At 74.9% G+C, this 56995-nt stretch carries 51 protein-coding genes (2 of these 51 cut by a window edge); 29 read left to right on the forward strand and 22 right to left on the reverse strand.

All coding sequences use genetic code 11. From position 1 onward, the window contains the following. Together ctaD and ABD990_RS09500 are read right to left on the reverse strand one after the other, a co-directional pair. Positions 1-476, reverse strand: partial view of an aa3-type cytochrome oxidase subunit I gene (gene ctaD, locus ABD990_RS09495; protein WP_345379832.1) — the 5' portion only. It extends 1279 nt beyond the left edge of the window; only the first 476 of its 1755 coding nucleotides appear in the window; the start codon lies at positions 474-476; its stop codon lies off the left edge, out of view. 208 nt (positions 477-684) lie between these two features. Continuing rightward, positions 685-996 carry a DUF1905 domain-containing protein gene (locus ABD990_RS09500; RefSeq protein ID WP_425569565.1) on the reverse strand — a complete coding sequence of 104 codons (312 nt, stop codon included), beginning with the start codon at positions 994-996 and terminating at the stop codon, positions 685-687. A gap of 37 nt (positions 997-1033) precedes the next feature. Here ABD990_RS09500 and ABD990_RS09505 point away from each other — a divergent pair, with 37 nt between their 5' ends. Beyond that, a complete protein-coding gene (locus ABD990_RS09505; protein WP_425569566.1) occupies positions 1034-1765 on the forward strand; it encodes an ABC transporter permease in 732 nt (243 codons plus the stop codon). A 302-nt stretch (positions 1766-2067) separates the two neighbouring features. Here ABD990_RS09505 and ABD990_RS09510 read toward each other — a convergent pair whose 3' ends face one another. Continuing rightward, positions 2068-2886, reverse strand: coding sequence for a PIG-L family deacetylase (locus ABD990_RS09510; protein WP_345379833.1), 819 nt, complete (start codon positions 2884-2886; stop codon positions 2068-2070). 77 nt (positions 2887-2963) lie between these two features. After that, on the reverse strand, positions 2964-4805 hold the full coding sequence (locus ABD990_RS09515) for an AAA family ATPase (RefSeq protein ID WP_345379835.1): 1842 nt from the start codon (positions 4803-4805) through the stop codon (positions 2964-2966). Positions 4806-4961: 156 nt separating this feature from the next. Here ABD990_RS09515 and ABD990_RS09520 point away from each other — a divergent pair, with 156 nt between their 5' ends. From ABD990_RS09520 to ABD990_RS09535, 4 genes are all read left to right on the forward strand, one after another. After that, positions 4962-6533: a benzoate-CoA ligase family protein gene (locus ABD990_RS09520; RefSeq protein WP_345379837.1), complete on the forward strand. Its 1572-nt coding sequence runs from the start codon at positions 4962-4964 to the stop codon at positions 6531-6533. Between the two features lie 675 nt (positions 6534-7208). Beyond that, positions 7209-8258 carry an alpha/beta fold hydrolase gene (locus ABD990_RS09525; RefSeq protein WP_345379838.1) on the forward strand — a complete coding sequence of 350 codons (1050 nt, stop codon included), beginning with the start codon at positions 7209-7211 and terminating at the stop codon, positions 8256-8258. A 57-nt stretch (positions 8259-8315) separates the two neighbouring features. Further along, positions 8316-8858, forward strand: coding sequence for an RNA polymerase sigma factor (locus ABD990_RS09530; protein ID WP_345379840.1), 543 nt, complete (start codon positions 8316-8318; stop codon positions 8856-8858). Next, entirely contained in the window at positions 8855-9415 is a 561-nt protein-coding gene (locus ABD990_RS09535; RefSeq protein WP_345379841.1) for a VOC family protein, read from the forward strand. Before ABD990_RS09530 ends, ABD990_RS09535 begins: the two co-directional genes overlap by 4 nt. A gap of 1 nt (position 9416) precedes the next feature. Here ABD990_RS09535 and ABD990_RS09540 read toward each other — a convergent pair whose 3' ends face one another. Both ABD990_RS09540 and ABD990_RS09545 read right to left on the reverse strand, forming a co-directional pair. Then, positions 9417-10565 carry a macrolide family glycosyltransferase gene (locus tag ABD990_RS09540; RefSeq protein ID WP_425569570.1) on the reverse strand — a complete coding sequence of 383 codons (1149 nt, stop codon included), beginning with the start codon at positions 10563-10565 and terminating at the stop codon, positions 9417-9419. Positions 10566-10712: 147 nt separating this feature from the next. After that, a complete protein-coding gene (locus ABD990_RS09545; RefSeq protein WP_345379844.1) occupies positions 10713-11423 on the reverse strand; it encodes an SDR family oxidoreductase in 711 nt (236 codons plus the stop codon). Positions 11424-11524: 101 nt separating this feature from the next. On the opposite strand from ABD990_RS09545, the gene ABD990_RS09550 reads away from it, so the two are divergent. Together ABD990_RS09550 and ABD990_RS09555 are read left to right on the forward strand one after the other, a co-directional pair. Next, positions 11525-12454 carry a helix-turn-helix transcriptional regulator gene (locus tag ABD990_RS09550; protein ID WP_345379845.1) on the forward strand — a complete coding sequence of 310 codons (930 nt, stop codon included), beginning with the start codon at positions 11525-11527 and terminating at the stop codon, positions 12452-12454. A 22-nt stretch (positions 12455-12476) separates the two neighbouring features. Next, positions 12477-12875, forward strand: a complete 399-nt coding sequence (locus ABD990_RS09555; protein WP_345379846.1) for a DUF6401 family natural product biosynthesis protein — start codon at positions 12477-12479, stop codon at positions 12873-12875. Here the strand turns inward: ABD990_RS09555 and eutC are convergent. The 6 genes from eutC to ABD990_RS09585 all read right to left on the reverse strand — a co-directional run bounded on the left by eutC (position 12872) and on the right by ABD990_RS09585 (position 18524). Further along, positions 12872-13606 carry an ethanolamine ammonia-lyase subunit EutC gene (eutC, locus tag ABD990_RS09560; RefSeq protein ID WP_345379847.1) on the reverse strand — a complete coding sequence of 245 codons (735 nt, stop codon included), beginning with the start codon at positions 13604-13606 and terminating at the stop codon, positions 12872-12874. The two genes, ABD990_RS09555 and eutC, sit on opposite strands and share 4 nt — an antisense overlap. Further along, the gene (locus ABD990_RS09565; protein ID WP_345379848.1) at positions 13603-13800 is read right to left on the reverse strand and encodes a hypothetical protein; all 198 of its coding nucleotides are present in this window, start codon (positions 13798-13800) and stop codon (positions 13603-13605) included. The genes eutC and ABD990_RS09565 overlap by 4 nt, the downstream gene beginning before the upstream one ends. Continuing rightward, positions 13797-15176, reverse strand: coding sequence for an ethanolamine ammonia-lyase subunit EutB (locus ABD990_RS09570; RefSeq protein ID WP_345379849.1), 1380 nt, complete (start codon positions 15174-15176; stop codon positions 13797-13799). Before ABD990_RS09570 ends, ABD990_RS09565 begins: the two co-directional genes overlap by 4 nt. 10 nt (positions 15177-15186) lie before the next feature. Next, positions 15187-16620 (reverse strand): ethanolamine permease, encoded by a 1434-nt coding sequence (eat, locus tag ABD990_RS09575; protein ID WP_345379851.1) that lies wholly within the window; start codon positions 16618-16620, stop codon positions 15187-15189. A gap of 573 nt (positions 16621-17193) precedes the next feature. Then, positions 17194-17463 carry a hypothetical protein gene (locus tag ABD990_RS09580; protein WP_345379852.1) on the reverse strand — a complete coding sequence of 90 codons (270 nt, stop codon included), beginning with the start codon at positions 17461-17463 and terminating at the stop codon, positions 17194-17196. A 53-nt stretch (positions 17464-17516) separates the two neighbouring features. Continuing rightward, positions 17517-18524 (reverse strand): LacI family DNA-binding transcriptional regulator, encoded by a 1008-nt coding sequence (locus ABD990_RS09585; RefSeq protein ID WP_345379853.1) that lies wholly within the window; start codon positions 18522-18524, stop codon positions 17517-17519. Positions 18525-18589: 65 nt separating this feature from the next. On the opposite strand from ABD990_RS09585, the gene ABD990_RS09590 reads away from it, so the two are divergent. The 4 genes from ABD990_RS09590 (at position 18590) to ABD990_RS09605 (ending at position 22941) form a co-directional block, all read left to right on the forward strand. Next, a complete protein-coding gene (locus ABD990_RS09590) occupies positions 18590-20227 on the forward strand; it encodes a glycoside hydrolase family 13 protein (protein ID WP_345379855.1) in 1638 nt (545 codons plus the stop codon). Positions 20228-20283: 56 nt separating this feature from the next. Beyond that, a complete protein-coding gene (locus ABD990_RS09595; protein ID WP_345379856.1) occupies positions 20284-21036 on the forward strand; it encodes a methyltransferase domain-containing protein in 753 nt (250 codons plus the stop codon). A gap of 211 nt (positions 21037-21247) precedes the next feature. Continuing rightward, the gene (locus ABD990_RS09600; RefSeq protein ID WP_345379857.1) at positions 21248-22654 is read left to right on the forward strand and encodes a hypothetical protein; all 1407 of its coding nucleotides are present in this window, start codon (positions 21248-21250) and stop codon (positions 22652-22654) included. Further along, positions 22654-22941, forward strand: coding sequence for a hypothetical protein (locus tag ABD990_RS09605; RefSeq protein WP_345379859.1), 288 nt, complete (start codon positions 22654-22656; stop codon positions 22939-22941). The genes ABD990_RS09600 and ABD990_RS09605 overlap by 1 nt, the downstream gene beginning before the upstream one ends. A gap of 49 nt (positions 22942-22990) precedes the next feature. On the opposite strand, the gene ABD990_RS09610 is transcribed toward ABD990_RS09605, so the two are convergent. The 3 genes from ABD990_RS09610 to ABD990_RS09620 form a co-directional block, all read right to left on the reverse strand. Then, positions 22991-23377, reverse strand: a complete 387-nt coding sequence (locus ABD990_RS09610) for a DUF5313 family protein (RefSeq protein WP_345379860.1) — start codon at positions 23375-23377, stop codon at positions 22991-22993. A 249-nt stretch (positions 23378-23626) separates the two neighbouring features. Continuing rightward, entirely contained in the window at positions 23627-24805 is a 1179-nt protein-coding gene (locus ABD990_RS09615; protein ID WP_345379861.1) for an LLM class flavin-dependent oxidoreductase, read from the reverse strand. Between the two features lie 154 nt (positions 24806-24959). Then, a complete protein-coding gene (locus ABD990_RS09620) occupies positions 24960-26438 on the reverse strand; it encodes an aldehyde dehydrogenase (protein WP_345379863.1) in 1479 nt (492 codons plus the stop codon). Between the two features lie 324 nt (positions 26439-26762). Here ABD990_RS09620 and ABD990_RS09625 point away from each other — a divergent pair, with 324 nt between their 5' ends. From ABD990_RS09625 to ABD990_RS09635, 3 genes are all read left to right on the forward strand, one after another. Continuing rightward, positions 26763-27773 (forward strand): AraC-like ligand-binding domain-containing protein, encoded by a 1011-nt coding sequence (locus ABD990_RS09625; protein ID WP_345379864.1) that lies wholly within the window; start codon positions 26763-26765, stop codon positions 27771-27773. A gap of 79 nt (positions 27774-27852) precedes the next feature. Beyond that, positions 27853-29091, forward strand: coding sequence for a CaiB/BaiF CoA transferase family protein (locus tag ABD990_RS09630; RefSeq protein ID WP_345379866.1), 1239 nt, complete (start codon positions 27853-27855; stop codon positions 29089-29091). Between the two features lie 13 nt (positions 29092-29104). After that, positions 29105-30034 (forward strand): hydroxymethylglutaryl-CoA lyase, encoded by a 930-nt coding sequence (locus ABD990_RS09635; RefSeq protein WP_345379868.1) that lies wholly within the window; start codon positions 29105-29107, stop codon positions 30032-30034. Here ABD990_RS09635 and ABD990_RS09640 read toward each other — a convergent pair. Continuing rightward, positions 30024-30527 carry a flavin reductase family protein gene (locus tag ABD990_RS09640; RefSeq protein WP_345379869.1) on the reverse strand — a complete coding sequence of 168 codons (504 nt, stop codon included), beginning with the start codon at positions 30525-30527 and terminating at the stop codon, positions 30024-30026. The two genes, ABD990_RS09635 and ABD990_RS09640, sit on opposite strands and share 11 nt — an antisense overlap. Before the next feature lie 219 nt (positions 30528-30746). Between ABD990_RS09640 and ABD990_RS09645 the strand changes: the two genes are divergently transcribed. The 7 genes from ABD990_RS09645 to ABD990_RS09675 all read left to right on the forward strand — a co-directional run bounded on the left by ABD990_RS09645 (position 30747) and on the right by ABD990_RS09675 (position 38073). Next, on the forward strand, positions 30747-31997 hold the full coding sequence (locus ABD990_RS09645) for a bifunctional 3,4-dihydroxy-2-butanone-4-phosphate synthase/GTP cyclohydrolase II (RefSeq protein ID WP_345379870.1): 1251 nt from the start codon (positions 30747-30749) through the stop codon (positions 31995-31997). Positions 31998-32829: 832 nt separating this feature from the next. Beyond that, complete coding sequence (locus ABD990_RS09650) at positions 32830-33264, forward strand: ArsR/SmtB family transcription factor (RefSeq protein ID WP_345379872.1); 435 nt, start codon at positions 32830-32832, stop codon at positions 33262-33264. Between the two features lie 28 nt (positions 33265-33292). Next, positions 33293-34726: a substrate-binding protein gene (locus tag ABD990_RS09655; RefSeq protein WP_345379873.1), complete on the forward strand. Its 1434-nt coding sequence runs from the start codon at positions 33293-33295 to the stop codon at positions 34724-34726. 90 nt (positions 34727-34816) lie between these two features. After that, the gene (locus ABD990_RS09660; protein WP_345379874.1) at positions 34817-36361 is read left to right on the forward strand and encodes an amidase; all 1545 of its coding nucleotides are present in this window, start codon (positions 34817-34819) and stop codon (positions 36359-36361) included. Beyond that, positions 36358-37053, forward strand: coding sequence for a nitrile hydratase subunit beta (gene nthB / locus ABD990_RS09665; protein ID WP_345379875.1), 696 nt, complete (start codon positions 36358-36360; stop codon positions 37051-37053). The genes ABD990_RS09660 and nthB overlap by 4 nt, the downstream gene beginning before the upstream one ends. 1 nt (position 37054) lies before the next feature. Next, entirely contained in the window at positions 37055-37669 is a 615-nt protein-coding gene (gene nthA / locus ABD990_RS09670) for a nitrile hydratase subunit alpha (protein ID WP_345379876.1), read from the forward strand. Continuing rightward, positions 37666-38073: a nitrile hydratase accessory protein gene (locus tag ABD990_RS09675; protein WP_345379878.1), complete on the forward strand. Its 408-nt coding sequence runs from the start codon at positions 37666-37668 to the stop codon at positions 38071-38073. The genes nthA and ABD990_RS09675 overlap by 4 nt, the downstream gene beginning before the upstream one ends. A 58-nt stretch (positions 38074-38131) precedes the next feature. Here the strand turns inward: ABD990_RS09675 and ABD990_RS09680 are convergent, their stop codons facing one another. Then, positions 38132-39715, reverse strand: coding sequence for a phospholipase D family protein (locus ABD990_RS09680; RefSeq protein WP_345379879.1), 1584 nt, complete (start codon positions 39713-39715; stop codon positions 38132-38134). Between the two features lie 105 nt (positions 39716-39820). Here ABD990_RS09680 and ABD990_RS09685 point away from each other — a divergent pair, with 105 nt between their 5' ends. From ABD990_RS09685 to ABD990_RS09705, 5 genes are all read left to right on the forward strand, one after another. Next, positions 39821-40414 (forward strand): PadR family transcriptional regulator, encoded by a 594-nt coding sequence (locus ABD990_RS09685; protein ID WP_345379881.1) that lies wholly within the window; start codon positions 39821-39823, stop codon positions 40412-40414. 35 nt (positions 40415-40449) lie between these two features. Beyond that, on the forward strand, positions 40450-41802 hold the full coding sequence (locus ABD990_RS09690) for an FAD-dependent oxidoreductase (RefSeq protein WP_345379882.1): 1353 nt from the start codon (positions 40450-40452) through the stop codon (positions 41800-41802). 74 nt (positions 41803-41876) lie between these two features. Continuing rightward, positions 41877-43661 carry an aminodeoxychorismate synthase component I gene (gene pabB / locus ABD990_RS09695; protein WP_345379883.1) on the forward strand — a complete coding sequence of 595 codons (1785 nt, stop codon included), beginning with the start codon at positions 41877-41879 and terminating at the stop codon, positions 43659-43661. A gap of 215 nt (positions 43662-43876) precedes the next feature. Beyond that, positions 43877-45052 carry an MFS transporter gene (locus ABD990_RS09700; protein WP_345379884.1) on the forward strand — a complete coding sequence of 392 codons (1176 nt, stop codon included), beginning with the start codon at positions 43877-43879 and terminating at the stop codon, positions 45050-45052. Further along, on the forward strand, positions 45049-45792 hold the full coding sequence (locus ABD990_RS09705; protein ID WP_345379885.1) for a PIG-L deacetylase family protein: 744 nt from the start codon (positions 45049-45051) through the stop codon (positions 45790-45792). The genes ABD990_RS09700 and ABD990_RS09705 overlap by 4 nt, the downstream gene beginning before the upstream one ends. Here the strand turns inward: ABD990_RS09705 and ABD990_RS09710 are convergent. After that, a complete protein-coding gene (locus tag ABD990_RS09710) occupies positions 45753-48611 on the reverse strand; it encodes an AfsR/SARP family transcriptional regulator (RefSeq protein ID WP_345379887.1) in 2859 nt (952 codons plus the stop codon). The two genes, ABD990_RS09705 and ABD990_RS09710, sit on opposite strands and share 40 nt — an antisense overlap. Positions 48612-48761: 150 nt before the next feature. Between ABD990_RS09710 and ABD990_RS09715 the strand changes: the two genes are divergently transcribed. From ABD990_RS09715 to ABD990_RS09725, 3 genes are all read left to right on the forward strand, one after another. Beyond that, positions 48762-49808 (forward strand): class I SAM-dependent methyltransferase, encoded by a 1047-nt coding sequence (locus ABD990_RS09715; protein ID WP_345379889.1) that lies wholly within the window; start codon positions 48762-48764, stop codon positions 49806-49808. Positions 49809-50012: 204 nt separating this feature from the next. After that, positions 50013-51329 carry a type I glutamate--ammonia ligase gene (locus ABD990_RS09720; protein WP_425569571.1) on the forward strand — a complete coding sequence of 439 codons (1317 nt, stop codon included), beginning with the start codon at positions 50013-50015 and terminating at the stop codon, positions 51327-51329. Further along, positions 51326-52420 (forward strand): amidohydrolase family protein, encoded by a 1095-nt coding sequence (locus ABD990_RS09725; RefSeq protein WP_345379891.1) that lies wholly within the window; start codon positions 51326-51328, stop codon positions 52418-52420. The genes ABD990_RS09720 and ABD990_RS09725 overlap by 4 nt, the downstream gene beginning before the upstream one ends. Positions 52421-52448: 28 nt before the next feature. Here the strand turns inward: ABD990_RS09725 and couO are convergent, their stop codons facing one another. The 4 genes from couO to sbnA all read right to left on the reverse strand — a co-directional run. Continuing rightward, a complete protein-coding gene (couO, locus tag ABD990_RS09730; RefSeq protein WP_345379893.1) occupies positions 52449-53312 on the reverse strand; it encodes a 4-hydroxyphenyl-beta-ketoacyl-CoA hydrolase in 864 nt (287 codons plus the stop codon). A gap of 556 nt (positions 53313-53868) precedes the next feature. Beyond that, the gene (locus ABD990_RS09735; protein ID WP_345379895.1) at positions 53869-54195 is read right to left on the reverse strand and encodes a hypothetical protein; all 327 of its coding nucleotides are present in this window, start codon (positions 54193-54195) and stop codon (positions 53869-53871) included. Positions 54196-54586: 391 nt separating this feature from the next. Next, the gene (locus ABD990_RS09740; RefSeq protein ID WP_345379897.1) at positions 54587-56578 is read right to left on the reverse strand and encodes a SpoIIE family protein phosphatase; all 1992 of its coding nucleotides are present in this window, start codon (positions 56576-56578) and stop codon (positions 54587-54589) included. A 113-nt stretch (positions 56579-56691) separates the two neighbouring features. Beyond that, positions 56692-56995, reverse strand: partial view of a 2,3-diaminopropionate biosynthesis protein SbnA gene (gene sbnA / locus ABD990_RS09745; RefSeq protein ID WP_345379899.1) — the 3' portion only. It continues 680 nt past the right edge of the window; 304 of the gene's 984 nt are visible here — the last part of the coding sequence; its start codon lies off the right edge, out of view; the stop codon is at positions 56692-56694.

Below are 56995 nucleotides of genomic sequence, written 5' to 3' on the forward strand. Positions count from 1 at the left end.
CGGATCGCGTCGGACAGGGGGGTGTAGGCGAACCAGCCGAAGTCCGCCGCGCCGCCCGGGGTGAGGAACCCGGACAGCACCATGAGGCCACCGAAGAGGAACAGCCAGTAGGAGAAGGCGTTCAGCCGCGGGAAGGCGACGTCCGGCGCGCCGATCTGCAGCGGCACGATGTAGTTCGCGAACGCGAAGAGGATCGGCGTGGCGTAGAGCAGCAGCATGATCGTGCCGTGCATGGTGAACAGCTGGTTGTACTGCTCGCTCGACAGGAACTGCTGCCCGGGACGCGCGAGCTCGCCGCGGATCAGCAGCGCCATCGCCCCGCCGGCCATGAAGAAGCCGAACGAGGTGACCATGTACAGGATCGAGATGTCCTTGGGGTCCGTCGTCCGGAGCATCTTCAGGAACGTGGAACCCTTACCCGTCCGACGCGCCGGGTACGGGCGCGTCGTGATCGGCTTGGGCGCGACGGCTGTCACTGTGCCTCCTGCACTGGACCTCGCTGAACCTCGCTGGCTCAAGGTGGTGGGCCAGGTCCGGACTCTATCTCCCGCCAACCGGACCGCACGCCCTCGGGCTGCGCCGAGGGGAGCGGGCACGGTTCGCACGGGCATTGTGCTCTACGGAGGGTAGAACGCCCAACCGCGGGGGGCCAGGCGGGAGCCCCGGGCCGCCCGGTCGACGAGGTCACACGTCGCCGACCTCCAGCTGCACCGGCGCGACGTCGCCCTCGGCGAGCCCCTCGGCCCGGCGCACCGCCTTCTTCACCGGGAGCACGAAGGTGTCGCGCGCGGCGTCGGGGAAGATCGACGTCCGCCAGGTGGTCGCCCCGATCCGCGCGACGACGCGTACCGAGCCGAACCCGGCCGCGGGCGGCGCCTGCTCGCGGATCTCCTCCGCGACCTCCGGCGGCAGGCTGACGAAGATCCAGCTGTCCTGCCGGCGGGCGTCCCACAGCCACAGCTCGGCACGGAACGAGTGGATCACCGGCGCGGTCATGGCGGCAGTGTGCCCGCGCCCACCGACAATCCTCGTCGTGACGTTGAACGCCGGGCCCGGTCTCGCCGTGGCCGCCGCCCTCGCGGTGCTGGTCGCCGCCGCGATCGCCCTGCTCGCCCGCCTGGGGACGGCCCGGGCCGCCGTGCTGGCGTCGGCGCGCGCGGTGGTGCAGCTCGGCGCGGTGTCGCTGCTGATCGGGGTCGTGGTGCGGTCGCTGGGCACGAGCGCGCTGTTCGTGCTGCTCATGATCGCCGTGGCGGCCTTCACCTCCGCGCGCCGGCTGACCCGGCACCCGAGCGGCTGGTGGGTGGCGCTGCCGATCGCGGCCGGGCCGCTGCCCGTCGTCGCGCTGCTGGTGGCGGGCGGTGTGGTGCCGCCCACCGGGATCGCCGTGATCCCGACGGCCGGGATCCTCGTCGGCGGCGCGATGACGGCGACCTCCCTGGCGGGCAGGCGGATGCGGGACGAGCTGACCGCACGCCGGGGCGAGGTGGAGGCGGCCCTGTCCCTGGGCCTGCTCCCCCGGGACGCCCACGTCGAGATCGCCCGGCCGAGCGCGGCGCAGGCGCTCGTCCCCGCGCTCGACCAGACCCGGACCGTCGGGCTCGTCACGCTGCCGGGCGCCTACGTCGGCATGCTGCTCGGCGGCGCCTCCCCGGTCGAGGCCGGCGCGGTGCAGCTCCTCGTGCTCGTGATGCTGCTGGCGGTGGAGACGGTGGCGGTGGCCCTGACCGTCGAGCTGGTGTGCCGGGGCCTCGTGCGGGCGTAGGCCCCCGACGGCCGCGCCACACCCCACGGGACGCGCCACACCAGCCGGAGCGCCGTCCCACACCCCGGAAGTCGGTCCCACACCCCGTCGACGGCCTGTCTCGCGCCCCAGCGGGTGTGGGAGCTCCGACCGGACCCCGCTCCGACCGCCGTGGGCCGGCCGCACCGGCGTGGCCCGTGGCACCGGGCCAGGTCCGGCGGCACACCCGGAGAGGCGTCCCACCCGCCGTCGACGGGATGTGCGACGGACCTCGATGGTGGGTGACGCGATCCCGACGGGTGTGGGAGGACCGCCCGGTGTGGTCAGGGGTGCATGGGCAGGAACAGGTCGGTGAAGATCTCCGGCGCCGCGGCGGGGCTGGGCGGGTCGGTGACGATGTAGAACTCCGTGCCGAAGCCCATGGCGAAGATCGGGTCCGGCACCGCGAGCATGAAGTGGTCGGGGCCCATCTGGCTGGCGTGCACCCGCATCGAGGCCCGCTTCTGCTCGGCGAAGTCCACCGCCTCGACCCGGTGCGTGATCTCCGCCTCGGGCTTGCCGAAGGTCGGCGGCGGGATCGTGTCGTCCGGGGCGTCCCAGCTCTCGGGGATCTCGCCGGCGGCCTTCAGCCCGCGCATGCCGCGCAGCATCCAGTCCCGGTTGATCGTGTTCTGCGCGACGACGGGGACCCCCGCCAGCTCGGCCGCGCGCTTCCCCACCCGGTGGACCTGGATGTGGTCGGGGTGGCCGTAGCTGCCGTTGTCGTCGTAGGTGGTGAGGACGTCCGGCTCCTCCTCGTCGAGGATCACCGCCAGCCGTCGCGCGGCGTGCTCGACACCCGTCTGCCAGAAGCAGTACGGCGCGTCGTTGGTCGCCTCACCCATCATCCCGGAGTCGACGAAGCCGAGGAACTCCACCCGCGCGGCGCCGAGGACCTTGGCCGACTCGAAGCACTCCGCCGAGCGGCGCACCGACAGCTGCTCGCCGTCGGCGAGCACGCCGGGCACGGGTTCGCCCAGCTCGCCGCGGGTCGCGAAGACCAGCACCACGCGGTGTCCGGCCTTGGCGGCCTTGGCGAGCGTCCCGGCGGTGGTGATCGACTCGTCGTCGGGATGGGCGTGAAAACTGACGATGGTCCCCACGACGGGCGACCCTACCCGCGCAGGTCACCGAGGGTCGTGAGGCCTACCGCCCTGCCAGGGGCAGTAGGCACCCACGGTCAGCAGAGGACGGCGGTCAGGGCCGGGGCGATGTCCGCCAGCCGCCGGACCGCCTGGTAGCTGCCGCCGCCCTTCGCGGCGAGGGCGCGGGCGGCCTTCTCGGCGTCGTCGTCCGGCAGCGGGCAGAGCACGTGCAGCCGGTCGATGCCGCCGAGGGCGGTGAGCGGGTCGTCGCCCGCGGTGTGCAGGCAGTCCGACAGCAGCACGACCATCCGCTCGTCGGCCACCGCACCCGCCAGCTGCACGGACGCCTCGCGCAGCGCGGCCGCCACGTCCGTGGTGCCGTGCCCGCGCAGCGCGACCAGCTCGCCGATCAGCTCGTCCGGCGGCCGGCGCACGCCCTGCCGCTGCAGGGTGCGCACCTGCGAGCCGAAGGCCAGCACGCCCGGCTCGAGCTTCCCCGAGCCGGACTCCGACGCCAGCACGACGCCGGCCGCGGACACCGCCGCCAGCGCCACCGCCAGCCCCTGCATCGACCCCGAGATGTCGACGACCAGCGACACGGCCCGGCGGTGCGCCGTCCAGCCACGGGTGACGATCTCGTCCGGCCGCGGCCGCCGGGTCGCCGTCGGCTGCCAGTTGTCGAGCGTGCGGTCCAGGTCGAGGTCGCCCTCGCCACCCTTGGCCGGGGCGATCTTCCGGGTGCCGCGCGCCTTGGCCGGCCCGACCTTGCCGAGCTGGATGAACACGCGCCCGGCGAGCTTGCGCGCCTGGGCCCGCAGCGTCGCGTCCGTGGCCACCGCGAGGTCGGCGAGCAGCGCCGCCGCCTGCTCGGGGTTCTCGGCGAGGGCGGCGTCGAACGCCTGCTCGTCGAGCTGCCCGACCTCAGGGGAGATCTCCTCGAACTGCTCGTGTCGCGAGCCCAGCTCGCCGCGGCCCATGGTCCGCTGCCCGCGGCTGGGCGACGGCTTGTCCCGCCCGGACTGGCCCCCCGATCCCGGAGGAGGGGGGCCGTCAGCTTTTCCCGGGTCGGACTCCTCCCGGTCGGTCGGCTCCGGCGCGTCCTCCGGCCAGAGCCGCTCCAGCAGCTCGTCGATCACGGACTCCGGGGTCCGGTCCAGCCCGTCGACGACCTTGATGCGGCCGGACAGGGCGGCGTGCGCCGCGTCCCGCGCGGTCTCGCGGGCGGGCTTGTCCTCGCCGCGCAGCTGCGACAGGCCGGTGAGCACGTGCGCGAGGTCGATCGCGCCGCGCACGGAGGATCCCATGCGCAGGTCCCGGTGGTCCCGGGTGGCGCGGGTGAGCCCGACGGAGAGCTCGTTGACCCAGCCCTCCACGCCGCTGACCGAGCTCGTGATCGCCCGCTCGGCCTCCTCGGACTGGTAGCCGAGCACCACCCGGCACATGCGGTCGGCGATGGCCTGGCTGACCCGGGCCGTGCCGATGGCGTCGAACGGGTTCATCGCCGCGATCAGCCGGAAGCCCGGCCCGGCGGTCACCGTGCCGAGCCGCGGCACCGCGATCTCGCCCTCGGTGAGGACGGTGATCAGGACGTTCAGCGTCTCCTCGGGGACCCGGTTGAGCTCCTCGAGGTAGAGCAGCCCGCCCTCGCGCATCGCGGTGAGCAGCGGGCCGTCGACGAAGCTCGCAGGCAGGTAGCCCTCGTTGAGCACCTGGGCCGGGTCGAACGCGCCGATGAGGCGGGCCGGCGTGAGCTCGGCGTTGCCCTCCACGAACACCACGTGCTGCCCGGCCTCGCGCGCGATCGACCGCAACAGGGTGGACTTGCCCGTGCCGGGCGGCCCTTCGAGCACGACGTGCCGGCCGGTCGCCAGGGCGACGGTCAGCACCTCCCGCTCACGACGGAGTCCGACGACGGGCGTCGGCGGGGCGGTCGTCACGAATACCTCCTACGAAGGGGCGGCACCGGCGCCTACCCCGATTCATTGGTAGCAAATCACCGCGGCGCACGGGAGAGGTGATCTTCTACGCGTCGTTGACGGCGTGTGATCTCGCTGTAGAGTTCGACCACCCGAACAGGCACAGGAGCCCGGTTCATGAGCGAACTCTTCAACGCTGCGGAGTACCTGACCGAAAGCCGGGTGTCGGCGGGCGACGGCGCCCGCACCGCGGTCCACCACCCGCGCGGCACCCTCACCTACGCGGAACTGGCCGCCGAGGTCCGCCGGGTCGCGGGCGGGCTGGCCGGGATCGGCGTGCGGCCCGAGGAGCGGGTCGTGCTCTGCATGGCGGACGACGTCGAGTTGTTCACCGGCATCCTCGCCACGATGTACCTGGGCGCGGTCGCCGTGCCGTGCTCGACGATGCTCACCGGGGCCGAGCTGGGCACCCTCGTCGTCGACTCCCGGGCCCGGGTCCTGATCGGCAGCCACCAGTTCACCGAGGCCGTGCACAGCGCCGCGGCGAGCGCACCCGACCTGCGCCACCTCGTGCTCGCCGGCGCCGACCCCGTCGCGCCCGCGCCCGGCGTCACCGCCCTGACCTGGGGGCAGATGCTCGCGGCCGGTGCGCCGCTCGAGTCCGTCGCCGCAACCTGGGACGAGTCGCCGGCGCTGTGGCTCTACACCTCCGGCACCACCGGCAAGCCCAAGGGCGCCATGCACCGGCACGCCGACATCCGGTACGTCGCCGAGACCTACGGGCACCAGGTCCTCGGCATCCGGCCGGACGACGTCTGCCTGTCCGTCGCCAAGCTCTTCTTCGCCTACGGCATCGGGAACTCGATGTTCTTCCCGCTGTCCGTCGGTGCCTCCGCCGTCCTCGAGCCCGCACGACCGACGCCCGGCCTCATCGCGGAGGACGTGCAGAAGTACGGCGCCACACTGCTGTTCGGGGTGCCCAGCTTCTGGGGCCCGCTGCTCGCGAGCGAGGACGTGGCCGACGACGCCCTCGCCGGCGTCCGGCAGGGCGTGTCGGCCGGCGAGACGCTCCCCGCCCGCATGTTCACCGGCGTCCGGGACCGCTTCGGCGTGGAGATCCTCGACGGCATCGGCTCCACCGAGGCGCTGCACATCTTCATCTCCAACCGGCCCGGCGCCGTCGTCCCGGGCAGCTCGGGCTTCCCGGTGCCCGGCTACGAGATCGAGCTGCGCCGCACGGACGGCTCGGTGATCAGCGGGACCGGCGAGTCCGGGATGCTGTGGATCTCCGGGGACTCCATCTGCACCGGGTACTGGTGCCGCACCGCGGTGAACCGGCAGGTCTTCCGGGGCGAGTGGATGCGGACCGGGGACCAGTACGTGCGCAACGACGACGGCAGCCTCACCTGCCTCGGCCGCACGGACGACGTGCTCAAGGTCGGCGGCATCTGGGTCGCGCCGGCCGAGGTGGAGTCCCGGCTGCTGGAGCACCCGGCGCTGGCCGAGGCCGTCGTCGTGGGGATCCCGGACGCCGACGGCCTGGACAAGCCCGTGGCCTACGTCGTCCCGCGGCCGGGCGCGACGGTCGACCCGGACGAGGTGGTGGCCTTCTGCAAGGCCGGCCTGGCCTCGTTCAAGCGGCCGCGCGCGGTGATCGTGGTCGAGGAGCTGCCGAAGACCGCGACCGGGAAGGTGCAGCGGTACCGGCTGCGGCAGCGGCACACCGCCGGCCACCCCGTCACCGCGTAGCGGGGTCGGCGCGGTCGGTAGAACTCGACGGTGTCGACGACGTTGCGCAGCGGCCGGCCGTCGAGCAGGCGGGAGGCGTTGTCCGCGAACAGCGCCGCGATCCGGCGGTCCGGTCGGCGAGGTGCCCCATGAACCACCGCGGCCCCCACTCGTGCGCGCGCTGCCGGGCCTGCAGCAGCGGCAGCGTCTTCGCCCCGGCGAGCACCGAACACCGCGAACTCGGCGAGCGGACCGCCGTGGACCCCCGCCGTCGTCGTGAAGACGACCCGATCCAGCTGCGCCGCGGTGAGGCCGGCCGCGCGGACCGTCGCTCCTCCCCCGGCCGCCATGGTCTGCACCCAGCGCAGCCGCGGGTTGGCGGCGACGGTCCGGGCCAGCGCGGCGGCGTCGTGCTCGCCGGGGATGCCGTAGAGCGCCTCGTCGGAGTCGAGCAGCTCCTCGAACCGCCGCTGCTGACCAGGGGTGCGACGCCACGCGGGATCGCCGGTGTGGTCCGAGGGCCAGCGCATCGGCGGCAGCAGCCCGTGGTCGCGGACCAGGGTCAGGCGGGGTTCCCGCTCCTCGACGAGCCGGCAGAGCTCCTCGTCGAGCGGGGTGGCCAGGACGACGCGCACGACCCCGCACCCTGCCGGACGGCGGATTGACCGCGCGCCGCGGCCCCGTGACGATCACGCCATGACGCTGCTGCCCGGAGTGCGGTCCGCCACCGTCGACACCGACCGCCTCCGCATGCACCTGCTGGCGGCGGGCCCCGAGGACGGCGAGCCGCTGGTCCTGCTGCACGGCAACCTCTCCACCGGCCGCTTCTACGAGCACCTGATGCCCACGCTGGGCGAGCGGTACCGGGTGCTCGCGCCGGACATGCGCGGCTTCGGCGACACCGAGCCGAAGGCCCTCGACGCCACCCGCGGCCTCGGCGACTGGGCGGACGACACCGCCGCCCTGCTGCACGCGCTCGGGATCGAGCGGGCGCCGCACCTCGTCGGTTGGTCCACGGGGGGTGCCGCCGTCGCCGCCTACGCGAAGGACCACCCCGTCGCCTCGCTGACCTTCCTGGACCCGGTGTCCCCGTACGGCTACGGCGGTGTCCGCGCCGACGGCACGCCGGTCACCCCGGACGTCGCCGGCTCCGGCGGCGGCTCGGCGAACCCCGAGGTCGTCGCCCGGCTCGCGGCGAAGGACGCCTCGGACGAGAGCCCCTTCTCCATCCGCAACGTCATGCGGGCGCTGTACTGGTCGCCGACCTACCGGCTGCCCCCGGAGCGCGAGGACGTGCTGGTCGCGGAGGTGCTCAAGACCCTCGTCGGCGACGACGGCTACCCCGGCGACCACGCGCCCTCCCCGCACTGGCCGGGGGTCGCCCCGGGCACGCGCGGCATCCTGAACGCGCTCTCGCCGAAGTACTGCCGCTGGGCGGACGTCGTGGACCTCGACCCCAAGCCGCCGGTGCTGTGGACGCACGGGAGCGCGGACCTCGTCGTCGCCGACGCGTCGCCGCTGGACTTCGGCGTGCTCGGCGCGAGCGGTGCGGTGCCGGGCTGGCCCGGCGAGGAGGCCTTCCCGGCACAGCCGATGGTCGCCCAGATCCGCGAGGTGCTCGACGCGTACGCCGCCGCGGGCGGCCGGGTGACAGTGGAGATGTTCGAGGGCAGCGGGCACGGCCCGCACGTCGACGCCGCGCACCGCTGGACCGAGGTGCTGCTGGCCTTCCTCGTGAGCGCGTGAGTACGACGATCGGGTGAACGACCGTCGGAGTCGCGCCGCCCCGCCCGATGGAGGGACGTGAGCGGACCGCAGGGACCCACGAGCGGGGTCGAGCCCGATCCGGGGCTCGACCTGCTGGCCCTGTACGACTCCGCGCTGCCCGAGGTCTACGGCTACCTGCTCGCCCGCTGCGGCCGGCGCACGCTCGCCGAGGACCTCACCGCGGAGGCGTTCCTCGCCGCCGTCGCGGCCTGCCGCTCCGGCAGCCCGCGGGTCAGCACGGCGTGGCTGGTCGGGATCGCCCGGCACAAGCTCGCCGACCACTGGCGGTCGCTGGAGATCCGGGACCGGGCGCTCCGGGTGCTCGACGCGCCCGAGGTCGAGGACCCCTGGGAGGCCGAGCTCGACGCACTGCTCGCCCGCGAGGTCCTCGACGCGCAGGCCCCGCAGCACCGGGCCGCGCTGACCCTGCGCTACCTCGACGGGCTCCCGGTCCCCGAGGTCGCCGAGGTGCTGGGCCGGACCGTGCACGCCACCGAGGCCCTGCTGGTGCGGGCCCGCGCGGCGTTCCGGCGCAGCTACGCCGCTCACACCGACTGGACCGGAGGAGGCCCGGCATGAGCGATCCGCTGGACGTCCTCCGCGAGCCGATCCGGCCCGTGCACCCCGATCCGGGGTTCGCCGCGCGGCTGCGCGAGCGCCTCGAACGGCTGGTGCTCGGCCCCGAGAGCCAGGAGCGCCTCATGACCGTCACCGACGAGTCCGCGACCACCGCCGCGGCGGCACTGCCGCTGCACACCCTGACCCCGTACCTCGCCGTGCCCGACGCCGAGGCCGCGCTCGACTTCTACGTCGACGTGTTCGGCGCGGTCCGGCGCGGCGAACCGATCGTGATGCCGGACGGGCGGATCGGGCACGCGGAGTTCGCCGTCGGCGACTCGGTCGTGATGCTCGCCGAGGAGTTCCCCGAGCTGGGCGTGCGGGCGCCCGCGCCGGACGCGGTGTCGGTGTCGCTGCGCCTCGAGGTCGCCGATCCCGACACCGTCGTCGCGCGGGCGGTCGCGCGCGGGGCCCAGCTCGAACGCCCGGTGACCGACTCGCCCTACGGCCGCAGCGGCGTCGTCGTCGACCCGGCGGGGCACCGCTGGATGGTCTCCCGCGAGCCCGGCAGCGCCTGACCTACCCCGGCAGCAGCGACTCCACCACGTCGGCCGCGGCCCGCGCGCCGCCCTCCGCCCGGACCTCGTCCCGCAGGGCCGCGCAGCGGGCCGCCACCTCCGGCGACTCCGTGAGCTCGAGCAACGCCCGCCGCAGCCGCTCCGGCGTCGCCTCCTCCCGCGGGACGTGCCGGCCGACCCCGAGGGCCTCGAGCAGCGCCGCGTTGCCGAACTGGTCGACGGCCTGCGGCACCGCGATCATCGGAACGCCCTGGTAGAGCCCCTCCGAGCAGCCCCCGGACCCGGCGTGCGTCACGAACGCGCTCGCCCGGCCCAGCGCGCCGAACTGCGGCACCCACCGGTGGACCCCGACCGTCGCCGGCACCGGGCCGATCTCCTCGGTCGACACGTGCGCGCCCACGGCGATCACCACCCGCCATCCGAGCGGCGCGAACGCCTCCGCGCAGGCCCGGTAGAAGTCCGGCTGACGCGTGTAGTTCGAGCCCAGCGAGACCAGCACCATCGGCTCGTCCCCGGACTCCGGCCACTCCTCGTGCCGCCGGTCCAGCGCCGGCCCGACGAAGGTGTACACCCGCTCGTCGACCCGGTCGGCGTTCGGCTGCATGGCCCGCGGGATCTCGACGACGCAGCGCGGCGGCCGCCCGGCGAACTCGTCCGGGGTGAGGGCGATGCCGAGCCCGTCGAGCCACGCCTGGAACCGCCGCTGGTACGCGGCGTGCTCGGGGGTGTCGCGGAAGGCGAGCACCTCGGCCATGTCCTCCTCGAAGCCCTCCCACGCCACCATGGACGGCGAGAGCTGGACCAGCGGCAGGCACCACCGCGCGGCGAGAGCACGGCCCGGCCAGCCGCCGATGTCGTAGAGCACGAGGTCGGGCGGATCGCCGGCCATGGCGTTCTCGACCTGCGGGTACACGTGCTCCGCCTCGTCGAGGAAGATCGACATTCCGGCGACAGGGTCCTCCGGCCAGGACTCGCCCGCGGACTCGTCCGGCACCACCGAGTCGACCACGAGCGGGGTCGCGCCCGCCGCGGCGACGGTCGCGGCGAACGACCCGGGGATCACCCAGGACACGCGGTGGCCGCGGTCGACCAGCTCGGCGACGACGCCCAGGTGCGGGTTGGTGTGGCCGTGCGCGCCGACGCCGGCCATGAGGATGTGGGACACGATGACTCCAGGAGCGTGGACGGGTTCGACGGACACGCGGACGACCCCGCGCGGGAGGCGGGGTCGTCACGGGTCTCGTCAGCCGTACAGCTGCTGGATCACGCCGGGGAGGCTAGCGCCGCCGCGGCCGTCTCACCACGGGATTTCGCCGGCGCGGTCGCGGTAGGTGCCCGTCGGCCCGTCCGGCCCGACCTGGGCGAGCTCCACGATCGCGTCCGTCCCCTCGGTCACGGTCTGGTACCCGCTGTGCCCGTTGAGGTCCGTGGCGGTGTAGCCGGGGTCGGCGGCGTTGACCCGGAACCGCGGCAGGGCCCTGGCGTACTGCGTCGTGATCATGTTCAGCGCCGACTTCGACGACGGGTAGGTCAGGGCGAGGATCTGCGACTCGATCCGCGCCGGATCCGCGGTGATCGCCAGCGACCCGAGCCCGCTGGAGACCATGACGATCCGCGGCGCGTCCGAGCGCTCGAGCAGCGGGAGGAAGGCGTGGGTCACCCGGACCGGCCCGAAGACGTTGGTCTCGAAGACCTCCCGCATCGCGTCGGCGCCCGTGTCCCGCACCTCCACGCGGGGGCCGACGATGCCGGCGTTGTTGACCAGCACGTCGAGCCGGCCGAAGCGCTCCTCGACCTCCTTCGCGGCGGCCGCCACGGACTCGTCCGAGGTCACGTCGATCTGCAGCACCTCCACGCGCCCGGCGATCTCCGCGGCCGTCGCGGCGCCGCGCCCGGCGTCCCGCGAGCCCAGCAGCACCGTCCAGCCCAGCTCGGCGAGGCGGCGCACCGTCTCGCGCCCCAGCCCCTTGTTGGCCCCGGTGACCAGGGCGATCGTGTTCTCGCTCATGACCCCACCGTCCCCCCGCGGTCCGGGCGCGACCAGGTCCGGCGGATCGTGGGACCCGCGGTACCAGGCTGGGCCCGTCGCCGCCCGGCATGCTGGTGGACGTGGACCGGACGGAACTGGGCAGGACCCTGCGGGCGTGGCGGGAACGGCTGCGCCCCGCCGACCTCGGCCTGCCCGCCGGCACCCGCCGCCGCACCCCCGGCCTGCGCCGCGAGGAGGTCGCGCAGGTCGCCGGGATCTCGGTCGACTACCTGACGCGGCTCGAGCAGGGCCGTGGCCCGCACCCGTCCGACGCCGTGCTGGGCGCGCTGGGCCGGGCGCTGCGGCTGTCCACGGACGAACGGGACCACCTGTTCACGCTCGGCGGGGTGCGGTCGCCGGCGCCGGGCACGATCTCGGCCGAGCCGCGACCGAGCCTGCTGCGCCTGATGGACCGCCTGACCGATCTGCCGGTGCTGCTGTTCAACGCCCGGACGGACGTGCTGGCCTGGAACGCGATGGCCGCCGCCCTGCTCGGCGACCTGTCGGCGGTACCGCCCGGGGAGCGCAACATGGCCCGGCTGGCGTTCCTCGGGTCCGGCAGCCGGGTCGTCACGGACGACGCCGCCGAGCGCGACCGCCTCGACCGCGCGCTCGTCTCGGACCTGCGCAGCTCCTCCGCGCGGTACCCGGACGACCCGGGCCTCCACCGGCTGATCGCGACCCTGGAGAAGGGCAGCGAGCGATTCGCCCGGATGTGGGCCGAGCGGACGGTGCGGGTGCGGCACGGCGACCGCAAGCGCATCCGGCACCCGCAGGTCGGTGACCTGATGCTGGACTGCGACACCCTGCACGACTCCTTCGACGACCAGATGCTGCTCGTCTACTCGGCCGCCCCGGGCACGCCGGAGGCCGAGGCGCTCGCCCTGCTGCGGGTCATCGGGATCGAGCCGGACGGTGGGACGAACGGGCCGTCCGGCAGGCAGCCGGAGCGGGGGTCCGACGGGCGCGCCACGCCGACCGATCAGCTCACGGATCACCCGATCCGGTGAAACCGCTGGCTACGATTTGCGCGTGAGCCTGCTGCGGGATCTGCGCGCCGCCGTCGTCGAGTGGAAAGCCCACCGCTTCCTCCGCCGCCTCATGGAGACGGTCGGCCGTCCCGGGCTCCGGGCGGTCGCCGCCGAGCCGGGGCTCGCCGCGGTCGTCGACCAGCACGCGGCGGCCGTGCGGGACATCGTGCGGGACGGGATGCGCCGCTCGGGTGGGGGCGCCGTCGCGACCCTCGCGCCGGCCCGCGCCACCACGGGCGGTGCGGTGCGGCTGGCCGCCTACGCCCGCTCGCTGCTCGACGAGCAGCGCCGCAGCGGGGCGACGATCGCGTTGCCGCAGAACGGGATCTGGCGCCCGACGGACTGGGCGACGCTGCGCCTCATCGCCGTGTGCCAGCTCGTTTCGCGCGGCTCCGTCTAGCTCTCCAGCGCCGGGTCGGCCTTCAGCCGCACCCCGGAGAGCCGCAGCCGCCGTGACTCGGTGAGCAGCAGGGCGAGCGTGGTCGCCGCGGCCTCGTAGCCGGTGCCGTGCGGCGGGCGGATGTTGGACAGGCAGTTGCGCTCGGAGTCCCGCCGCCCCCGCCTCGGGTCGTAGGTCAGGTACGCGCCCAGCGAGTCCGTCGAGCTCATGCCCGGCCGCTCCCCCACCAGGACGACGACCGTCCGCGCGCCCAGGGCCGCGCCGATCTCGTCGCCCAGGGCGACCCGGGCCTGGGTGGCGACGACGACCGGTGCGATCCGCCAGCCCTCCAGCCGGTCCAGGACCTCCCGCAGCAGCGCGGCGGCGTGCCGGTGCACGGCGAGCGGGGAGAGCCCGTCCGCGACCACGAAGGCGACGTCGTACCCCCCCGGCTCCAGCCCGTCGGCGTCCGCGAGCCGTCGTCCCAGGTCCGGGCGCTGCAGGTACTCGGCGCGGTCGTGCGCCGCGCTGGTCACGGTGCGGACCTCGAGGCCCAGCCCGCGGATCTCCTCGACGACCGCGTCGACCGCCAGCGGCGCGTGGACGGCGTCCCGCGCGGCGGCGTGCGCGGCCCGCAGCTCCAGCAGCTCCGCCGTCGGGAGGGCGTCGCCGGCGCGCCCCAGCGCGACGCGGGCCCGGGTGGCCGCGCGCAGCCGGGCGAAGGGGTCGCCGTTCGTCGCGGGGCTCGTCACAGCAGGGGTTCCCGGCCGTCCCCGCCCTCCGAGGGGTCCACAGCCGACCGGTCGGCCGGGCCGGGGTCGTCCGCGGCCAGGAGCGCGTCGATGTCGTCGAGGACCCCGCCGCCGGGACCCGTCCGCGGGGCGACCGGACGCGAGCCCGTCGCCTCCTCGGCCCGCCGGCGCCAGGCGGCCGTCCGCTCGCTCACCGGACACCCGCCGTGAGCGCGCGCAGCGCGGTCGAGTCCGCGCCCAGCTCCCTGATCCGCCCGTCACCGGTCATGAGCTCCATCCGTTCCAGCCAGGCCGCGAACTCCGGGGCCGGGGCGAGCCCCAGCACCTGGCGAGCGTAGAGCGCGTCGTGGAAGGAGAGCGACTGGTAGTGGAGCATCACGTCGTCGCCGCCGGGCACGCAGATCACGAAGGAGCAGCCCGCCACGCCGAGCAGGGTGAGCAGGGTGTCGGTGTCGTCCGCGTCGGCCTCGGCGTGGTTGGTGTAGCAGACGTCGACGCCCATCGGGACGCCGAGGAGCGTGCCGCAGAAGTGGTCCTCCAGCCCGGCGCGGGTGATCTGCTTGCCGTCGTAGAGGTACTCCGGCCCGATGAACCCGACGACCGTGTTGACCAGCAGCGGGTCGAAGGCCCGCGCCACGCCGTAGGCCCGGGCCTCCAGGGTCTGCTGGTCCACGCCGTGGTGCGCGTCGGCCGACAGCGCGGCACCCTGCCCGGTCTCGAAGTACATGCAGTTGGTGCCGACCGTGCCGCGGCCCAGCGCGAGCGCCGCCTCGTGCGCCTCGCGCAGCAGGTCGAGCGTCACGCCGAAGCCCTCGTTGGCCGCCTGCGTGCCGGCGATCGACTGGAACACCAGGTCGACCGGTGCCCCCCGCTGCATGATCTCCAGCGACGTCGTGACGTGCGCGAGCACGCAGCTCTGGGTGGGGATGTCGTAGCGGCTCCGGACCTCGTCGAGCAGGTGCAGCAGGTCGGTGGTGCGCTGCGGGGAGTCGGTCGCGGGGTTGATCCCGATGACGGCGTCGCCGCAGCCGAGCAGCAGACCGTCCACGATGGACGCGGTGACGCCGACCGGGTCGTCCGTGGGGTCGTTGGGCTGCAGCCGGGTCGCCATCGTCCCGGGCAGCCCGACGGTGGAGCGGAACGCGGTGACGACGGGGGTGCGCCGGGCCACGGCGATCAGGTCCTGGACCCGCATGAGCTTGCTCGTCGCCGCCACCATCTCCGGCGTCAGCCCCGCCGCGAGCGCGGTGGTGTCGGTCTCCGGGCGCAGCAGGTGGTCGCGGAACCCGCCCACCGTCATCCCGGCCACGGGCGCGAACGCCGCCGGGTCGTGGCCGTCGACGATCAGGCGGGTCACCTCGTCCGTCTCGTACGGGACGACCTGCTCCTCCAGGAAGGTCGCCAGCGGCAGGTCGGCGAGGATCTCCTGCGCGGCGACCCGCTCCTGCTCCGACGCCGCGGCGACCCCGGCCAGCACGTCGCCCGAACGCTCGGGCGTGGCCGCCGCGAGCAGGGCCTTGAGGTCGGCGAACTCGTACGTGTGGCCGCCGAGGGTCGTCCGACGCGTCATTCGCGGTCCTTCACTCGAGGTCCTTCTCGGCCGCGGCGAGGGCGGCGAACTCCTCGTCGGGGGCGCTCGCCACGAGATGGTGCCGACTGTAGAAGCCGAAGTACGCCATGAACAGCGCGAACGCGCCCAGCGTGCACAGCGCCGCGATGCTGTCGACGAGGAAGGTCGCGATCACCGCGATGACGGCGACGACGAGGGCGAACCCGGTGGTCCAGACGCCGCCGGGGGTCCGGTACGGGCGCGGCATGTCCGGCTCGCGGCGGCGCAGCACGATGTGGCTGACCATCATCAGCACGTAGCTCAGCGCGGCGCCGAACACCGCCATGTTCAGCAGTGTCGCGCCCTGGCCGGTCAACGAGAGCAGGAAGCCGACGATCCCGGGCACGATCAGCGCGAGCGTCGGCGCCTTGCGGCCGTTCGTCACCGAGAGGAGCCGGGGCAGGTAGCCGGCGCGGGACAGCGCGAAGGTCTGCCGCGAGTAGGCGTAGATGATCGAGAAGAAGCTGGCGACCAGCCCGGCGAGCCCGACGTAGTTGACGACGGTCGCGGCCGCGCCCCTGCCCAGCGCCTCGACCAGCGGGTTGCCGGACCCGGACAGCGCGCTCGCGCCCAGCGCCCCGGTGGACAGCACGAGCACCAGCGCGCCGGTGACGACCAGCACGACCATGCTCGCGACGATGCCCCTGGGCACGTTCCGCTCCGGCTCGCTGGCCTCCTCGGCGGCGAGCGGGACCCCCTCGACGGCCAGGAAGAACCAGATCGCGAAGGGCACCGCCGCCCAGATGCCGAGCAGGCCGAACGGCAGGAAGGGCGACGCGCCGGCCGCGTCCGTCGGCGGGATGTCCGTCAGGTTCGCCGGGTCGAACAGCGGGATCGCCGCGACGGCGAAGACGACCAGCCCGACGACGGCGATCGCCGTGATCACGAACATGACCTTGAGCGCCTCGCCGATGCCGGCGAGGTGGATGCCGATGAAGACCAGGTACGCGGCCAGGTAGACCCACCAGCCGTCGGTGATCCCGAAGAAGTTCAGCGACTCCGTGTAGGCGCCGATGAACGTGGCGATGGCCGCGGGCGCGATGGCGTACTCGATGAGGATCGCGGTCCCCGTCGCGAAGCCGCCCCACGGTCCGAGGGCGCGGCGGGCGAAGGTGTAGCCGCCGCCCGCCGTCGGCAGGGCGCTGGAGAGCTCGGCCATCCCGAGCACCATGGCGACGTACATCGCCGCGATGAGGACCCCGGCGATCAGCAGGCCGCCGAACCCGCCCTCGGCCAGCCCGAAGTTCCACCCGGAGTAGTCGCCGGAGATCACGTAGCCGACGCCGAGGCCGGCCAGCAGCACCCAGCCCGCGGCGCCCCGGCGCAACTGGCGCCTGGCGAGGTAGTCACTGCCGGCGGTCCGTGTCCCGTCGGCCGTCTCGCCGCTCGTGGGTGTGCCGCTCACGAGGCCTCCTTCTCCCGGTGCGTCCGGTACCGGCCCGAACGCTACGAATCCCCGGTTACCGGGGCCTCACCGCGACGTTTCGAGCCGCGCACCGCGCTCGTGGGCCGTGGCGTTCGTGCGGACACGGGCCGACTCGGCTCCTCCGGCGCCTCGACCTGGGTCGGGTCGCGAACGAATTCGGAGATGGCCGGCCTGGAGGACGAGGAGGCCCGCGCGAGTCGGGACATGATCGCCGATCATGGAGCGGGACGGTCGAATGGCGACCTTCTCCGTCCACACGCCACGATCATGGGCTCGGCGGCCGGGTGAGACGACGACCGCGTCGATGCAGGGGCCGCGGGGAGCGGCTTCCGCACCACGACCCGGCACGCCGCAAGAGATCGCCGATCATGGAGCGGGACGGTCGAGAATCGACGGCCTCCGTCCACAACCGCTGATCACCCTACCCGGATCAAACGATCGGTCGCCGGTTCGACGGCCCTGGGAGGCGTCGCACCTCGGCAGGTACCGTTCCGCCTCGGCGGCACGGCGGCGTCGCTCGTCGCGACCTCGCTCCGGCGGGCTCGTGCGGGCTCAGTCGTCGCTGATGGCGGTGTCGCTGACGGCGGCGATCAGGCTCGTCTGCCTGCCGCCGCCGGCCGAGACGCGCGATCGCGACCTCGCCGGCCGGTCCTCCACTCCGGACCCGGTCGGCGTGGCCGACTCCTCCCTCGGCCGGGGGATCTCCGGCTCGGCGGGCGCCAGCTCGAGGTCGAGCCCCAACTGCTCGCCGGCCGGGGTGTTGGGCGCGCGGTAGTGGCCCTTCACCCACCCGAGCGCCCGCGGGTGACCGTGCACGAACATCGCGGCCCTCCCTTCGCGGCCCCAGTGCAGCACGGGGCACCGACAGGAACGGGTCAGGAGCGCGGCGGCCCGCTCGTCCCGCGCACCACCAACCGGGTGGGCAGGTCGACGTCCGGTGTGCCCGCCAGCCGCCCGGCGAGCGCGTCGAGGAGCAGCGCCGCGGCGCGTTCGCCCTGCTCACGGGCGGGTTGCGCGATGGTGGTGAGGTCGGCGAACTCGGCCACCGCCTGGTCGTCGAACCCGACGACGGACATCTGGCCGGGCACGTCGAGCCCGGCCCGGCGCAGCGTGCGCAGCGCCCCGAGGGCCATCTCGTCGGACATCGCGAGCAGCGCGCTGGGCAGCCGGGGTCCGCTGAGCAGCCGTTCCACCGCCCGCGCGCCTGCCGCGGCGTCGTGCCCCGCGGGGATCACCCACTCCGGCCGCAGCGGCAGCCCGGCTTCGGCGAGCGCGTCGGCGAACCCGGCACACCGGGCGTCCGTCGTGTCCCGCCCGACGGTGTCGTCGGGGTCGAACGAGAGCAGCCCGATCTCCCTGTGTCCCAGCCCGATCAGGTGCCGCACGGCGGTGGCGGCGCCCGCCCGGTCGTCGATCCCCACCCGCGGCCGGCCCGGGAACGTCCCGCCGACGACGGCGATCGGCACCGCGAGCCGCTCCAGCACCGCCCGCTCGGCGTCCGTGAAGGACGACGCGACGACGATCAGCCCGGCGACCGCCCAGCGCTCGAGGGTGGCGAAGACGTGGGCGCGCCCCTCCGGGTCGCCGACGTTGTGCAGCAGCAGCTGGTGCCCGCCCGTCCGCAGGACCTTCTCCACGCCTCCGACGGCCTGGGCGAAGAACCAGGCCGAGGGGAACCGGGCCAGCGCCGCGACGGCGGGCGGCGCGCCGCGCCGGACCGGGCGCGCGGGCGGCAGGTAGGCCAGCTCGTCGACCGCGCGCCGGATGCGTTCCTGCGTGTCGGCGGCCACGTAGGACGTTCCCGACAGCGACCGGGAGACGGTCGACGGCGCGACCCCGGCGAGGCGCGCGACGTCCCGGATGCTCGCCCTGCGCCTGCCCATCCCGCCTCCCTCCCGCACGTGTGGAACAGTATGGAACAGGAAGGCAACGCCGACGGGGAGGTTCCATGACCGACACGGCCGCGTGGTGGCGGAGCGCCGTGATCTACCAGGTGTACATCCGCAGCTTCGCCGACGGCGACGGCGACGGGATCGGTGACATCGCCGGTCTGCGGCAGCGCCTGGACCACATCGCCGACCTGGGCGTGGACGCGATCTGGATCAACCCCTGGTACCCGTCACCGCTCGCCGACGCCGGCTACGACGTGTCCGACTACCGGGACGTCGATCCCCGCTTCGGCACGCTGGCCGACGCCGAGGCCCTCGTCCGCGAGGCGCACGAGCGGGACCTGCGGATCATCCTCGACATCGTCCCGAACCACACCTCGAGCGAGCACGAGTGGTTCCGTGCGGCGGTGCGGACGGGCCCCGGCTCCCCCGAGCGCGACCGCTACATCTTCCGGCCCGGCCGCGGTCCCGGCGGCGACGAGCCGCCCAACGACTGGCGCGCGATGTTCGGCGGCAGCGCGTGGACGCGGGTCACGGAGCCCGACGGCACGCCCGGCGAGTGGTACCTGCACCTGTTCGACGTCGAGCAGCCCGACCTGAACTGGGAGAACCCCGAGGTCCGCGCCGACTTCGAGAAGACGCTGCGGTTCTGGTTCGACCGCGGGGTCGACGGCTTCCGGATCGACGTCGCCAACTCGCTGATCAAGGAGGAGGGGCTCCCGGACGTCGGCGACAAGCAGCACCACGACCCGGGCCCGCACCCGCACTGGGACCGCGACGAGGTGCACGACGTCTACCGGGAGTGGCGCGCCCTCGCCGACACCTACGACCCGCCGAAGGTGTTCGTGGCCGAGGCGTGGGTGCCCGAGGCGGACCGGTTCGCCCGCTACCTGCGGCCCGACGAGCTGCACACCGCCTTCAACTTCGACTTCCTCAAGGCGGCGTGGCTCGCCCCGGCGCTGCGCGAGTCCGTCGAGCGCACGCTGCGCGAGCACGCCGCGGTCGGGGCCCCACCGACCTGGGTGCTGTCCAACCACGACGTCGCCCGGCACACCTCCCGCCTGGCCCGCGACCCGGACGCCGGCATCGGCACCTCGCTCGACTCCATGCTGGACGTCCCCGCGGACCTCGAGCTCGGGCTGCGCCGCGCCCGGGCGGCCGCGCTGCTGATCTTCGCCCTCCCCGGCGGCGCCTACGTCTACCAGGGCGACGAGCTCGGCCTGCCCGAGGTCGAGGACCTGCCGGAGGCGTCGCTGGACGACCCGACCTGGCGGCGGTCCGGGCACACCCAGCGCGGCCGGGACGGCTGCCGCGTCCCGATCCCGTGGTCCGGTGACGGGCCGCCCTTCGGCTTCGGCCCGGGCGACGACCAGCCGTGGCTGCCCCAGCCCGAGTGGTTCTCCCGGTTCACGGTGGAGCGGGAGGACAAGGACCCGGAGTCCGTGCTCACCCTGTACCGACGGGCGTTGCGGATCCGCCACGACGTGCCCGCGCTCGGCGACGGGCCGATGACCTGGCTCGACGTCCCCCCGGGGGCCCTCGGCTTCGCCCGTGACCCCGGCTTCGCGCTGCTGCTCAACGTCGACGCCGCCCCGTTCGCCCTGCCCGAGGGCGCCGAGGTGCTCGTCGCCAGCGGCCCGCTGACGGACGACGGCCGGCTCCCGCAGGACACGGCGGTCTGGCTGCGGATCCGGTAACCGCTGCTCCGGATGCCGGAGTGACGCGGGCGGAGCCGGGCCCCGACGATGCCGGGGTGGAGCCGCGCGCCGAGTACCGGGACCTGCTGACCCAGGCGTACGACCTGGACAAGCCGACGGCGCCGCCCGAGGAGCTCGCGTTCCACCGTGGCGTGATCGGCGCGGCGGAGCCGGTGCTGGAGCTGATGTGCGGCACCGGGCGGTTCCTGCTGCCGCTGCTCGCGGCCGGCATCGACGTGGACGGCGTGGACGCCTCGCCGTCCATGTTGGACGCCTGCGTCGAGCACGCCCGGGAGCGGGGCCTCGACGTGGCCGGCCGGCTGCACGAGCAGCGCGCCGAGGACCTGTCCCTGCGCCGCCGGTACCGCGCGGCGTTCTGCGCCGCCGGGTCCTGGGGCCTCATCGCCGGCGACGACGAGGTCGCCCGGGCCCTCGCCGCGGTCCGGGCGCACCTGCTGCACGGCGGCACCTTCCACTTCGAGGTCGAGACCGGCCCGGGGCCACCCGGTGCCCCGGGCGGCACGGACTGGTGGGTCAGGCCGGACGGCGCCGTCATCACCGCACGGGGCGGGCACCGGCGGGACCCGGACACCGGCCTCGAGCGCGGCGTGGGGATCTACGAGCTGTTCGTCGACGGCGTGCTCGTGCACACCGAGCTCAACCACTGGGTGCGCCGCTTCTGGACGGCCGACGCCATCGCCGCGGCCGTTCGTGAGGCCGGGTTCTCCGAGGTCGCGGTCCGGTCGGGACACACGGACGCGCCGCCCGCGCCGGAGGATCTCCTCCTGACCGTCCACGCCGTCCGATGAGCCCGGGTGTGCGGGCGAAACCGATCACGGCCGTCGCCGCGCTGGGCTGATTCCCGCTCCTTCACACTGAGCGACGGGCGCCCGGCGCGTCGCTCACGAAGCGTTCCCGATCACGCGCCCGTGTGCCACACGGTCGAGTGGAAGCGGGGTGCACGCAGGGCAGCGCCACTGCGGAGGGTGCACGCTCCCGGGTCGTGAGGGAGCACACACGATGATCGTCACCGCGCCGCGGGTCGCCACACCCCCCGTCCCCTCCACCCGTGGGACCTCGGGGTGGGATGGAGGCGCCACCCTGCTGGGCACCGCCCTCGGCGTCGCCCTGCTCGCCCAGGGGGCGTTCTACGCCGGGCCGTTCACGGTGGTGGCCGCGCTCGTGGTCGGCGCCGGCCTCCTCGCCCTGCTCCACCGGGCCACCGCCCCTCGCCCGGCGTCGGTCGCCGCGGCCTGCTGGGCCGGTTTCGCGCTGTGGGTGCTGGTCCGGGGCCTGCTCGACGGGGCGGTGGCCCACGCGGTGCCGTCGGCCGCCGTCGCGCTGCTGCTCGCGGTCGCCCTGCCGGTCGCGGCCGGGCTCGGCGGGGAGGGCCGCCGGCTGTTGCAGACCGTCGCGCTCGCCCTCGCCGTGGTCGTCGCGGCGACGGGGTGGGTCGGCACGGCACTGCACCTGTCGCCGCTGTCGATGCCCTCATCCGGTCTCTGGCGCGCCGCCTCCACCATCACCTACGCCAACGCGGCCGGTGCCGCGCTCGTCATCGGCCTGCTTCTCGCGCTGGTCACGGTGCCCGCGGCCCGCCCGCTGCTGCGCCGGGCCGTGGTCGCCGCGCTCCTGCTCGGGCTCGCGGTCACGATGAGCCGCGGTGCCGCGGTGGCGTCGGCGGTCGGGCTGGCCGTGCTGGTCACGACCGCCGCCGGTCGCCGCAGCGTCCGCGGCCTCCTCCCCGTGCTGCCGGCCGTCGGGCTGCCCTGCGCCGCGCTGCTGCCGTCCCTGCCCGACGGGTCGGCGCCGCGACCGCTGCTCGCCCTCGCCGGGCTCGCGGCGGGTGCCGCCGTGCTGCTCGCGGCGAGCCGGTGCGGCCGGGCCGCGGCCGGAGCCGGGCTGGGAGCCGTGCTCCTCGGCCTCGCCGACCTCCTCGCCGGCCCGCTGAGCGGCGCCGACCCGGCGGTCGCCGTCGACGCCATCGCCGACACCCGGCTGACGGGTGCCTCGGCGGACCGGGTCGACCTCGCCCGGGAGACGCTGGCGCACTTCGCCTCCGCCCCGGTCACGGGGGTCGGTCCGGGGCTCCTGGACCTCACCTACGTGAACCACGCCGGACGGCTGGTGCACGCCTGGTTCACGCACCTCGAGTACCTGCAGGTCGCCGCGGAGACCGGGCTCGTCGGCCTGGCGCTCGTGCTGGCCGGCGCCGCCGCGCTGGTCGTGGGCGCCGTCCGGGCCCGCCGTCGTTGCGCGCTCCGGGCGACCGGGACGCTCGCCGTCCTCGCCGCGTTCGCCACGCAGAGCGCGCTCGACTTCCTCTGGCACGTCCCCGCGTCGCCGCTGCTGGTGTGCCTCGCCGTGGCCACCCTCCTGCCCGCCCCCACCGGAAGCGACACCCCCACCGAGAAGGAGCCCGCCTGATGAGTCGCACGTCCTCCGGCCGGTCCGTCCCCCGCACCGCCCTGCGCACCGGCCTGGTCCTCGCCGCCAGCGGGCTGCTGGTCTGGGCGGGCGGGGCAGCACCGGCCCTCGCCGAGTTCAGCCCGCCCTCGTACGTGACCTGCACCAGCCTGCCGGGGCTCGGCACCGGCGTCGCGGTCGGCCAGGGCAGCGCGCCCGTGCCGGCCGGGCTCTGCGGGCCGGTCGGCGGGTTCAGCACCCCGGTGGTGCAACCCGCGCCGCCGATGGTGCCGGGAAGCCCGTTCTGACCCTCCCGCGACACCCGGTCCAGCAGCGTGGCCGGGTGGCGCGTGGCCCCTACCGGTACTTCGAGTCGTAGCGGGCCCGGGCCCGTTGCCGGACCGCCCGGGCCGCGGCGTCGCGCACGGCCTGCGCGTGCCCCGGCGGGTAGCCCGCCTTGCGCACGCGGTGGTCGACCGAGTCGTGCAGCAGGAAGATCGCGAACTGGGCCGAGACCAGCCAGCCCAGCAGCAGACCGCAGAGCCGCACCCACAGCGGGCCGGGCACGAACAGCACGATCGGCACCGAGACGAGGGTCAGCGGGACCGCCGTGCGCAGGAGGTGCCGGGCCACCCAGGTGCGGCAGGTCGCGTCGTACAGCACCCACTCGCGGTACCGCGCCGGCAGCCGCCCGCCCACCGCGTACCAGACCCACCGGACCGGATCCGGCCGCTGCACAGCCACGCGCCCGAGGCTAGTCGCGACGGCGGGATCGTCCATCGCACTCCCGCGAGCGCGGCGAGAGCGCCGTCAGCGCTCCCGGCACGACCATCTCGTCCCACTCACGGCGATCATGACGCCGACCGCACCCCGTCGCTTTGATCACTCCGACCGTGACACCGGTGCTCCTCGCGCAGCCGTCCTGTGCCGCTCGCAGCGATCACACCCGGGCCGACCCGGCGTGCAGCCGGGTCGGCCGGGTGACGTACCTGGTCAGTGCCGCAGGCCCGCCTCCTTGAGCAGCGGCATGACGGTCTCGCCGAAGTGCTTGAGCTCCTCGTTGTAGTCGATGAGCCCGAAGATCATGCCCTCCATGCCGGCCTCGTTGAGCTTGCCGAGCTCCTCGGTGACCTGCTCCGGCGTCCCGACGATCGGGTAGCCGCCCCAGCCGGCGATGAAGCGCTCCTGCATCTCCTTGACCGCGTGGTCGAAGGACTGGCTGGCCCCGGACCCGGCGATCTTGATGACGTTGCCGGCCGCGCCCCAGTCGCCCTCGTCGACGACCTGCTGGAAGGCGCGCTTGGCCTCCTCCTCGGTGTCCCGGCAGACGACCAGGCCGTAGGTCATGACGTGGATGTCGCGCCGGTAGTCGTCCCGGGCCTTGGACTTGACCTTGTCCACGTAGGCCTTGATGTTCTCCAGGGTGTCGAGCGAGGCGAAGTTGAAGTCGACGTTGCGGGCGGAGAACTCGATGCCCGACGGCGAGTTGCCCGCGTTGAGCAGCGCGGGGCGCGGGCCCTGGTGGGGCTTCGGGTAGGCCTCGAGCAGCTCGGCGTCGAAGTACTTCGAGTGGATCGAGAAGGTGCCCTGCTCGGTCCACAGCTTGTTCACGAAGTCCAGCCACTCCTGGCCGTAGGCGTAGCGCTCGTCGTGCTCGCGCTGCTCGGAGCCGAACATCTCCATCTCCGGCGGCACCCAGCCCATCACCATGTTCAGCGCGAACCGCCCACCGGAGATCCGGTCGACCGTGGTCGCCTGCTTGGCCGCGACGATCGGGTGCATCGTCGGCAGGTGCGAGGTCGCCGCGACCGCGATCCGCTCGGTCGCCTCGGCGATCCCGGCCGCCCAGGTGTAGGTCTCGAAGCAGTTGCCGTTGAAGTTCGTCGAGCCGCCGAAGCCCTTCCAGCGGGCGACGGGCACCAGGACGTCGAAGCCCAGCCGGTCGGCGCGCTGCGCGATCTCCTTGGTGTGCTCCCAGGTGATCTCGTAGGTCGACGGGGCGTGGCTCATGATCAGCCCGTACGAGCAGTTGGTGCCGAACAGCCCCAGCTTCATCCTCTGGTCGCCGAACAGCGGGTTGGTCTCGGTGCGGTCGGCCGCGGGCCGGGTCTCGCTCGCGGGACGGGGGTCGGTGGGCGCGAGGCCGAGGCGCTCGTTGGCGGTCACGGTCATGGTCGTCTCCTGTGACGGGTTCGCACGAAGGTGCCGTTCGTGCGCGAGGTGAGCGGAAGTGCCGTTCGAGGGGCTGAGCGAACGGCGCGCTCGTTCACTAGGTGTGAGCGAGAGTGCCGTTCGCCCAGGGAGGGCGGCGGCGCGGCGGGCCTGCTCAGCCGAGCTGGAAGGGGTCCCGGGTGCCGCCGGTGAGCTCGACGAACACGGACTTGTTCTCGGTGTACTCGTTGATCGCGTCGACGCCGTTCTCGCGGCCGATGCCGCTGGCGCCGAAGCCGCCGAAGGGCATGTTGGGCGCGATCACGCGGTAGGCGTTGATCCACACCGTGCCCGCGCGGAGCTTCGCGGCGACCCGGTGGGCGCGGTGCACGTCCTTCGTCCACACCGCACCGGCCAGCCCGTACGGGGTGTCGTTGGCCAGCTTGAGCGCCTCGTCCTCGTCGGTGAAGGTGTAGGCGGCCAGCACCGGCCCGAACACCTCCTCGCGGACGATGGTGTTCTCCGGCGTCACGTTGGTGACGACCGTGGGCTTGACGAACAGCCCGCCCCGCTCGGCGTCGGGCTCGCCGCCGCAGGCGAAGGTCGCGCCCTCGGCGGCCGCGCCCTGCAGGTACCCGAGGACCTTCTCGTACTGGGGCACGTTCGCCACCGGGCCCATCTCGGTGTCGGCCTCGGTCGGGTCGCCGAGCACGATGGCGTTCGCCCGCGCGACGACCTTCTCGATCAGCGCGTCGTGCACGTCGGCGTGCACGATCAGCCGCGAGCCCGCCATGCAGGTCTGCCCGGTGGCCGCGAACACGCCCGCGACGAGGCCGTTGGCCGCGGCGTCGAGGTCGGCGTCGGGGAAGACGATCTGCGGGGACTTCCCGCCGAGCTCCAGCGTGACGCGGTTGAAGTTCGCCACCGCGGCCTGCGCGACCTTGGCCCCGGTCGCCGAGGAGCCGGTGAAGGCGATCTTGTCGACGCCGGGGTGCGTCGACAGGGCCTCGCCAGTCGAGCGGTCCCAGCCCGTCACCACGTTGAGCACCCCGGCGGGCAGCCCGGCCTCGTGCAGGACCTCGGCGAAGGCGACCGTCGAGGCCGGGGCGTGCTCCGACGGCTTGACGACCATCGTGCACCCGGCGGCCAGCGCCGGCGCAAGCTTGAAGGTCAGCAGCAGCAGCGGCGAGTTCCACGGCGTGATCGCGCCGACCACGCCGACCGGCTCGCGGCGGGTGTAGCCGAAGTAGTTCGGGTTGACCGGCGGGACCGTGCGGCCCTCGATCTTGTCGGCCAGCCCGGAGAAGTACCAGTACCACTGCGGCAGGCTGTTCAGCTGGCCCAGCATCTCGCGCAGCAGCTTGCCGGAGTCGTTGACCTCGAGCCGGGCGAGCCGCTCGGCGTTGGCGGCGATCGCGTCGCCGCACTTCCGCATGATCGCGGCGCGCTGGAAGCCGGTCATGGCGCCCCACTCGCCGTCGAAGGCGGCGCGGGCGGCGGCGACGGCCTCGTCCACGTCCTCCGGGCCGCCGTCGGCGAGGCGGGCCCACGGCTCACCGGTGTACGGGTTGAGCGAGTCGAACGTGCGGCCCGAGCGGGCGTCGACGGACCTGCCGCCGATGAAGAGCTTCAACTCCTCGAGGGATGTCGTCATCGACCTCTCCTATCGTCGGGTCGGGATCCGGTACGGACCGGTGCCGGGGTGCGGGCTCCGCCGGCGGACGACCGAGGACGCTAGGGACCGCGGCGGGCCGCCGATATCCGCGGACCGCAGGTGCGGATCCGTTCCGTGCGAGATCAGCGGCACACGCCACGGGCGCAGCCCTGCACTCAACGGATAGCGCGATGCGCTCTCGGGCTAGTAGGGCCTCGGCGGGAGCGCCTACTGTCGAGCGCACCTTGATCGGACGGCCCCGCCACGGGTCGCCCGGCACGCGGTGAGGGAGCGCGCCGCGACCCGACACGAGGAGGTGTCCGGATGGAGGCCGCTGCCGAGCCCGCGCAGGTCCCTCCCGCCCGACTCACGCGCTATCCCGTCCTCGACACCCGCAGCCTGGAGCAGGCGCGCGAGGCCGTGACGCGGGTGTATCTCGACCACGACCTGACCGCGCCGGACGACCGGCTCCAGATGACGCTCAACGCGACGTCGGACCGGCTGTTCACGGTCGGCTACCTGACCTACAAGTCCGCGGCGAAGCTCGTCATGCCGCCCACCGAGGACAACTATCACGTCAACCTGACGACGGCGGGCCGGACCGCGGCCAGCCGCACGGACGGCGGGCGCGCCACCACCACCGCGCGGACCAGCGGGATCGTCCTGCTCCCGGACCAGGAGAACACCGTGCGCTGGTCGCCGGACGCCGAGCAGCTGATCCTCAAGATCCCGCGCCGCAGCCTGGAGGACCACCTGAGCGAGCAGCTGGCCCGGCCGGTGCACGACGTGCTGGACTTCGACTACGGGATCGACCTCACCACGCCCGCGGGGCGCACCCTGCTGGCCTCCGTCGAGTTCTTCGTGCGCGAGCTCGACCGGCCGGGCGGGCTGGCGGACATGCCGATCGCGCGCGAGCAGTACGAGGCGTTCGTGATGACGCAGCTGCTGCACGCGGGCCGCCACCAGTTCACGGACGCCCTCCTCGCGCCCGCCGACCCAGTCCGCTCCGGCCGGCTGCGGCCCGTCCTCGACTACATGGAGCAGCACGCGGACGAGCCGCTCACCCCGCAGGAACTGGCCCGCGTGGGCTGCATGAGCGTCCGGACGCTGCACGCGACCTTCCAGCAGGAGCTCGGCGAGTCGCCGATGAACCACCTGCGCCGCATCCGGCTCGACCACGTCCGCGCCGAGCTGCTGCGCTGCGACCCGGTGTCGACGCGGGTCACGCAGGTGGCGCTGCGCTGGGGCTTCTTCCACCAGAGCCGCTTCGCGCAGCAGTACCGGGAGCGGTTCGGGGAGCTGCCGCGCGACACGCTGCGCGAGCGCACCGGGTAGCTCCCGCGTGGCGCTCGGCGGCTATCGGGCGACCGCCATCGGATAGCCCGGCCCGCGCGCGGCTCCTACCGTCACGGGCGTGCTCGACGACGACACCACCGACAACCCGTCCGGCGCCCTGACCGGGGTCCGGGTACTGGAGCTCGGCACGCTCATCGCCGGCCCGTTCTGCGGGCGGCTGCTCGCCGACCACGGCGCGGACGTCATCAAGGTCGAGGCGCCGGACCGGCCCGACCCGCTGCGCGTGTGGGGCCAGGCCGAGCAGGACGGCCACCACTTCTTCTGGACCGTGCACGCCCGCAACAAGCGCTGCGTGACCCTCGACCTGCGCCGCGACGAGGGCCGGGAGCTCTTCCTGCGCCTGGTCGACACCGCCGACGTCGTGGTGGAGAGCTTCCGGCCCGGCACGCTGGAGCGCTGGGGCCTCGGCTACGACGTGCTGTCCGCCCGCAACCCCGGGCTGGTCCTGGCCCGGGTCTCCGGCTACGGGCAGACCGGCCCGCTGAGCCGCCGGCCCGGCTACGCGTCCGTGGCCGAGGCCGCGGGCGGCATGCGTTACCTCAACGGCTTCCCCGGCGGGCCGCCGCCGCGCGCCGCGCTCTCGATCGGCGACTCGCTGGGCGGGATGTTCGCCGTGCAGGGTGTGCTCGCCGCGCTCCTCGCCCGCGGGCGGCAGGGCCCCCACCAGGGCAAGGGCCAGGTCGTCGACGTCGCCCTGGCCGAGGCCTGCCTGGCGATGCTGGAGTCGACGATCCCGGACTTCGACGCCACGGGGCTGGTCCGCCAACCGTCCGGCACCCGGCTGGACAAGCTCGCGCCGTCCAACCTCTACCGCAGCCGGGACGGCCGCTGGCTGATCATCGCGGCCAACCAGGACACCGTCTTCGCCCGGCTGTGCACCGCGATGGGCCGCGAGGACCTGGTGCACGACCCGCGCTTCGCCACCCACGTGCCCCGCGGCGAGCACCAGGACGAGATCGACGCGATCGTGGCCGAGTGGGCCGGCCGGCATGACGCCGACGAGCTGACGCGGCTGCTGGAGGAGGCCGGCGTGGTCGTCGGGCCGGTGGACACCGTGGCCGAGGTGGTGGCGAACCCGCAGTTCCGGGCCCGCGACATGCTGGTGCCGCACTTCGACGAGGCGATCGGCAAGGAGGTCCTCGGCCCCGGGGTGATGCCGGTGCTCACCGGGACCCCGGGCGCGGTCCGCTGGGCCGGACCGCCGGAGCCCGGGACGCACAACGCCGAGGTCTACACCGGACTGCTCGGCCTCGACCCCGCCGAGCTCGACGCCCTGCACGCCGACGGCGTGATCTGAACCGGAGGTGCCCGTGCTCCCCCTGCCCCCTTCCGTGGACCTGCGCGAGGTCGGCCTGCGCGACGGCCTCCAGCTCGAGGCCCCGGTCCCCCTCGCCACCAAGCTCACCCTGCTCGACGCGATCGCCGCGACCGGCGTGCGCCGCGTCGAGGTCACCTCGTTCGTCTCCCCCGACGCGGTGCCGGCGCTGGCCGACGCCGAGCAGCTCGCCGCGGAGCTGCACCGCTGGCCCGAGCTGCGCTTCTCGGCGCTGGTCGCCGGCCGCGGGGGCGCCCGCCGTGCGGTGGCGGCCGGGATGGCCGACCTCGAGTACGTGATCTCGGCCTCCGACGGGCACAGCCTGGCCAACGCCCGCCGCACCACCGACGAGGCGGTCGGGGCCGTGGCCGACATCGCCGCGCTCACCCACGGCGCGGGCGGACGGCTGGAGGCGATCATCGCCGTGGCCTGGGACTGCCCCTTCGACGGGCGGACCCCGGTGGAGCGCACCGTCGAGGTGGCCCGGCGCGCGGTGGAGCTCGGCGCCGACGAGCTGTGCCTCGGCGACACGATCGGCACCACCGTGCCCGGCCGGGTCGTGGATCTGCTCGACGCGGTCCGTACGGCCGTGCCGGGCGTCGGGGTGGGCGTGCACTTCCACGACACCCGCGGGGCGGGCCTGGCCTGCGTGCTCGCCGCGGCGCAGAGCGGCATCACGAAGATCGACGCGTCCGTCGGCGGGCTCGGTGGCTGCCCCTTCGCTCCCGGCGCGAGCGGCAACATCGCCACCGAGGAAGTCGTCTACCTGCTCGAGGAGTCCGGGGTGGACACCGGACTCGACCTCACCGCCGCGCTCGCCGCGGCCACGGTGGCCGAGCGGGCCGTGGGCCACGGCCTGCCGAGCACCCTGCACCGCGCGGGCGGCCCGAACCGCCCGCGCGGCCGCTCGCGTGTCACGAGGTGATGCCGTAGGCCCCGCGGTGGAACAGCAGCGGGGCGCGCGACGGGTCGGCGCCCAGGTCCTGCACCCGCCCGACGACGATCGTGTGGTCGCCGCCGGGGAACTCGTCCGCGAGGGTGCAGTCGATCCAGGCCGCGGCGCCGTCGAGCCGCGGGGCGCCGGACGGGGCGGGCGTCCAGGCGACCCCGGCGTACTTGTCGGTGCCCGACCGGGCGAAGGCCGTGCTGAGCTCCTCGTGCCCCTCGGCCAGGACGTTGACGCAGAAGTGCCCCACATCGCGGATCCGGGGCCAGGTCGACGAGGTCCGGGCGGGGCTGAAGGACACCAGCGGCGGATCGAGGGACAGCGAGCTGAAGGACTGGCAGGTGAAGCCGGCCGGCCCGTCCGGGGTGATCGCGGTGACCACGACGATGCCGGAGGCGAAGTGGCCGAGCACCTCGCGCATCCGGCCGGGCGCGACGGGTGCGGGCACGTCGGTGTGCGTCGTCTCGTTCATGTCGGGCGACGGTAGGCGGCGGGCGCGGGCCGCGATATCCGCGGACGGCCGCGGGACAGCCGCAGTGTGATGTGTCCGGCGTCTCGCCCGAACGGACCGCGCTTCACGGATAGGAGCCCGCTCACAACGGATAGTCGCCGCGGCCCGCGCTCTCCTACCGTCGACGTGTGCTCGACGGTCCGCCCGTCCGGGTGGGCATCCGACCGTGAGGAACCGACGATGACGTCTCCGACTTCCGCCCTGCCCGGCACGCGCGCCGTGCAGCGGGCCGTGGCCGCACTCGCCGCCGGCCGGATGGTGATCGTGACCGACGACGCCGACCGCGAGGACGAGGGCGACCTGGTCCTGCCCGCCGCGACGGCCACGGCCGAGCAGATCGCGTTCGTGGTCCGGCACACCACCGGGATCGTCTGTGCGCCGATGCCGGCCGAGCGCGTCGACGCCCTGGGCCTGCCGCAGATGGTCACGGACAACACCGACGCCCACGGCACCGCGTTCACCGTGACCGTCGACCACCGCGACGCCGGCACCGGTGTGTCCGCCGCCGACCGCGCCCGGACCCTGCGCGCCCTCGCCGACCCGGCCACCCGGCCCGACGATCTCCGTCGGCCCGGACACGTCTTCCCGCTGCGTGCGCGCGAGGGCGGCGTCCTCGTCCGTGCCGGGCACACCGAGGCGGCCGTCGACCTGCTGCGCCTGGCCGGGCAGGAGCCGGTCGGGGTGATCGGCGAGATCGTCGACACGGACGGCTCGATGGCCCGTGGCGAGCGGTTGCACGCCTTCGCCGCCGAGCACGACCTGCCGGTCCTCGCCATCGCCGACCTCGTGCGGCACCGCCGCGCCACCGAGCAGCTCGTCGAGCACGTGGCCACCTCCGCCATGCCGACCGTGTTCGGCGAGTTCCGGGCCGTCGCCTACCGGTCCACGCTCGACGGCACCGAGCACCTCGCCCTCGTGTACGGCGACGCCGCCGCGGCGAGCCGGTCCTCCGGCGGCGCGCTGGTGCGGGTGCACAGCGAGTGCCTCACCGGCGACATCATCGGCTCGCTGCGCTGCGACTGCGGCGCCCAGCTCGAGCAGGCCCTGCGCGCCATCGCCGCCGAGGGCGCCGGGGCCGTGGTCTACCTGCGCGGGCACGAGGGCCGCGGGATCGGGCTGGCGCACAAGATCCGCGCCTACGCACTGCAGGAGAGCGGCCTGGACACCGTCGACGCCAACACCGCCCAGGGCCTGCCCGTCGACTCCCGCTCGTACGGCGTCGGCGCGCAGATCCTCGGCGACCTCGGCATCACCCGGCTGCGGCTGATCACCAACAACCCCGCCAAGTACGGCGGGCTCGACGGCTACGGCCTGGAGATCGTGGGGCGGGTCGGCCTGCCCTCCGCCCCGTCCCCGCACAACCTGCGCTACCTGCGCACCAAGCAGGAGCGCATGGGGCACGTCCTCACCCTGGACGGCGAGGCGGGCTGAGAAGGTCGCGGTTCGGCTCCACGGAGCGTGAGCCCGCCACGACGCACCGCATTCCGGATCGGTTCTCCCGATTCTCGGGCGCCTTTCCGTGCGAACCCTTGTCGCATCAAGAGCACGGCGCTACCGTCCTTCCCGCCACCGGTGGCGACGGGGAGAATCACGGTCGACGGGAGGCGTAATGATTCGAAGGGTCCTCGCTGCGGCATTGATCGCCGCAGGTCTCACGGTCGGCGGGGCAGGGGTCGCATTCGCAGATCCTGATTTCGGTGCGGGCAACAGTTCGGCGGGCCCGAACGACGCCAACGCCAAGTGCCACCCGCCCGGCCAGACTGCGGGCGACGCACGCTGCAAGTGATCGCTGCAGGTAAGCACCGGGCGGATCTGCCTGCGGCAGATCGACGGTGAGGTCGGGTGCGCCCGAGCGGGCGTACCCGTGGACGGGGTCTCGCGTGGATCGTCGGCGGACGTCCACGCGAGAGCCCCGGTTCCTGCCGCCCCGCTGCTTCGTATCGGCGCACCATCCCCGTTCATTCCCTCCGGAATGACGCGCGCACGTGCACCGGAATGAGCACTCACCATCGTGCGCACGATCCATCGTGCGTCCACGACCATTCTTCGTCCCGGACGAGCCGAATTCACCGATGCCTCGGCCGGCGCGCCCGGACAATCGTTCGGTCGTCCCCGATCGGACATTCGACGCGTACCACCCGAGAAATCCGAGTTCCTCGAATTCGATTTCGTCCGGCCCGAGGCGCCGAACGCGTGCGGCAGGACGGCCTGCGGGTGACGCAGCTCGCCGCGGCGGCGATCACCGCTCGGCTATCGTGGGCTCATGTCATCGGAAAGTGACACGTCGGGGCGCGCGGCACGCCGGGACCTGGCGTTCGACGCCCTCGCGGACCCGGTGCGGCGGGAGATCCTCGCCGTGCTGGCGGAGGAGGACGAGTGCAGCGCCGGCGCCCTGGCCGAGCGCATCACCAGCGTGGGGCGGACCGCGGTGTCGACGCACCTGCGCGTGCTGCGGGTGGCCGGGCTGGTCACCGAGCGCCGCGCCGGCCGGTACCGGTACTACTCGGTCGACCCGACCGGCTCCGCCACCGAGGTCCTCACCCTGCTGCAGGGCCTGTTCCTGCAGTCCCTTCACGGCGTGCGCGCGGCCGTGGAGAATCGGCCGCCGGAGACCGGCGGGACCGGCACCGGCACGACCGGCACGCCTGCGACCGACACGGGCAGGAGCGACAGGCACGGGGCCGCGGAGGCGGGATGAGCAGGTACCGGGTGAGGGCGCGGTAGCGGTGGGGACCGTCGCGGTCTCGGCCGAGGAGTTCGCCGCCGTCCCGCCCGAGGTGGTGTTCGACCGCTTCGGCCGGGGCACCGGGGCGGGCTGGCTGTTCGATGCCGCCTGCGACCGCATCGCCGTCGGGGCCGTCGTCACGCTGCGGGTCCCGCTCGGCGGGGCCGGACCGGTCGACGTCCTCGGTCGGATCAGCGCGCTGCGCCGCCCGACCTCGCTCACCGTGAGCCACGACCAGCCCTGGCGCGGGCGGATCCGCCTCCGCCTCACCCCCGCCCCCGGCGGCACCCGCATCCGGCTGCACGCCGAGATCGACGAGCGCGGGCTCGAGTGGCTCATGCGCCGGCAGGGCCTGCCGGTGCCGCCCGGCACCGCGGCGGGGCCGCGGGTCGGCCTGCTGACCAGCAAGTCCGGCCCCGGCAGCCTCTTCGCCGCGGCGACCGAGAACGTGGCGACGCTCGCCCTCGAGGAGATCAACGGGGACGGAGGGGTCGCCGGCGGCCCCGTCGAGCTGCTGGTGGCGGACGACGCCACCGACCCCGCGACCGGGGCGCTCGAGGCGCTGCGGCTCGTCCGTTCCGGCTGCTCGACGCTGTTCCTGATGACCACCTCGGCCACCTACGACGCCGTGTCGGCCGCGCTCGCCGACGCCGGGGTGCTGGTCGTGCAGTCGCACATGAACGAGGGCGGCGGGGAGAGCCGGCTGCGGATACGGCTCGGCGAGCGGCCCGCCGGGCAGCTGGCCGCCGCGGCCGCCCCGCTGATGCGGGCGGCCGGCGGGCGCCGCTGGTTCCTGGCCGGCAACGACTACGTCTGGCCCCGCGAGGTCAACGCGGCCGCGCGGGTGATCCTCCCCGCCGTGGGCGCCCGGCTCGTCGGGGAGCGGTACGCCCCGCTGGGGACCGAGGACTTCACGCCGATCGTCGAGGCGATCGCCGCGTCCGGGGCCGACGTCGTGCTCAACAGCTTCGTCGGGGCGGACGCCGCGGCATTCGAGCGGCAGTGCCACGCGATGGGACTGCGGGACCGGACGCTCAGCCTCGGCCCGGCGATGGACGAGGTGACCCTGGAGCGGGTCGGCGCGCGGGCCGCCCGGGGCATCCACGGGGTGTCCGGCTACTTCCAGCAGCTCGACACGGACGGCAACGGCACGCTCCTGCAGCGCTACCGCGCGACGTTCGGCCCGTGGGCGCCACCGCTGTCCACGCTGACCGAGTCCGTGTTCGAGGCCCTGCACATGTGGGCGGCAGCCGCGCGCCGGGCGCGCACGACCGATCCCGGCCGGGTCGCCGACGAGATGCGCGTGGGGCGCTACGAGTTCCCCCGCGGCACGGTCACCCTCGACGGCAGCGACCACGTGCAGCAGCGGCTCTACCTGGCCGAGGCCCGCGGGGCGGGCTTCACCCCGCTGTCACCGGCCGACGTCGCCGGGTGAACATCGCGTCAACGCGTCAAGGAGCGTTGACACGACGCGACGACTGTCCCTAGCGTCCTCGCTCGGATCCACCCGACCCGAGGAGTGCACGTGGCGATCCCTCCCCCCGACGCCGCCCGGCTGGCGGTTCTGAACGAGCACCACGCGTTCGGCCTGTCCGAGGCCGAGCTGGCCGAGTACGCGCCGGCGGTGGCGGCCACGCTGGCCGCGTCCGAGCGCGTCGAGGAGCTCTACGCCGCGACCGCCCCGGCCGCACCGGACCGGGCCTGGTCCGAGCCGGCCGACAACCCGCTCGGCGCCTGGTACGTCACCACCTCGATCCCCGGCGCCGCCGAGGGGCCGCTCGCCGGGAAGACGGTGGCGATCAAGGACAACATCTGTGTCGCCGGGGTGCCGATGATGAACGGCTCGCGCACCGTGGAGGGCTTCGTGCCCACCCGCGACGCCGCGGTCGTCACCCGGCTGCTGGAGGCCGGCGCGACCGTCGCCGGCAAGGCGGTCTGCGAGGACCTGTGCTTCTCCGGAGCCAGCTTCACCTCCCACCCGGGCCCGGTGCGCAACCCCTGGGACCCCTCCCGCAACGCCGGCGGTTCCTCGTCGGGCAGCGCGGCGCTCGTGGTCACCGGCGCGGTGGACCTCGCGGTCGGTGGGGACCAGGGCGGCTCGGTGCGCATCCCGGCCTCGTTCTCCGGCGGGGTCGGGCACAAGCCCACCCACGGCCTGGTGCCCTACACCGGCGCCTTCCCGATCGAGCAGACCATCGACCACCTCGGCCCGATGACCCGCACCGTCGCCGACGCCGCCGCGATGCTCACCGTGCTGGCCGGGATCGACGGGCTCGACCCCCGCCAGCCCACCACCCTCGACGCCGTCGACTACACCGCCGCGCTCGCCGAGTCCGCCCGGGGGCTGCGGATCGGGGTGGTCGGGCAGGGCTTCGGCACCCCGGTCAGCGACCCGGGCGTCGACGAGGCCGTGCGCGCCGCCGTCGAGACCCTGCGCGGCGCCGGGCTGACCGCCGAGGACGTGTCGATCCCCTGGCACACCGACGCGATGGCGGTGTGGAACGTGATCGCCACCGAGGGTGCGGCGTTCCAGATGCTCGACGGCAACGGCTACGGCATGAACTCCCAGGGCCTCTACGACCCGGAGCTGATCGCGCACTACGCCGCCGGCCGGGTCACCCACGGCGCGCACCTGTCCAAGACGGTCAAGCTCGTCGGGCTCTCCGGCCGCTACACCTTCGAGCTGGCCGGGGGGAAGTACTACGCGATGGCCCGCAACCTCGCCCTCGAGCTGCGCACGGCCTACGACGACGCGCTGTCGGCCTACGACGTGCTGGTCATGCCGACCCTGCCCTACATCGCCCGCGAGCTGCTGCCGCACGACGCACCGCTGGAGACCTACCTGCCCACGGCGCTGTCGATGATCGGCAACACCGCCCCGTTCGACGTCACCGGCCACCCGGCGATCTCCGTGCCCGCCGGGCTGGTCGACGGGCTCCCGGCGGGTCTGATGATCGTCGGGAAGCGGTTCGACGACGCCACCGTGCTGCGCGTCGCCCACACCTACGAGCAGGCGGTCGGCGGCTTCCCCGCCCCGCCCGCCCTGACCACGACGGGAGGCCGGGCGTGAACGGCGTCTTCGATCTCGGCGGCACGGACGGTCTGGGCCCGGTCCGCACCGACCCCGACGAGCCCGTGTTCCGGGCCGAGTGGGAGAAGGCCGCGTTCGCGATGTTCGCGACCTGCTTCCGCGCGGGCTTCTTCACCGTCGACCAGTTCCGGCACGGCATCGAGAAGATGGACCCGGCCGAGTACCTGCTGTCGAACTACTACGAGCACTGGACCCACACCGTCGAGCACTACGCGGAGCAGGCGGGGGCGATCGACCCGGCCGAGCTCGAGAAGCGCACCCGGTACTACCTGGAGAACCCGGACGCGCCGCTCCCCGAGCGCCGCGACCCGGAGCTGCTGGCCTTCGTCGACGGCGCGATCAAGGCGGGCGCCCCGGCCGCCCGCGAGTCCGACAAGGTCGCGAGGTTCGCCGTCGGTGACACGGTCCGGATCGCGACCGACAGCCCGGAGGGCCACACCCGCCGGGCCCGGTACATCCGCGGCCGCACCGGCGTGATCACCGGTGCGCACGGCACGTTCATCTACCCCGACACCGCCGGCAACGGGCTCGGTGAGTGCCCCGAGCACGTCTACACCGTGAAGTTCACCGCGACCGAGCTCTGGGGCGAGGGCACCGGCGACCCGAACGCCGTCGTCTACTTCGACGTCTGGGAGCCCTACCTCTCCCCCGCCTCCCCCGAAGGAGCCTGACATGGCCGAACCGACGGACACCCCGCTGCGCTCCCAGGAGGAGATCGCCGCACGGGTCAAGGCCCTCGAGGCGCTGCTGATCGAGAAGGGGGTGATGACCACCGAGGCCGTGGACCGCATGGCCGAGGTCTACGAGAACGAGGTCGGGCCGCAGCTCGGTGCCCAGGTGGTCGCGCGGGCCTGGACCGACCCGGAGTTCAGGGCGCGCCTGCTGGAGAACGCCACCGCCGCCTGCGCCGAGATGGGCATCGGCGGGCTGCAGGGCGAGGACATGATCGTCGTGGAGAACACCGACACGGTGCACAACGCGATCGTCTGCACCCTCTGCTCCTGCTACCCGTGGCCGGTCCTCGGCCTGCCGCCGAACTGGTACAAGGCGCCGGCCTACCGGGCGCGGATCGTGCGGGAGCCGCGGAAGGTCCTCGCCGAGGACTTCGGCTTCCCGATCCCCGACGACGTCGAGATCCGGATCTGGGACTCCAGCGCCGAGCTGCGCTACTGGGTCCTGCCGCAGCGCCCGCCCGGCACCGAGGACCTCGGCGCCTTCGAGCTCGCGGCCCTGGTGACCCGGGACTCGATGATCGGCGTCGGCCCGGTGAAGGCGGTGGGCGCGTGAGGCCCGACGCCACGGAGCTCGGGGACGCCCGCCGGCGGGTGGAGCAGCTGGTCTGCGGCATGCCCGGCGGCGACGCCGACTCGCGCTCCTTCGAGGAGCCCTGGGAGCTGCGCGCCTTCGCGATGGCGGTCGCGGCGTACCACGAGGGCCACTACGAGTGGAGCGAGTTCCAGCTCTCGCTGATCGAGTCCATCCGCCGCTGGGAGGAGGGCACGGGCGGCGAGCCGTGGAGCTACTACGCGCACTGGCTGGAGGCGTTGGAGACCGTCCTCGCCGCCAGCGGGGCGCTCTCGGACTCGCTCGCCCTCGACGAGCGGACGCGCGCGGTGCTGGCCACGCCCCGCACCGCGAACCACCACCACGCGCACCGGGAGCCCGTCGCGGTCTCCCCCGCGCGGCGCTAGAGAGCGCCGCAGAGCCGCGCCCGGTCCGTCGCCCCCCTTCGCGGTGGACCGGGCGCCCTCACCAGCGGTGCCGGAGCCGGTCGCGCCAGGGACGGCCGTCGGGGTCGTAGAGCAGGCGGTAGGCGGGCACGGCCCAGAGCTTCGTGGGGAGCGCCAGCCGCTCCGGCTCGTGGTGGCGCAGCTGCCCGGGCGGGCGCGGGCCCCGGCGGCCGTCGCGGTGCCACTCGTCGAGCGCCGTCGCGGCCTTCTCGACGGCCCGTACGGCGGACTCGGGGTCGACGAGGTCGGCGTCGTCGCCCTCGGCCCGGTCCAGGTGCTCACGCAGCAGCCGCAGGCGCAGCGCGCGGGCGAAGGTCCGCGCGCCGTCGCCGAGGCCGCCCGGGTCGGCGGGCTCGCGCTCGTCCCGGGCCTCGTCGAGCACGGCGGCGGTGAGCTCGCTGTCGTGGCTCCACGAGCGGCGGTTGAGGTTGGCGCTGCCCACCGCGGCCCAGACGTCGTCGAGCACGGCGACCTTCGCGTGCACGTAGACCGGCGTGCCCGCCTCGTTCTCCAGGTCGAACACGTGCACCCGGTCCGCGGCGGCCCGGCGGCACACCTGCAGCGCCTGGAGCCGGCCGACCTGGTTGGGCGGCAGCGCGAGCCGGCCGTCGACGTCCGGGTGCCGCGGCACCACCACCACCAGGTGCAGGTCCGGGCTGCGCCGCAACGCCGACGCGAGCAGCCGCGCGATGTGCGGCGACCACATGTACTGGTCCTGGAGGAACACCAGCCGGCGGGCCCGGCGCAGCGCCTTCGCGTACCCGCGCGCGACCGAGCGCTCGCCCTTCGGGGCGAAGGGGTAGCCGGGCCGGATCGACGGGTAGGTGCGCAGCACCTGGACCGCGGCCGTGCCCGCCGGCGCGGGATCGGCCGGCCGCTCCGGCAGCGGGTCGGCGTGCAGGTCGGCGTGGGTGAGCGTGTCGCGGACCCGGGCGAGCGGGCTGTGCGTGTCGAGCGAGTGCGGGTCCTCCCACCGCTCGCGGAACACCCGGTCGAGCAGCCCGACGGCGGGGCCCCGCACCTGGAGCTGGACGTCGTGCCAGGGCGGGGTGTCGCCGTAGGCGGGGTTGATCGGCAGGGCCTGCCGGTCACCGGCGTGGTCGGCGTCGTCCCCGCGGGAGTGGCACAGGTCGATCCCGCCGACGAACGCGACGTCGCGCGCGGGATCCTCGGGCCGGCGCAGCACCACGAGCTTCTGGTGGTGCGACCCGGCCCGCCGCACGCGCTGGTCGAGCAACACCTCCCCGCCGGCCTCGCGCACCTCGTCCCCCAGCTGCCGGTTCTCCTGCTCGCTGTAGGCCAGCTCGTCGGAGTGGGAGCGCCACATCAGCCCCTTGACGACGACGCCGCGGCGCGCGGCCTCGGCGAACAGCTCACCCACCGTGGGGCCGTCCCCGCGGAGGCGCTCGTCCGCGTCGCCCCGCCAGTCGGTGAAGAAGAGGTGGTCGCCGGGCCGCAGCGCGTCCACCTCCTCGGCCAGCCGCGGGAAGTACTCCGCCCCGTCGACGAGCGGCAGGACCTCGTTGCCGGCGCACCACGCGGGCAGCCGGCAGGCGGGGTTGCCGCGCTCGGCGTCCGTCAGGAACCAGTCCTCGTGCCGCATCCGCCACCTCCACGTCGGACTGTGGCGTCCCGGAACGGATCCGACAACTCGGGCCGGCCCGTCGGAACCTTGCTTAGTGTGTGTGACACTAGTACCGTCGACACTATGACCCAGCGGTCCGGCCTCGCGCTCGCCGTGCTCGCCCTCGCGGCGGAGCGGCCGATGCACCCGTACCGGATGCAGCAGCTGATCCGGGAGCGTGGCAAGGACCAGGTGGTCAACGTCGGGCAGCGGTCGCAGCTGTACAAGACGATCGACCGGCTGGTGCGGGACGGCCTGCTGGTCGAGCAGGCGACCGAGCGGGAGCAGGCCCGGCCGGAACGGACCGTCTACGCCGCGACCGAGGCCGGGGTGCGCACGGCCGTGGAGTGGACGGTCGAGATGCTCGCGGCCCCACGCCGCGACTTCCCGGAGTTCACCGCGGCGCTCGCCTACCTGCCGTTGATCACGCCGGAGGTGGCGCTCGAGGCGCTGGAGACCCGGCTCGCGGGCCGCCGGGCCGAGCTCGAGCGGCTGCGGGCCGACCTGGCCGGGGCGGGCCACCTGCCCCGGCTGGTGCTGATCGAGGGCGAGTACGCCGTCGCACTCCTCGAGACGGACGTCCGCTGGATCACCTCCCTGGTCGACGACCTGCGCCGCGGGGCGCTGACCTGGGACCGGGAGGAGCTGCTCGAGCTGGCGGAGCGGTTCGAGACCTGACCGACCACACCTGATCGACGTCTCCGGGGGGAGCCATGTCGACAACGTTGAAGACCATCGTCATCGGGGCGGGCACCGGGGGGATGTGCCTGGCCCACGGCCTGCGGCAGGCGGGCCTGGAGGTCGCCGTCTACGAGCGGGACCGCACCCGCACGGGCGGCCTCAACGGGTACCGGGTGGGCATCTCGCCCAACGGCGCCCGGGCGCTCAAGGCCTGCCTGCCGCCCGGCCTGTTCGACACGTTCGTCGCCACCACGGGCCTCCCGTACACGTACCTGACGATGTACACGGAGCGGTTCCGCGAGCTGGTCGGCATGCGGTTCGACGACCTGCCGCAGAGCGGGGACCGGCCCGAGGACCGCGACCACAACGTCAGCCGCATGACCCTCCGCCAGGTGCTGTTCACCGGCATGGAGGACGTGATCACCTTCGACAAGACCTTCACGCACCACGAGCAGCACGCCGACGGCACCGTGACGGCGCACTTCGCCGACGGCGACTCGGCCACCGGGGACCTGCTGGTCGGCGCCGACGGCGCGAACTCGCGGGTGCGGAAGCAGTACCTGCCGCACGCCCGGCACGTCGAGACCGGGCTGGTGGCGATCGGCGGCAAGGTCGCGCTCACCGGCGGCAACTCCGGCCTGCTGCCCGAGCGGGCGATGGACGGGATGTCGATGCTGTTCGACCGGCGCGGGCAGTTCGGGATCGTCCACGCGATGCGACTCCCCTGGCGGGACGGCGCCCCGCGCGAGGGCATCGGCGCCGGCGACGCCGCCCTCATCGAGGCCTGGCCGGGCCTGCTCTACGACAACACCACGGACTACCTGTCCTGGGGCCTGTCGACCTCGCGCAGCCTGGCCCCCGCGGACGTCCTCGACCGGCGCGGCGCGGACCTGCACGAGGTGACCCTCTCCCTCACCGAGGACTGGGACCCGCGGTGGCGCGAGCTGGTCGCCACCTCGGACCCCACGGCCGCGCTCGCACTGAGCATCCGCACGTCGGAGCCGGTGCCGGCGTGGCGGCCGAGCAGCGTGACCCTGATCGGGGACGCGATCCACACCATGACCCCCGGCCGCGGCGCCGGCGCCAACACCGCGCTGCGGGACGCCCGGGAGTTGCGGGACCGGCTCGTCCGCGTCCGCGACGGCGAGCTCACCCGGGACGAGGCCGTGGGCGGGTACGAGGAGCTGATGCTCCGCTACTCCGCGCTGGCGGTGCAGGAGTCCCTGGAGTTCATGAACGACGACGGCACGGCCCGCCGCCCGGTCGTCGGCCCGCTGAGCGTGCTGGCCCAGCGGACCGCGCTGCGGGTGGTCAACCACCTGCCGCCGGCCAAGCGGCGGATGGCCCGGAGCTTCCAGAAGGTGCGGGACTCCGAGCTGGTGTGACGGGGGTCGGTGCGGGAAGGCGGTCGACCGGGCATCATGCGGTGCCGCCCTGTCCCGTCCCGAGGAGCCGAGCCATGCCCGGACCCGCCTGGGCCCGCGTCGACGACCTCGTCGCGGGTACCGCCCGGCTCTTCCCCCGGGCGGAGGCCGAGCTGGTCGCGTGGCGACCGGAGGAGGTCGCGGGCGTGCTCGACGAGGTCGAGCGGCGCAGCGGAGCGGGGTGGTGGGCGTTCGGGATGGTCGCCTACGAGGCCGCGACCGGGCTCGACCCCACGCTGGCGACCCGCGAGCCCGTCGACGGGCTGCCGCTGGTGTGGTTCGGCCTCACCCGCACCGCGGAGTCGGTGCCGGTCGTGGCGCACGGCGAGCGGGCGCCGTACGCGGTCGGCCCCTGGGAGCCGGAGTGGGACGCCGCGCAGCACCGGGCGGCCGTGGAGGCGGTGCGCGCCCGGATCGCCGCCGGCGAGACCTACCAGTGCAACCTCACCACCCGGCTCACCGCGCCGGTGTCCGGCGACCTGACGCAGCTCTACCGGGACCTCGCGCTCGGTCAGTGCGGCGCCCACCACGCGTTCCTCGACACCGGCCGGTTCGTCGTCGCCTCCGCCAGCCCGGAGCTGTTCTTCGAGGTCCGCGGCGACCGGATCCTCATGCGTCCCATGAAGGGCACCGCGCCGCGCGGCCGCACGACCGCGGAGGACGCCGAGGCGGTGGCCAGGCTGCGCGGCAGCGCGAAGGAGCGCGCCGAGAACGTCATGATCGTCGACCTGGTGCGCAACGACCTCGCGCGCCTCGCCCGCCTCGGCACCGTGACCGTGCCGCGGCTGCTCGGCGTCGAGCGCTACCCGACCGTGCACCAGCTGACCTCGGACGTCACCGCCCGGCTCCGCGACGGCGTCGGCCTCACCGGGATCTTCCGCGCGTTGTTCCCGTGCGGCTCGGTCACCGGCGCTCCCAAGGCGCGCACGATGCAGCTGATCCGCCAGATCGAGACGGGCCCGCGCGGCGTCTACTGTGGGGCGATCGGGGTGGTGGCCCCCGCCGGTCACCCGGTCCGCGCGCGCTTCTCGGTGGCGATCCGGACCGTCGTCGTCGACCGGGCGCGGGGCACGGCGAGCTACGGCACCGGCGGCGGCGTCACGTGGAGCTCGGAGCCGGCCGCCGAGTACGCCGAACTGCGGGCCAAGGCACGGGTGCTCGACGCCCGGCCGGAGGACTTCCACCTGATCGAGACGATGCGTCACGAGGCCGGGCGCGGGCTGCGGTCGCTCGACGCCCACCTGGCCCGCGTCGCCGACTCCGCGGCCTACTTCGGCTTCCGGTTCGACGGGCCCGGCGTCCGCGCCGCCCTGGCCGAGCACCTCGCCGGCAGCGGGGACGCCCGCGTCCGGCTGCGCTGCTACCGCGACGGCTCCCTCGGGATCGACGTCGAGCCCCTCCCCCCACCCGCCGACCGGCCGGTGCGCCTGGTCGTCGACCCCGAGCCGGTCGACTCGACCCTCTGCTGGCCGCACCACAAGACCAGCCGTCGCGAGCCCTACTCGGCGCGCCTGGCGCGCCACCCCGGCGCCGACGACGTCCTGCTCGTCAACGAGCGCGGCGAGGTCACCGAGTCCTGCACGGCCAGCCTCGCCGCCCGCATCGACGGCACGTGGTGGACGCCGCCGCTCGGCAGCGGCTGCCTGCCCGGGGTCGAGCGCGGCCTGCTGGTCGCCGCGGGCCGGCTGCGGGAACGGGCCCTGCGCCCGGGCGACCTGCTCCGCGCCGAGGAGCTCGCCCTGGTCAGCTCCCTGCGCGGGTGGCGGCAGGCGACGCTGACGAGCGAACCGGTGCCGACCGGGAAGATCATCAGGAGCTGAGGGCTCCGCGGACCGGCCCGGCGAACCCCGAGCTCCTGGTGATCATGGTTCCGTCGAAGTTCGCAGGTCGACAGGTGTCGTGAGTGTCGAGGGGCGCTCGAGGACCCCGGGTCGGCGCCAGCGGGCTGACAGCGGTGTGGCGGGCGGTGACAGCGCGCTGCAAGGCCTTCACCCCACCCTCCTTCCCACGGGATCCGACGGAGGGAGGGAACGGGATGTCCACCCGGGTGATGGAGGAGAGACGGGCGGGCGGCGCGGCCGTGCTCCCGCCGGCGCCGGTCGCCGTGCTGGGACTGGGCTCCTTCGCGATCGGGACGGACATGTTCGTCCTCGCCGGGCTGCTCACCCGGACGGCCGCCGACCTCGCGGTCGCGCCCGCGGACGCGGGTCTGGCGCTCGCCGTCTACGCCGGCACCTACGCGATCGGCGCACCCGTGCTCGGCACGCTGCTCGGCGGGCGGCGGCTCCGGCCGCTGCTGCTCGGCTCGATCGCGGCCGTCGGCGTCGCCGCGGTGGCGACGGCGCTGGCACCGAACCTCGCCGTGCTGCTGGCCGCCCGGGCGCTCGCCGCGCTCGCGGCGTGCGTCCACGTCCCGGCGGCAGCGGCGGCGGCGCTGGCGGCGGTCTCCCCCGAGAAGCGGGGACGGGCCGCGTCGGTGGTGCCGGCCGGGTCGTCGTTGGCGATGGTCGTGGGCGCACCGCTCGGTGTGGTCCTCGCCGGCGTCACCTCCTGGCGCGCCGCGTTCGCCCTGGTCGCGGTGCTCGCCGCGGGCGCCGCGGTCGGCCTGTGGCGCGCCGGCGCCGGTGCCGCGGACCTGGCCCGCACGACGGCCCGCGAGCGGCTGAGACCCCTGCGGTCGCCGGCACTCGTCGGCACGCTGGGCGTGTCCGCGCTGCTCATGGCCGGGTCCCAGTCGGTCTACGCCCACGTGGACCTGCTGCTGCAGGGGTGGGCAGGCGTGGTCCTCGCGGTCATGGGGGTCGGCGGGCTGCTCGGGACGTGGTGCGGCGGGATCGCCTCCGACCGCTGGGGCGGGCGCCGCGTCGTCGCGGTCGCCGCGGTCGCGCTGGCCACGGCGCTCGTCGCCGTCACCGCCGACCTGGGCGGTGCGGGCCTCGTCGTCGCGGCCGCCGGGTGGGGTGCGGCCGCGTGGGCCTGCATCCCCGCCCAGCAGCACCGGCTGGCCGCGCTCGCCGCGGGTCCGGCCCCGGTCGTGCTCGCCCTCAACGGCACGGCCGTCCATCTCGGCTTCGCCGCCGGCGCCCTGCTCGGCGGCCTCGCGCTCGGTGCCCCCGGCGGGGGCGCGGGCGCGGTCCGGCTCGTCGTCGCGGCCTGCTGCGGCGCCGGCCTGCTCCTGCACCTGGTGCTCCTCCGAAGGGAACGATCATGATCACGACGTCCGACCGCGTGGCCGAGCTGGGCACGATCCTGGGGATCTGGGCCCATCCCGACGACGAGGCCTACTTGTCCGGCGGCCTCATGGCACTGGCGCGCGACAACGGCCAGCGGGTGGTGTGCGTGACCGCCACCCGCGGGGAGCGCGGGACGGCGGACCCCGAACGGTGGCCGCCGGACCGGCTCGCCGAGGAACGCGCCGACGAACTGGCCCACTGCCTGGGGATCCTCGGCGTGCGCGAGCACCGGTTCCTCAACTACGGCGACGGCGAGTGCGCCGCGGCCGACGAGATCGTCGCGATCGCCCGGCTCGCCGAGATCGTCGCCGAGGTCCGCCCGGACACCGTGCTGACCTTCGGCCCCGACGGGATCACCGGGCACTCCGACCACCGGGCCGTGTCGGCGTGGGCGGGCGCCGCCGTCGAGCTGGGCGCGCCGCAGCACACCCGGCTGCTGCATGCCGCCGTGCCCGAGCGGCACGCCAGGGAGTGGGCCGGGCTCGACGCCGAGCTGGGCGTGTACGAGCCGGGCTACCCGCAGGTCGTCACGCAGGACCGGCTGAGCATCGATCTCGCGTTGCCGGCCGCGGTCGCCGCGCGCAAGGTCCGGGCGCTCGCCGCCCAGACCACCCAGACCGCGGGCCTGATCGAGGCCCTCGGCCGGGAGCGCTACACGGCCTGGGTGAGCGAGGAGAGCTACCTCGAGGCCGTGCGCTCGCCGCTCGTCCCCGGCTGAACCGCCCGCACGACGGCCGCCCGGGCCAGCCGGAGGACCTCCGCCCGGTCGGGCACCGGCCCGTCCGGCGACCGGACGGGCCGCACGCCCGCCACGGCGGGCGCGTCCGGGGCCCGGTCGGCGGCCGCGTCGATCAGGTCGGCGGTCCGGTCGTCGTCGAGGGTGCGCAGCAGGTCCGCGAGGTTGCGCAGGGTCGTCCAGAGGTGGGTCCAGTTGCCGGTGCGGGCGAAGCCGTCGATCACCTGGGTGTAGCCGCGCAGGGCGTCGTGCACCCGGCCCGCCCGCGCGAGCACGGCCAGCAGCCCGACGCTGGCCACGCCGGCCAGGAACGTGGCGCCCGCACCGCGGGCCAGCCGCAACGCCGTGCGGTAGTGGGCCTCCGCCGCGGCGAGGTCACCGGCCAGTCCCTCGATCTCCCCGGCGACGTACGCCGCCCACGACCGCATGGACGGCGACACGGCGGCCGCCGTGCCCCGCTCGTTCAGCCCGCGGGCCCGGTCGAGGTCGCCCCCGTAGGCCAGGGCGAGGGCGGCGATCCCGAGGCACTCCCGGTGCTCGCCGGCGAGGTCGGCACCGACCAGCGACTGCTCCACCGTCACCTCGAACTCGCCGTGGGCGAGGGCGACGACGGCCAGGACCATCCGGCAGTACCAGGCGTCGGCCGACGCGGGGTCGCGGTCCAGTCCCGCGCGGGCGAGCCGCTCCGCCGCCACCGCGTCGCCCTGGTGGTAGGCGGACTCCGCGGCGGCGCCGAGCACCGCGATCGCGCCGGGCCGCGCGGCGAGGGCGGGATCGGCCGCGAGCTCCTCGGCCCAGCCCCGCAGCTCCACGAGGTCGCGGTAGGCGATCGCCTCGTACAGCGCGATCACCATCGACGCGGCGGCGTCGAGGTCCCCGCGCCGCCGGGCCAGCCGCCACGCCACCCGCAGGTTCGCGATCTCGCGGCGCAGGGTCGCGTCCGCCTCGGCCTCGTCCGCGGCGGCGAGTCCCACCCGGATCCGCTCGGTGAGTCCGAGGGCCCACCGCACCAGGAGCGCCTCGGCGGCCTCCTGCTCCCCCGCGGCGGCGAGCCGGTCCGTCCCGAAGGCGCGCAGCGTCTCCAGCATCCGGTAGCGGGTGCCCCCGGTGAAGTCGGCGTCGAGCAGCGAGGCGTCCACGAGATGGGCCAGCACCCCGCCGGGGTCGCCGTCGAGGCCGAGTTCCGCGGCGAGCTGCTCGGCGGTGTCGAGGTCCGCGCCGTCGGCGAGGAGGGAGAGATGGCGGAACAGCCGCTGCTCGTCGTCCGTGAGCAGCTGGTACGACCACTCGACGGTCGCGCGCAGGGTGCGGTGCCGGGCGTCGCCGGTCCGCGCGCCGCCGAGCAGGTCGAGCGCGCGGTCCAGCCGGGCGTGCAGGTCGGCCAGCGAGAGGCCGGACAACCGGCCCGCGGCGAGCTCGATCGCCAACGGCAGCCCGTCGAGCCGGCGCACGATGTCCGCGACGAGCCGCAGCTCGTCCGGACCCGGCGGCGGGCCGGGCCGTGCCCGGCGGGCCCGCTCGAGGAACACCGCGACGGATGCCGCCGCGGCCGGCTCGCCGCCGGGCTCCGGGAGCGGCAGCGGCGCCAGCCGGTAGGTGTACTCCGCGGCGAGGCCGAGCGGTTCCCTGCTGGTGGCCAGCACGCAGAGCCGCGGGCAGGCCGCGAGGAGGGCCTCGACGAGGTCGCGCGCGCCGGCCAGGAGGTGCTCGCAGTTGTCGACGACGAGCAGGCCGGGCCGGTCCCCGAGGAGGGCCAGGCAGGCGGCCAGGACGTCGCCGCGGGACACCTCGAGGTCCAGGGCGGCCGCGAGCGCGTGCGGGAGGGTGGCGGGATCGGTCACCGGCGCCAGCAGCACCACCGGCGCCCCGTCGCGCGCGGCGACCTCCAGCGCCACCCGGGTCTTGCCCACCCCGCCCGGACCCACCACCGTGACCAGCCGCTCCTGGCCGAGCAGCCGGTGCAGGGCCGCGACCTGCGCCTCGCGGCCGATGAGCCGCGTCGCCGGCGTCGGACGCGCGGACGACGCGGGACCAGGAGCGTGCCCGGCGGCCCCGCCGGCCACGGCCCGCTCCACCTCACCGAGCGTGGGCGAGGGGTCGAGCCCGGTCTCGTCGGCGAGCATCCGCCGGAACTCCCGGCCCACCCGCAGCGCCTCGGCGGGCCGGCCGCTCGCCGCGAGGGCGCGCATGAGCAGCACCGCACCCGGCTCCCGCAGCGGATCGGCCGTGTGCGCGGCCGCCGCCAGCCCGACGACGCCGTCGGCCTCGCCCGCCTCGACCGCCCGCGCGACCAGGGCGTCCGTCACCTCCTGGCGCAGCCGCTCCTGGTCCTCGACGGCCACGGCGATCGCCGGCACCTCGGTGAGATCCGCGAGGACCGGGCCGCGCCAGAGCGCGTGCGCCTGCCGCAGCGACGCCAGGGCGGTCGCAGGATCGGCGGCGGCCCGCGCCCGCGCCAGCAGCGCCCGGGCCTGGGCGAGGTCGAGCTCGTCCGCCGCCAGCTCGAGCCGGTACCCGTCCTGCAGGTTCCGCAGCCGGTCCGCCCCGGGACCCAGCAGGGTGCGCAGCCGCGAGACGTGGGTGTGCAGGGCCTGCCGCCCGGAGTCCGGCACGCCGCCGGGCCACAGCGCGTCGAGCAGCCGGTCGACGGGCACGGTCCGGCCCCCGGCCAGCGCGAGCAGCGCCAGCGCGGCCCGGCGCTTGGGCCCCGGGACCTCGACCGCCACCCCGTCGACGAGCAGGCGCAGCGGCCCGAGCACCTCGACGCGCACCGCGCCGTCCGCGCCGTCCGTCCCGCCCATCCGCCACCTCCCCGGCGACAGCATGCCGGGCACACCGCCCGGGCGGGAGGCCTGTCAGCGCCGGGACAGCCGGAGCCAGGGCCGTGCAAGCCGGCAGGCCGACCGTGGTTCCCGACCGGCACCGGGCCGGGGGCACGGAAGGAGCAGGGGATGGATCAGGACACGGTGAACGAGTTCCTCGGCCGCTTCGTCACCGACATCGGTGCGACGGGTGCGGCGGGGTCGGTGGTGGTCGGGAACCGCCTCGGCCTCTACACCTCCCTCGCGCAGGGCCCGGCGACCCCGGCGGCGCTCGCCGAGCGGACCGGCTGCGCCGAGCGCCCGCTGACCGAGTGGCTGCGCGGGCAGGCCGCGGGCGGCTACGTCACCTACGACACCGCGACCGGCGAGTACTCCCTGACCGAGGAGCAGGCCTTCTGCCTCGTCGACCCGGACGGGCCGAACGTGTCCGAGGCCTACCGGCTGGTGCTGGGCTATCTGCGGGCCGAGGAGCAGATCGCGGAGAGCTTCCGCACCGGGGCCGGGCTGCCCTGGCACGCGCACCACGAGGACGTGTTCACCGGCTGCGCGGCCTTCTACAAGTCCGGCTACGTCGTCGACCTGGTACCCACCTGGATCCCGGCGCTCGAGGGCGTGCAGGCCAAGCTCGAGGCCGGGGCGCGCGTCGCGGACGTCGGGTGCGGGCTGGGCGAGTCCTCGTTCCTGATGGCGCGGGCCTTCCCGAACAGCACGTTCGTCGGCTCGGACTACCACGCGGCCTCCATCGACGAGGCGCGCAAGCGGGCTGCCGAGGCGGGCGTCGGCGACCGGGTGAGCTTCGAGGTCGCCTCGGCCCAGGGGTTCAGCGGCACCGGATACGACCTGATCGCGATGTTCGACTGCCTGCACGACATGGGCGATCCCGTCGGGGCCGCCCGGCAGGTCCGCCAGGCCCTGGCGCCGGACGGCACGTGGATGGTGGTCGAGCCGGCGGCGGGCGACACGGTCGCGGACAACCTCCACCCGGTCGGCAGGCTCTACTACAGCGGTTCGACCTTCCTCTGCGTGCCCACCGCGCTCTCGCAGCCCGGCGGCTACGCCCTCGGCGCGCAGGCGGGCGAGTTCCCGATCCGGCAGATCGCGGCCGAGGCGGGGTTCACCCGGTTCCGCAAGGCCACCCAGTCGGCGTTCAACGCGGTCTACGAGATCCGGCCCTGAGATCCGGCGCTCTTCCTGCCCGGCGGTACGACGGGGCCGCGGCCGGACCTCCCGTCCGCCGCCCCGGAGCTGGCACGATCGTCGACCGTGGACACCACCGGGCCTGACACCGCACGATCGGACACCGCAGGGCCGGACGCGGTTCGGCTGGACACGGCGCTGCGCGAGGAGCGGGCGGCGCGGGCCCGCAGCCTCGTGGAGCGGATGGCGGGCGAACGGATCGCGGCGGTGGCGGTGACCTTCGTCGACACCGCCGGCGTCACCCGCGTGAAGGGGGTGCCGCTGGGCGCGTTCGAGCACGCGGCGGCGTGGGGCGTCGGCGCCACCCCGGTGTTCGACGCCTTCGGCGCCGACGACTCGATCGCCGCGACGGCCGTGGCGAACCCGACCGGGGACCTGCGGCTCCTCCCCGACCTGGACCGGCTCGTCGCCCTCGCCGCCCAGCCCGGGTGGGCGTGGGCGCCGGCGGACCGGTGGACCCAGGAGGGCGCGCCGCACCCCGGCTGCGCGCGGTTGCTCGCGGCCCGCACGGTGGATCGCCTGGCCGCCGCCGGGCTCACGGCGCGAGCCGCCTTCGAGGTCGAGTGGGTCGTCTACCGGGGCACGGACGGCGAGCCGGAGCCGGCGGCGCCCGGCCCGGCCTACGGGATGACGCGGCTGGTCGAGCTGTCGGACTTCGCCGTCGACCTGCTGCGGGCGCTCGCGGCCGAGGGCGTCGACGTCCGGCAGTTCCATCCCGAGTACACGCCCAGCCAGTTCGAGCTGTCGGTCGCGCCGGAGGCGCCGGTCGACGCCGCCGACACCGCCGTCCTGGTGCGCACCACGATCCGCGGAGTGGCGGCCCGGCACGGCCTCGCGGTCTCCTTCGCGCCCAGCGTCGCGGACCCGGGCGTCGGCAACGGCGGCCACCTGCACCTCTCGCTCTCCCGCGACGGCCGCAACGTCTTCTCCGGCGGCCCGGGCCGCTTCGGGCTCACCCCCGAGGCCGAGGCGTTCACCGCCGGGATCCTGCGCCGGCTGCCCGCGCTGCTCGCCGTCGGCGCCCCGAGCGTCGCCAGCTACCTGCGGCTGCTGCCCTCGCACTGGGCCGGGGCGTACGCCTGCTGGGGCCGCGAGAACCGGGAGGCCGCCCTCCGGCTCGTCACCGGGTCGCAGGGCGAGGAGACCACGGCGGCGAACGTCGAGGTCAAGTGCGTGGACCAGGCCGCCAACCCGTACCTGCTGGTCGCGGCGGTGCTCGCCGCCGGGCTCGCCGGCCTGGAGGAGGGCGGCCCGCTGCCGGAGCCGGTGCACGCGGACCCGGCCGGCCTGTCCGACGACGAGCGGGCCCGGCTCGGGGCGCAACGCCTGCCCACCGACCTCGCCACGGCCGCCGCGGCCTTCGCGGCCGAGCCGGCGCTGACCGCGGCCTTCGGACCCGCACTCACCGAGACACTGCTGGCCGTGCGCCGGGCCGAAGCCGAGGCCCACGGCGGGAGGACCCCCGCGGAGATCATCGCCGCGACCCGGTGGCGGTGGTGACCGGGTCCGACGACCTGCGGCTGGTCGACCACCACTGCCACAGCGTGGTGGGCCACGAGCTCGACGCCGCCGGCTTCGGCGCGCTGCTCACCGAGGCCCCCGCCCCCGCCGGCGACCCCTGGGACTCGATGCTCGGGCTGGCGGTGCGCCGCGAGTGCGCCCCGGTCCTGGACCTCCCGCGGCACGTCCCGGCCGCCGACTACCTGGCCCGCCGGGGCGAGCTGGGCGTGGCCGAGGCGACGCGCCGGCTCCTCGCCGCCTGCGGGACGGACGCCCTGCTGGTCGACCACGGCCTGCGGGCGGGCGACCTGCTCGGGCTCGACGCGCTGGCCGAGGCCGCGGGCGCCCCCGTCGCCGAGGTCGTCCGGCTGGAGGCCGTGGCGGAGGACGTGGCCGCGTGGGGTGTCGCTCCCGGCGACTACGCGGACGCCCTGGTCGAGGAGCTCGACCGGCGCACCCGGGCCGCGGTCGCCTGCAAGTCGATCCTCGCCTACCGCTACGGCTTCGACGTCCCGCCGCACCCTCCCGCGCCGGCCGAGGTCGCCGCGGCCGCGCGCCACTGGCTGCACGACGGCGGGCGGCTCCGCCACCCGGTGCTGCTGCGGCACGCGCTGTGGTGCGGCGTCGACCGCGGCCTGCCGCTGCAGCTGCACACCGGCTTCGGCGACCCGGACGAGGACCTGCACCGCGCGAACCCCGTGTTGCTCACGGCCTTCTGCCGGGCGACCGCGGGCACCGGGACCCCGGTCGTGCTCCTGCACTGCTACCCGTACCACCGGGAGGCGGCGTGGCTGGCCCAGGTGTTCCCGCACGTCTGGTTCGACGTCGGGCTGGCCTCCACCTACGTCGGGCACCGGGCGGCCGAGGTGCTCGCCGAGGCCCTGGAGCTCGCCCCGTTCGGCAAGCTCCTCTACTCCTCCGACGCGTTCGGCCTGCCCGAGCTGTACCTGGTCGCCGCACGCGCCTTCCGCCGCGCGGCCGACCGGGTGCTGGGCGGGTGGCACGCCGAGGGCGAGGCCGGCGGGGACGACGTCCGGCGGATCGCCGCCATGATCGCCGGCGGCAACGCCCGCAGGCTCTACGGCCTGTAGCTGCCTGCCGAGGCATGGCCTGTAGTGGTCAGCCGAGGCCGAGGACCCGCACGGCGTTGTCCTTGAGGATCAGCGGCCGGACGTCGTCCTTGATCTCCAGGTCCGCGAAGTCGGCGAGCCAGCGGTCCGGGGTGATGACCGGGAAGTCCGACCCGAACAGCACCTTCTTCCGCAGCATCGTGTTCGCCGCCCGCACCAGCTGCGGCGGGAAGTACTTCGGCCGCCACCCGGACAGGTCGATGAACACGTTGGCCTTGTGGGTGGCGATCGAGATCGCCTCGTCCTGCCACGGCACGGACGGGTGCGCCATCACGATCGTGAGGTCGGGGAAGTCCGCGGCGACGTCGTCGAGCAGCATCGGGGCGGAGTACCGCAGCTTGATCCCGTGCCCGCCCGGCAGGCCCGCGCCGATCCCGGTCTGCCCGGTGTGGAACAGCGCCGGCACCCCGGCCTCGGCGATCGCCTCGTACAGCGGGTAGTACCGCGGGTCGTTGGGCTCGAAGGCCTGCAGCGACGGGTGGAACTTGAAGCCCTTCGCGCCCTTCCCGACCAGCGCGCGGATCCGGGCCACAGCGGCCTTCCCCGCGTGCGGGTCGACCGAGCCGAACGGGATCAGCACGTCCGGGAACTCGGCCGCGGCGTCGAGGATCTCCTCGCTCGACAGCGCCGGATGCCCGGTGCCGGAGGCCGCGTCGACCGTGAACACCACGGCCGCCATGTCCCGCTCGCGGTAGTGCTCGGCGATCGCCGCGACGGTCGGGGTGCGGTCCTGGTCGGCGCGGAAGTACTGCGCCGAGGCGTCCATCAGCTCCTGGTCCAGCGAGAAGCAGCCGTGGCCGTCCTGCTCGACGTGGGTGTGCACGTCGATCGCGACGAGCCGGTCGATGTTCACGGGTCCTCCGGTGTTCCGCGGCGGTGCGTCAGGGGCACAGTATCAAGGTTCCTGAGATCAGGACCAGACCGCGCGCCGGGCCGTCGGTCGAGCCGCCGGACGTCCACGGCCCGCACGGGCGGGTGGCGGTCGCGACGAGCTCACCGCTGCAGATCGTCGGACGATCGTCGGACCGGCGCGTCGGAGCTCGGACTCGCTCGATGATCGTCGTCCGGGACCGATCCGCGCCGCAGACGGCCGGCAGCAGCCCCGGACGGCGATCACCGGCTGGGCGTTGTGCACCCCTGGGCCGGCCTCACGCCGTGATGGCGACGTTCGCTCAGCGCCGCATCCGTCCCGCTCACACCTCGGCCGGCCACTGTGATCATCAGGAGCTCAGGGTTGCACGAGACGGTCCGCAGGACCCTGAGCTCCTTCTCGGCGAACCCGGACGTGCCCCGGCGCCTGAAACTGCCGACTCGCGGGTCCGGAACTGCCGACTCGCGCTCGACCTGCCGGAAGGAGGGTCGCGCGGTCTTCCCGCTGCTGGCCGGGCACCCGCCGCGCTGATCCGTGCTCAGGTCCCGGAGCGGACCGGCGCGTCCACGACCGGGTCGTACCGGGTGGAGGCCGCGCCCCCGGAGGTCCACCGCGCCAGGGGGACGTGCCCCTCCTCGGCCGCGGCCCGGGCGAGGTCGTCCGTCGCCACCCGCAGGGCCGCGTTCACCACTGCGGCGCGCGCCCGCACCTCCAGCGAGCCGGGCGGCAGGTCGAACCGCTCGGCGAGCGCCGCGGCGATGGTCGCCTCGGCGCGCTCGTGCAGCGGCCATATACGGCGCTCATCCGTGCCGGAGGGTGATCGCGGGCGCGCCGGTCGGCTCGCTCCCAGGGACTCCCGGCTCATGACCGCCGTGTGTGACCGTCCCGCCGTCGGATCTGGCGGGAATGGATCAGCAGCCCTCCCACTCTCGTCATGATCGCCAATTGGGACCGCTGGCGGCCAAATCCGGCTCGGATTCGTCCTGAACGCTGATCATGAACGCACCCGTCGGCTCGCTCCCACGGACTCCGAGGTCGATGATCGTCGGGAGGGACCGCGTACGGCCACGTCCGGCGCCGACGTGTCCCGATCAGCGATCATGGTCGCGTCAGCTGGCGGGGTGCGACGCCCGCGCCGCCACGACCCCAGCCCGTGATCGTCGGCGCGACGTCGCCGGCGGCGCCCCTCACCGGGGCGCGCGGCGATCGTGCTCACCGGTCGACGTGCCCGTCGACACCGTGGTGACGCGCGTGCCCTAGTCGGCCCGGAGTGGCCCCAGGCCGGTCAGCTCGACGACCGCGGCCGCGACCCCGTCCGGGCCGGTGGCCAGCCGCAGCTCGGGCATCAGCTCCGCGAGGTCGTGGAAGAGCTGGACGCCGGCGCTGGACAGCACGGTGACCCGCCGCAGGTCGACGCACAGCGGGCGGGTCCCGCCCCGCCCGGCCTGCAGCAGCTGCGCCCGCAGCTGGTCCGCGGTCGTCAGGTCGACCGGGCCGGACAGGACGGCGATCCCGGCCTCCTCGTCGAGGTCGACGGTCAGCTTCTCCTCCCGCGGCCGCGGGTCCGGCACGGGCGGGGGCACGCCGATCGTGACCGGGCGGCCGAGCCGGCGGCCGAGCCGCACGGTCGTACCGTGCGAGCCCTGCTCGATCACGGTGTCGTCGGTGAGCTCGCGCATCATCTGCACCCCGCGACCGCCCGCGACCGGCCCGCGGGGCGGGGGACGCCAGCGTCCGGCGTCGGCGACCGTCAGCCGGGCGGCGCCGTCGGCCCCGAGCCGCGCCTCGACGCGCACCGGCCGCTCGGCCCCGTCCGTCCCCGCGACGCCGCCGTAGGCGTGTTGGACGACGTTGGTCACGGCCTCGACGGCGGCGTAGACCAGGGCGTCGACGTCGTCGTCGCCCGCGCCGAGCGCCTCCAGCCAGTCCGTGAGGCCGCGGCGGACCGCGGACAGCACCGTGGGCGCCGCGTCGCGGACCAGCTCGAACGGTTCCGGCATCGGCCGGCGCTCGGCCAGCACCAGCGTGACGTCGTCCTCGTAGCCCTCGCCCAGGAAGCCCATCCGCTCGGTGACCACGGTCGCGAGCCGCTCCACGCCCGAGCTGGGCAGCGAGGTGTCGTCGAGGACCCGGTCGTCGAGGTCGCGGCGCGCCGCCGCCACCGTCTCGGCCAGCGAGGCGACCGTCTCCCCCAGCGGCCGGCCCGCCCGTTCGACGAGCCCGTCGCTGTAGAGGAGCAGCGACTCGCCGACCGCCAGCCGGTCCCGGACCCACCCGGCGGCGGGCCCACCCGTGCCGAGCGGGGGCGTGGCGGGCGGCTCGATCCGGCGGGTCCCGCCGGCCGGGTCGACGACGACGGGCGGCGGGTGGGCGTGCGCGGCCACCTCGAGCTCCCCCGTCGCCGGGTCCAGCACGGCCAGGCAGACGCCGGCCGCCCGGGTCGCGCGTTGCCGCGCGGCGAAGCGGTCCAGCCGGTCGAGCGCGGCGGCCGGTGTCTCGCCCGCGTGCAGGGCGTCGAGCGCGACCGCCCGCAGCTGGCCCATCGCCCCGGCCGCGCCGGCGCCGTGCCCCACGACGTCCCCGACCAGCAGCGCGACCCGCTCGTCGGGCAGCACCAGCACGTCGAACCAGTCCCCGCCGGCGGCCAGCTCGTCGCCGGCGACCCGGTAGTGGGCCGCGGTGACCAGCCCGGGCAGCACCGGCACGCCGGTGGGCAGCAGGCTGCGCTGCAGCTCCAACACGATCTCCGACGCGTGCCGGTACCGGCGCTCGGACGCCGCTGCGGCCCGTTCGGCCTCGGCCTGCCGGAGCGCCTGCGCGGTGGTCTCCGCGATGTGCACGACGAGCCCACGGACCGTGCCGTCGGCGTGGTGCGTGGGCAGGAAGGTGTAGGTGAAGAAACCCTCCTCGAGCAGGCCGTCGCCGTCCCGGTCGACCAGGACCCGGCGGTTCTCGGCCGAGACCGGCCGGCCCGCGGCGTAGGCCTCCTCCATCATCTCGAAGATCTGCTGCCCCTCCAGCTCGGGCAGCACCTCCCGGATGGGCCGGCCGACGATGCCGGGGCGGAACCCGGCCGACGCGCGGGCGCCCGTGTTCGCGGCGACGACCCGCAGCTCGGGTCCCTCGAAGGCCCAGATGATCGCGGGAACGGACTCGAACGCGTCGAGGACGTCGACGGGGGCGCCGGCGTGGCCGCCCGAGCGGTCGCCGGCCTCGGGGACCGTGCCGGCGTCCGCCCCCAGCTCCATGCCCAGATCGTGGCACAGGCGTCCGGCGCCCCGCCCGGGCCGGGTCGGACGCCGGGCGAGGCGACCTGCAGGACGTCGACCACCCGGCGGCCGAGCCCGCGGTCGGGCCGGCCTCAGGGCGAGACCGGCACCATCTCCTCCTCGTCGCACAGGACGTCGTCGCCGTAGAGCGCCTCGACCCAGTTGCTCTGGTACACGGTGTCCAGGTACCGCTCACCCAGGTCCGGGGCCAGCGCCACCGCGGTGGTCCCGGGCGTGCCGTGCTCGGCGAGCCAGCGCGTCGCCCCGCTCACGACGGTCCCGGTCGAGCCGCCGAACAGGAACCCGCGGCGAGCGAGCCGGTGGCACATCCGCACGGTGTCGGCCTCCTCGACGCGCACCACGTCGTCGACCAGCGCGGGCTCGAGGAACTGCGAC

It is taken from the genome of Pseudonocardia yuanmonensis (assembly GCF_039542425.1).
In the GTDB taxonomy this organism is placed as follows: domain Bacteria; phylum Actinomycetota; class Actinomycetes; order Mycobacteriales; family Pseudonocardiaceae; genus Pseudonocardia; species Pseudonocardia yuanmonensis.

What these genes read in the sequence shown, in the direction of transcription:
- ABD990_RS09685 (WP_345379881.1), top strand. Translation starts at nt 39,821, where the DNA reads ATGACCCAGCGGTCCGGCCTCGCGCTCGCCGTGCTCGCCCTCGCGGCG.
- ABD990_RS09615 (WP_345379861.1), bottom strand. Translation starts at nt 24,805, where the DNA reads ATGACCGTGACCGCCAACGAGCGCCTCGGCCTCGCGCCCACCGACCCC.
- ABD990_RS09645 (WP_345379870.1), top strand. Translation starts at nt 30,747, where the DNA reads ATGACGTCTCCGACTTCCGCCCTGCCCGGCACGCGCGCCGTGCAGCGG.
- ABD990_RS09535 (WP_345379841.1), top strand. Translation starts at nt 8,855, where the DNA reads ATGAGCGATCCGCTGGACGTCCTCCGCGAGCCGATCCGGCCCGTGCAC.
- ABD990_RS09735 (WP_345379895.1), bottom strand. Translation starts at nt 54,195, where the DNA reads ATGAGCCGGGAGTCCCTGGGAGCGAGCCGACCGGCGCGCCCGCGATCA.
- ABD990_RS09500 (WP_425569565.1), bottom strand. Translation starts at nt 996, where the DNA reads ATGACCGCGCCGGTGATCCACTCGTTCCGTGCCGAGCTGTGGCTGTGG.
- nthA (WP_345379876.1), top strand. Translation starts at nt 37,055, where the DNA reads ATGGCCGAACCGACGGACACCCCGCTGCGCTCCCAGGAGGAGATCGCC.
- ABD990_RS09590 (WP_345379855.1), top strand. Translation starts at nt 18,590, where the DNA reads ATGACCGACACGGCCGCGTGGTGGCGGAGCGCCGTGATCTACCAGGTG.
- ABD990_RS09625 (WP_345379864.1), top strand. Translation starts at nt 26,763, where the DNA reads ATGGAGGCCGCTGCCGAGCCCGCGCAGGTCCCTCCCGCCCGACTCACG.
- ABD990_RS09580 (WP_345379852.1), bottom strand. Translation starts at nt 17,463, where the DNA reads ATGTTCGTGCACGGTCACCCGCGGGCGCTCGGGTGGGTGAAGGGCCAC.
- ABD990_RS09540 (WP_425569570.1), bottom strand. Translation starts at nt 10,565, where the DNA reads ATGGCCGGCGTCGGCGCGCACGGCCACACCAACCCGCACCTGGGCGTC.
- ABD990_RS09680 (WP_345379879.1), bottom strand. Translation starts at nt 39,715, where the DNA reads ATGCGGCACGAGGACTGGTTCCTGACGGACGCCGAGCGCGGCAACCCC.
- ABD990_RS09690 (WP_345379882.1), top strand. Translation starts at nt 40,450, where the DNA reads ATGTCGACAACGTTGAAGACCATCGTCATCGGGGCGGGCACCGGGGGG.
- ABD990_RS09720 (WP_425569571.1), top strand. Translation starts at nt 50,013, where the DNA reads ATGGCGGGCGAACGGATCGCGGCGGTGGCGGTGACCTTCGTCGACACC.
- ABD990_RS09650 (WP_345379872.1), top strand. Translation starts at nt 32,830, where the DNA reads ATGTCATCGGAAAGTGACACGTCGGGGCGCGCGGCACGCCGGGACCTG.
- ABD990_RS09520 (WP_345379837.1), top strand. Translation starts at nt 4,962, where the DNA reads ATGAGCGAACTCTTCAACGCTGCGGAGTACCTGACCGAAAGCCGGGTG.
- ABD990_RS09700 (WP_345379884.1), top strand. Translation starts at nt 43,877, where the DNA reads ATGTCCACCCGGGTGATGGAGGAGAGACGGGCGGGCGGCGCGGCCGTG.
- ABD990_RS09600 (WP_345379857.1), top strand. Translation starts at nt 21,248, where the DNA reads ATGATCGTCACCGCGCCGCGGGTCGCCACACCCCCCGTCCCCTCCACC.
- ABD990_RS09525 (WP_345379838.1), top strand. Translation starts at nt 7,209, where the DNA reads ATGACGCTGCTGCCCGGAGTGCGGTCCGCCACCGTCGACACCGACCGC.
- pabB (WP_345379883.1), top strand. Translation starts at nt 41,877, where the DNA reads ATGCCCGGACCCGCCTGGGCCCGCGTCGACGACCTCGTCGCGGGTACC.
- ABD990_RS09620 (WP_345379863.1), bottom strand. Translation starts at nt 26,438, where the DNA reads ATGACGACATCCCTCGAGGAGTTGAAGCTCTTCATCGGCGGCAGGTCC.
- ABD990_RS09570 (WP_345379849.1), bottom strand. Translation starts at nt 15,176, where the DNA reads ATGACGCGTCGGACGACCCTCGGCGGCCACACGTACGAGTTCGCCGAC.
- ABD990_RS09545 (WP_345379844.1), bottom strand. Translation starts at nt 11,423, where the DNA reads ATGAGCGAGAACACGATCGCCCTGGTCACCGGGGCCAACAAGGGGCTG.
- ABD990_RS09715 (WP_345379889.1), top strand. Translation starts at nt 48,762, where the DNA reads ATGGATCAGGACACGGTGAACGAGTTCCTCGGCCGCTTCGTCACCGAC.
- ABD990_RS09640 (WP_345379869.1), bottom strand. Translation starts at nt 30,527, where the DNA reads ATGAACGAGACGACGCACACCGACGTGCCCGCACCCGTCGCGCCCGGC.
- ABD990_RS09740 (WP_345379897.1), bottom strand. Translation starts at nt 56,578, where the DNA reads ATGGAGCTGGGGGCGGACGCCGGCACGGTCCCCGAGGCCGGCGACCGC.
- ABD990_RS09710 (WP_345379887.1), bottom strand. Translation starts at nt 48,611, where the DNA reads ATGGGCGGGACGGACGGCGCGGACGGCGCGGTGCGCGTCGAGGTGCTC.
- ABD990_RS09585 (WP_345379853.1), bottom strand. Translation starts at nt 18,524, where the DNA reads ATGGGCAGGCGCAGGGCGAGCATCCGGGACGTCGCGCGCCTCGCCGGG.
- ABD990_RS09705 (WP_345379885.1), top strand. Translation starts at nt 45,049, where the DNA reads ATGATCACGACGTCCGACCGCGTGGCCGAGCTGGGCACGATCCTGGGG.
- ABD990_RS09605 (WP_345379859.1), top strand. Translation starts at nt 22,654, where the DNA reads ATGAGTCGCACGTCCTCCGGCCGGTCCGTCCCCCGCACCGCCCTGCGC.